Source organism: Microbacterium sp. KKR3/1, from assembly GCF_021272365.1.
In the GTDB taxonomy this organism is placed as follows: domain Bacteria; phylum Actinomycetota; class Actinomycetes; order Actinomycetales; family Microbacteriaceae; genus Microbacterium; species Microbacterium aurugineum.
On the sequence record NZ_JAJSDW010000005.1, the window covers coordinates 1 to 43681 of the forward strand.

Here is a 43681-nt window from a genome sequence, read left to right on the forward strand (position 1 = left end):
GGAGCCGCTTGTCAGAATCGAACTGACGACCTTTTCATTACGAGTGAAACGGTGTAGATCGAATCGCGCCCACAAACCCTTGATTTCTAGCCAGCATACCTCGACCGAGGCGGCGGAGTACACACAGAGGTGCACACATTCGGGTCAGGCTGCTCGACGCTCTCGGCCGTCCGCTGATCGCTCCGCCCGCTCTCGCACCATCCGTGCCGTCATGGGGTGTGCTGCGATCCCCTCAGCGGATCGTGCTGCCCTGGCGAGGAGGACGTAGTAACGCACCTCGGTGATCCCGAGCTCGCGGCGGATGCGTTCTGTCTTCTCTGGGGTCTGGTGGGGGTGTTGGGCTTCGAAAGCGAGAAGGTCAGCGGGCGTCATGGGCTCGATTGTGCTCGCGGGGTCAGACATCGCGGAGTTGACGCATGCTGTAAAGCCTGGTTAGGGTTACAGGTAATCCACCCCGTCTTGATGCCCTCGGCATCACGGCGGGGCTTTTTCTACCGGAAGAGTGTCTCGTGGCCGAGCGCGTCGTTGTCTTCTTCGATTGGCAGAACATCTACAAGCGCGCACGTGAAGCGTTCGGATACGACGACAGCCCCGCATACAAGGGTCAGGCTGATCCGATCGACCTGGCATTACTCCTCGCCGGCAAACACGCAGAGAACATGGGCGTGGAGGTCGAGCTGACTCAGATCCGCATCTACCGGGGGCGCCCTACGCAGCAGCATGACCCCCGCGGATACAATGCGTTCCAGCGTCAGGCTGCCCGATGGTCCAGGAACAACAAGGTACGCCCTCGCTTCAATGACCTCCGCTACCCAGAGGACTGGGGCGAGCCCGGCTGTGCCGCTCCCCGCGAGAAGGGTATCGATGTCGCGCTAGCGGTGGACCTTGTCTCCATGGCTCACAACGACGACATGGACGTGGCGATCGTGATGTCCGCCGACTACGACCTCGTGCCAGCCATTCAGGAGGTGGTGACCCGACGCATTCACCGCGGTGTCGGTCCCGTCGTCTCGGTTGCCGCTTGGAAGAGCGAGCACAATGGGCGCCCCCTTCGCATCAGGCTGCAGAGCGACGCCCTCTGGTGCCATTGGCTCAGTGAACAAGACTTCTGGTCTGTTGAGGACGACACGGATTACGGCGTCGCCCCACCCAACACTTCAACAGTCCCTGTCCCTGGTCCGCCACGATTGCGGTAACCCGCAATCACTGACGCCCGTTCGGTGGCCCCTTGTACACGTCCTCCCGTTGCTGCTTGTATGCCGCGTAGAGCCGTTCGCAGGCGTGGGACAGGGTGTTCGACCACCCGATGACGTCGCTGTACAGGGTGACCTTGTAGCGGACAACGCCGGACACGCGCCGGATCTCGATGCGTCCGAACGATTCCACATCGCCCGGTGAGCGCATTACCCACAGGCCGGGTTGTGGCTCGTCGGTCCAGAAGATCGGGTGCCACTGGGTCATGCTTCCCATGATGCGGCCGACCGGGGACACTCGGGTATGGTCGGGTTTGGGTGGTCCCGCTGTCCGACGACCTGGTTCTTCCGGTGTAGGCGGGCCCACTCCAACGACGAACGACCCCCACCATGCTCCGGGGGGAAGCATGGTGGGGGTCGGTTCAGTCGAGGTCTCGATCGACGGTGAGTGTCGCGTATCCCTTGTTGGGGAACGTGACCACCGCGCCACTGATCGTCGTTTCCAGCTCGACACGGTACGTGCCAACCGGGAGTTCCCCGGTGAGGACGTGCTGCACGAGTCCCTCGCCGGCGTCGACGATCGAACAGGGCAGGTCGATGGGTTCACCGGTCCGGGTTCGGGCGGTGAGACGCACGGTCGCCCCGGTGAGGTCCGCGTTGGCTTTGAACTCGACCGGGTGGGTGTCGTTCTCTTTCACGATCATGCGTCCTCCAACGTTCGAGTGAAGCCAACTGGGGTGAGAGTGTGGCCCACATCCACTGCGGTGAGGGTGCGCACGTCAGGGACCGGGCTCGCGTTCCCTGTGTGCGCTGTGCCTGTGAGGGCGAGGGCGCCGAGCGCATTCCGCATGATGCTGAACGCCACCGAGCCCACTCCCCCAAGCGACAGGACGGCATCCGCAGCACGACCTACCTCAGCCGTAACCGTGGCTGTGCCGCTGAGGGACAGCGCGGAAGTGCCAGTGCGCTCCACGGACACTGAGAAGGTAGCCGTGCCACCGAGCCCCAGCGTGCCCTCTGCGGTCCTGTCCGCGGCCCCCGCTGTCGTTGCCGCCCCAACTAGAACTAGCTCGCCTGTAGCGTCTCTGTCGACGGTCAAGGAGGATTCTGCGGAACCGTTCAAGCCCAGTCCACCAGACGCGCCCCGGTCAACGACCAGAGCGCGTGTTGCAGCGCCGGCGAGAACAAGAGCGCCCGAACCGGACCTATCCACCGCGACTGTGACGGAAGCAGCCCCGGAGACACCAAGAGTCGCCGTAGCAGAGCGCCCCACCGTGACCGTGCGGGATGCCGAACCAGACAGTGTGAGAACGCCCGTCCCGTCGACATCAACAGGCGTGTCATCCACGAGCAACGATGCGACGTACGCGGACCGAACCTCGTAGCCCAGCGGGGTCATGTGGGTGCTGTCCGTCGTCAACCAGTACGGTGACGGGTTCGCTCCCCCATCGATCCCACGAATGTACGTGTCCCAGTCTGCGAACTCCGCGTTCCCACGCGCGGTGAGCTTCGCCTGAATGAGTCCGTTGACGCGGATGTCGTCCGTGGATGCTGTTGCTTTCGACGTCAGACCGATCCAGATGATCTTCGCCGTACCACCGATCGCGGTGAGCAGGGTGTCGATGTCCGCATTGATCGTCGAATCGGACTGGGGCCGGTCGTTCGTGCCGAGGGCGATCACCCACGTGTCGATCGAACCCAGCCATGCGGTCGCGTCCGCGATGTTGTTCGCTGCTGTCTTCCCCGTCAGGTCCGCGACGGCGATACGCTTCCCACCGACGCCCCAGAAGTAGACATCTCGGGTGCTGAGCCCAGCGTCCACGAACGCGTCGTAGTAGTAGCTGTTGTCGCCCAGGCCACCCATGTTCGAGTCACCGATGATGCCGACCTGTGTGGCGCCGAGCGCGTCGGGGGTCTCGAGGACCATCGCCGCAGTGACGGGAGTGTCGGAGACGAGCAGCATGCGGAACAGCCAGTCGGGCAGGGCAGGGCTGGAACCAATCTGCCCCATCCGCCAGTTGTCAACCAGCCCGAACGTGTTCGTGGCACTGATCGTATCGATCACGGTCGTGCCGTCCGCCGCGGTGATCGTCACTGACGCTGCCGTGGCAGACACGGACCCGGTAATCGCATAGTCGGTGTTCGTCGCCGTCACCGACGACGTGTCCAGTCCGTTCGACGATGCGCCATCAAGGATGATCGTTCCGGTACTGCCACGCCGCAGACGGAACGACGTCGACCCGCCCGAGGTGAACGGGTGGAGGATGACCTGTGACGACGACGGGTTCCCAGTTGCCCGGTACCGGAACCCGAAGTAGGTGGTCGACGGTGAACCGAGGGGCGACTTCCCAATGATCTTCGTCGCCGCCGACGATGTGACCCGATACCAGGGAACCCCGCTGATCGTGTCCGCGACGATCAGCGGGTTCGCTGCAGTGAGTTCGGAGTCCCACACACCTGTGAGGTCGTCACCGGAGATCTTGAGCGTGACGGTCATTACGCCTCCTTGTAGATGCGGAGACGGCTCACCACCATCCGCGACTCCTGCCAGTCCGGTTTCGGCTCCTGTGCGTTCGGTCCGCCGATCTGCAGCGTGACCCGGGGGTACCAGAGCCGGTCGGGGATCTCGTACACGGCGTCATACCAGTCCGGGGTCGGGCTGATCCGCTCGGAGGGGATGTACTTCGCCCCACGTTCCCAACACCACACGCGCGCCCCGTCGATGAGAACCTCGAGACGTCCACGGGTCTTCACCATCGTGTGCGTGTGAGGTGCGGCAGGATCCATGTTCGGGAGTCCCGCGTAGGGCAGGCCAGCGTTCAGCTTCCGCTTCGACGTGTAGTTCTCCCATAACGTCGCCCACGCCTTCGCGCCGGTCTGCGGCCAGTCGTACGGCCACGTCTCGCACACGTCGAGCTCACCCGAGTCGCCGTGCGTGAGCGGGCGGAACCACAGCGGGCACGGCCACTGTCCATACTCGGTCGGCAGGACCGCGGTCACGTCAGCGCGGAAGTAGTTCGGCACCTGGATGTGACGGCCCAGGGCATCCCCGGACGTGTAGGGGCGCTTTCCTAGGCTCTCGCGCCGCCCGACGATCGTCATCCCGTCACCGAAGATCACGTTCTTCGGCGCGTTGTACGAGTTGTCGTTCGACTGGGTTTCCTGCCGGAGTGTCCACCCGTCGTTCTTCTCGAACGTCGAATCGTAGAACGACACCCACCCGTCAGGATCCTTGGGCTTCTCGAGGACCGCGATCCGCTCGAGCAGCTGCGAGATCGTTTCGTCTTGCTCGAGGATTCGGGTCCGAAGAGGGGCGGTAGCCTCAGCGACCGCCTCATCCACGAAACCGTCGATGACCTCAGCGAGACGATCCGCGTAGGACATCATCCCACCGTGATGGCAGGTGTGGCGTTGACGGTGGTCTGCCCCGGAAGCTCACCAGTCGATGATGCCAGGGCGAACCCGCCGACGAACGTTCCAGCAGTCGAAGCCGTCCACACGCCGATGTGCGTGTACTCGCCCGCAGGGACGTCGAACGCCACGACAGACCCCGGCACGGAACCATCCGAAGAGCCACCGCTCCACACGGTCTGCTTGCGCGCGTAGGCCGGCGAGCCGCCTGTAGCCTCGTTCGCACCGGTCGTTCCCGGATCCCCCGTGTGCAGGCTGATCCAGTCCCCACGGCCAGCGGCAGCCAGAGCCGCCACTTCCTTCGTCTCATTCGTGAAAGCCATGATCAGTACCCCTTCCGAGCTGCAGCGGCCTGGATGCTCGCCTCACGCTCCGAGTCAGACAGGCCCGCGAGAGACGCGAGAACGTCGTCCTTCTCGGCGACATCGCTCGGGGTGAGGTTGAGGGCCGCGAGTGCCAGCGCGAGCCACAGGGGCGCGGCCGGGATGAGGTCCGGGAAGTAGAAGCACGCGACCGGGAACCCGGCCAGCAACAGGCCATAGATCCACTTCCGGACGGTGCGGTTGAATACCTTGCTCATGGTTACTCCTTGTAGTTCGGGTAGGGCGGGATGTCTTTGTTGTCCACGCACGGCGCTTCGATCAGAAGCCGACGCACCTGCGATGTGTGTTCCTCGGAGATGCGCCGTTTGCGCGCCTCTTCGTCGGCGTGGTCCCACGCCCGGTTCACCTCGTCACGGCGCTTCCGTCCACGCCCAGACAGGGCATCGACGAAACGCTTCACGAGCTCGAGAAGGATGCCCCCGACACCGAGAGCCAACAGGTACGAGACGATCAATGCGCCATCCATAGTCACCTCGCGCGTGGTTCGTAGCTGTACTCCTTGATGAAGAAGAACCTCAGAATGAACGGGGACGCGGCGAGCAGGATGATGCCGACCTGTGTGGCCCGTGAACCGCCCGTCTCGAGCGCCTGCCAGTGCAGGACGATCACAACGGAGAGGTAGATAGCGAGGCCGATCAGGATCGGTGCGATCCCGAGGAGACGCTCAGCCCACCACCACCCCGGCAACACCGTGACCGTCCCGACGACACCGCCGACGATGAACAGACCTGCCCACACGGTCGTGAGCAACGGCCCCACCTCGCCAGCGATCGTCTGCGGCGGGTTCACCAACGTCACGACCCCGATCAGGGCAGACAGGGCGTAGATCACCAGGTAGATGACCTTCACATGTCGGGGTTTCGCCACCTTCCCCCACGCCCGTTTCAGCGCGCGCATCAGCGATCCGTCATCGATGCGAGCTCGGGCCACCGCATCACGAACTTCGCCGCAAGCTGGTCACGGTGCCCAAGAGAGAGCATGGGCGCACCGCCGCCCCAGTTCTTCGCGATCGACACCCCATACTCAGGCTTGTCGCTCACCGACTCATCCCAGAGCCCGCCAGCGAAATCCATCGTCACGTAGTACGTGCGCTCGTCTGCACCGGGCCGCTTGTATCCGAATACCTTCATCGTGTCCTCCTCGGGTTCCTCTTCGATCGGGGGTGCCACATTCCCGCCACTGAGCGGGTCCGGGAGATGCCATGCACCATTCGACGACTGCACCAGCGACACCGTTTCGTGACGGTGCTTGTCGCGCTTCTCGTCGTACTCGAAATGCCAACGCTCGACGAGCGTCCACACCCCGTTCACCCACCGGTAGACGGTTCGAACCCACCCGTGCTCCGCCATCAACGCGAGATGCTTCTGCGCCTCATCGGAATCGATCGCCGCGCCCAACTGGTGAATGCTGGGCGTGTTCGGGTTCAACGCGATCGGGTACCCATACCTCAAGTACCGCTGATAGTGCTCGTTCTGCTGAGCCCACGAACGCAACGCCTCCGTGATCTGCATCCGGTGACCCAATGCCCGGTCGATCCGGGCCAGAGACTTCGCCGGCGCTTCACGGAGAAAACCACGCCCACCACCCAGGTTGACGATGACGCCAGAGCCGCCCATCAGTCGTCACCTGGTGGGATCAGGGCGATGGACTCGCCACACGGTCCGCACTGCACCGAGGGAGACTCAGAGTCGACCTGGACTGTGAGAACAACACCCTCGTTCACGCAGCCGTCCGTGGAGCAACATACGTTCGCTGAAACAAAGGTTGGATCGCTCATCCTGATGCACTCCCCGGCGTCATCTGTACCGCTTGCCAATAGACGGACCTAGCTACCTGCGTTCCGGTTGATGTGAAGACATTCACGCTGAAACTCGTCGTCGAGGCCCCGGAGAATACGCGCGCAATATCGATGGAGCCGACCGACAACGCGGTGCACACAATGTTCGGCGGCTGGCTAAACCTGCCAGCGGGCAAGGTGACCGTCGTAGATCCTGACGCGGACACCGCAGTGACACCGGAAGCCACAGCCCACGGCTGGTATGGATTGTCAGTGCGATCGTTCCCGGCGAGGACAAGCACTCTGCGGTGTTGCTCCACGCAGACCACTCGCGTCCCGACCAGCAGTCCATTGACCACGGTCTGGGGCGTCACGGACAACGGCTCCGCGTCCCCGTCAATCTGCACCCTCAAGGGCGAAGCCTGTGTAACGGTCGCCCACCTTATGGTTGGCATCAAATCGATTCGTGCGCCCAGCTTCGCGATCCGGTCAAGGACAAGGTTGAGGTGATCCAGGAACGGGGCCATGAGGGACGCCATCAGGTGACCTCCCGCCACTCTGCTTGAATGTCGGTATCGAAGGAGAATGAGCAGGTCATTCGCTGCACGGTTGCTAGGCGCCGGCGTCCATCTTCTGGGATGAAGGCGACGAGATCGTTCGGATTAAGCGCGAGCATCGCGTGAGTTACCGTGAGACGGGAGACGGGAGTCATCGCGTCGCGCAATCTCCTCGCCGCGTACTGATCGATCACCGATTGCGACTCAGCCTCCACGCCTTCATCCTTCGCAGTAATCCACCGACCCCGCGCCTGGTAGGAGTACTGGGACTCCGGATCTTCGTTGGTCGCCACCCCGACCAGCGGTGGCGCATCCTCATCGCCTTGCCCGACCGCTATGAACCGGTTCGGAACAGACGTATTGTCTTGTTCGGACGACCAGTCCGGGAAGTGAACGGACGCCTCGCCATGCTTGAACTCGAAGCTCACCGGACGAGAAGCTGGATCAACGTAGGGCTCTACACGGAACAGCCCCGAGCCGTCACACCAGAGTGACCAGTACCCGGCGGCCTGCAGTAGATCGTTAATGATCGTGAGCTTCGAAGTTCCCGCCTCCCATGTGAGTGCTGACGGCAGAACCGACGCCGACTCGGTGACAGCGATGCGAACCTCGCCCGAGGATTCGATCACCTCGACGACAGCAGGAATGATCTCTGTGCCAGCCGGGAGTGAGTACCGATCTTCTACCGTGTCCTCACTGACAACATTCATCTTCGTCAGCAAGTCCACGGTGTAGCTGACCCCGACCGCAGAGTGGTTCTCGGTCGGAGAGGAAAGCAGATAAGTGCCGACAGGCCACGTGACGCTACCGTTCACGTATGTGGCCCGAACTCGGTGGGACATCCAATCGATGTCACGACTGTGGTCCATCTGCAAAGACCCGGACCCACCGAGAACGGCCTGCGCTACTACCTCGGCCGACCCCCCGGTAACCCCGTCGAGGGGTCCGAGGGGTCGGTCTTCGGAGTCGAGTAGCTCGAATGTCCAGGCGATCATGTGGCCTCCGTGAGCGTGAAGCTGTACCCCCACAGCCCTTCCCAGCCGTCCTCGTGGATGCTGGATGACTGACGGGCGAGTGGAATCTCGTCGACCATTCCGTAGATGCGGCGGCCGTCAGGATCGCGGAACAGGAACAGGGACGTGGATGCTTGCGCCAACCGCGTGAGCAGCTCGACATCTGCCGTATCGCTGTCCCTGTCGGTTGTAACCCCAGATACGGCCACGACGCGCGATAGTGCCAACCCAGTGAGCGCCACAGGCTGCGAACGGCCCGCGTACTGCTTGAGGGCACGCTCTCGACGCGGTGTGATCCTCACGGACGGGTCAAATGGGAGCCGTCCCGATATCCCGAAACCCTCCCCGCCGGCCAGCCACAACGCCCCCGAGTCCGCGGGAACCACAACATCAGAGGTTGAGGTAGCTCCCTCCGCAGTGAATGCGGTGGCGCGGTAGAGCGTTTCTCCGAAGCTGAGCGACTCCCTGTCGACAGTCACGGTGTCCTCCGTCACCTCGACAAAGCTCTCCCACGTTGCCCCCTCATCGATAGAACGTTCAACGATGACAAAAACGGTCGGCGCAAACTCCTCCCCATCCCCTGGGGACACGGTGAGCTGCACTCCGCCTTCGGCCTCATCCCACGTGCCAGCGATCGACGGCGCGGCAGGAGGGTCGAACGCGACGGTGAACGCCTGGGCTGCCCAGTCGGACCACACCTCACCCGTGGCCGCCCGAACCCGAACGGTCCAATCCCCCTCGGTGAGGCGCGTACTGAGCGTGAAACTCGTCGATGCGCCGGAACCGGAACGTACCTCTACTGTGTCCCCGTTGCCGTCGAGAAGTTCGAGCTCCCACACGGACTGCGGTCGTCCCTGCACCTGCAGCCACGACCACTCCACAGTAAGCGTTGACGCATCCCACTCGGTCTCCGGTTGGGTGATAGCAACGCCAGGGCGATCTATGACCGACAGTGTGGCGGTGGACGACCAAGGGGACCAGTCCGGGTGTGAACCTTTGGTGCGTGCACCCCACTCCCAATCGCCTACGGCGAGAGCGAGATCGCGGTATTCGTCTGTCGCCCCAGAGACGGTTGTCCATGTCGGGCTTCCCACAACTCGGTATCGAACCTCATAAGCTGTCTGCGCAGAAGAGTCGACCGGGTTGTGCACCCATGCGAAGCGAACATCAGCGTCATCCGGACGCACCGAACCGTTAGGGTCGAGCCCAGTGGGCGCGTTCGGTGCTGCGAGGAGCTGGACCGTGTTCGATGGCTCCGAGTACGCACCCGTAAGAGAGTCAACCTCAGCCCGAACCGTGTACGTGTGCGGAGTCGCGGGGTTCGGTGAGACGTGCGTCCAGGGCATCAGCACACCCGTTGCGACTACCGTCGCACCATCACGCACGTCATATGAAGAAACCCACGCAGGCCGCCCCGATACCGAGACAACGATATCGTCACCCGTTCGGGACGCTGAGACTCCAGTAGGGGCGTCAGGGGTCGTGTACACGGTGTCGACGTTGGACCAGCCGGATTGCCCGGCAGGAGTCTTGCCGGCAACGCGGTAGTTGTACTTCTTGCCCGCAACCGTGGTCGTGTCCGTGAAAGTAAACGCGTTCCCAGTGGGGACACCGATCTGTTGCCAAGGACCATTGTCCGTAACCCGCTGGACCACGACGCTCGTGTAGGTGGCGTTCCTTGTCCACGTCAACGTGTGCTGGGTGTCCGAAACGCGAGCCACTGACAGTCCAGACGGCGCCGCAGGAAGAGCACGAGTGATCGACACCGTCATCGATTCAGCGCCGCCCAGGCCCAGGGTGCCGGTGGCCTGCTGCGACAGCGACGTTGTGCCGCTTGCGGTATACGTGCGCGACCCGAGCAGCTTGCTCCCGAACCCCGCAGGAAGATAGATCGTGTAGTTCGTCCCATTGATCGCATAGCGATACGTGCCAACGTTCGTTGATGGGTCGCTACACAGGACGTAGTAACGGACTGTAGATCCGTCATCGGAAACCCGCAGGGTTCCCGCCGTTCCCACGCTCTTGTCAACCATTCGGACTCCTCAACGCAGGTGGCCCCGCCTGTTAGGCGGGGCCACTCACTAGTGGGCGGTCAGGTGGTGAGGGCGACGTGCGCCGCCGCTCGAGACGGAACTGCCTTACTCAACGTCTGTTCAGCCTCGATACGCATGCGACCGATCAGGTCACCGTGAACATCCACGATCACGAGCTCCGATGGCATCCCGCCGAGTCCGTTGCGCAGCGCGCTCGACTCTGCGGGCGTGAGCACCGCTTCCGGTTTCCCGGACCGATTCACGGCCAGGCCACCGTCTGGGAGCCACCCGCCCTGGTCGTACAGCTTCGGCACCACGCCACCGTTCGCCATGGCGAGGTGAACGTGGTTGTAGTGCTGTCGTCGCACCGCATCCGACCACCCGTTGAACGGGCGACCGTTCTGCAGTTGCCGGCTTCCGGCAGGGCTGTAGATCAGCTCAGACGCGTTCGGGAACAGCTTCGCGATCGCGTTGAACGTCGCCATGGACGCCGGCACGATGTCGATCGCACGCCCGAGAGCGTGATACGACTGACCGCCGTTGACGGTCTTCGCACCAGGACGGAAGTTCGACGTCATCACCGAACCAGGAACCTGACTGCGGACGATGTTCCACATCGCCTCCCAGCCCATCCCCTTCGTCCCGACACCCTTCGGCGCCGCGGCCTTGAACAGGTCAACGAACCCCATCAGGGTCTTCTCCGCCAGCCCACCCACGGTCTTCCCGAAGATGTTCTGATCCCCCATCAGGGGACGGATAATCCCGTCGATCACATGAGACTTGATCGCCTGCGCGGGGTTCGTCATGAACTCCCACGCCACCGACGCAGCCTTCGTGATGTTGTCCCACACGTCACCGAAGAAGTTCCCGGCGCCGTCACCGAACGGGAGCTTCCCGTTTCGGGCCGCAGCGTTCAGAGCATCCACCCCAGAGGCACCGCCGACGAGGCGAGTGAACTCGGGGCGCATGATCGCCTCACCACCGGAGAGCGCGAGCCCTCCCGCGGTCGGCGACCAGAACTGGTGAACGTCACGACCAGGCGTGTACCCAGGCATGACGCCACCGGAAGCGAACTTCACCAGCGGCGCCTTCGGGAGCTTCATATCGTCGAGCCCGAGAGTGCCCACCATGTCGTTCCAGAACGACCGAAGACCCTTGTTCCACACCGTGTCGAGAACGAAGTTGATCGGGACCGCGGCGGCCTTCTTGATGCCATCCCATGCTTTGCCGATCGCTTTCGCCGTGTTCTCGAACGCCTTGCCGATCAGGTCGATACCGACACCGAACGGCTTGAAGACGTTCGCCTCGATCCACTTCCAAGCGTCACGAATCGCCTTCGAGATCCCATCCCACACCGGCTTCACGATGTTCAGATACAGCCACTCGAACACCTGGCCGATCGCATTCACGGCGTCACCGATGAACCCGAACACGGGCGACAGGACCGTCTCCCACAACCACTGGAAGAGGATCGCCCACCCGTTGATGTACGGCTCGAGAACGTTCTTCCACAGCCACGTCACGATGCCACCGATCGCCGTGAACACGGGCTGCAGGGCGTTCACCCACAGCCAGTTCGCGATTGCGCCGACCAGACGGAACGCGTTCACGATGAGGTCGAACTGCAACTTGAACGCGGCGGCGATGAACTCCACAGCCTTGCCGATGAAGTCGAACACCGGAGACAGCACGTTCTCCCACAGCCACACGGCGATGTCACCGATGGCCTTGAATACCGGCTGGATCACGTTCTCCCACGCGGCGGTGAAGAACGCTGAGATGTTCGCCCATGCCTCACCGAGGAAGCGGGTGAACTCAGCCCAGATTGCTTTACCGAGCTCTGTCTGCGTGAAGAACCACACCAGAGCACCGACGAGGGCGGTGATCGCCGTAATGATAAGGCCGATCGGGTTCGCACGGAGTACGAGATTCAGTGCCTTGTTCGCGACAGTTGCCGCGTTCGTGGCGACTGTACTCGCGACAATCGCGATCTTCGTCCGCAGCGACAATGCCTCATTCGCGCGGAGGGACGCGATCAGCGTCACCAGGGACGAGTTCTGGATAGCGTACGCAGCAGCACCGATCTTTGCCGCAAACCCAGCCGCATAGGTCGCACCCGCGGCGCCATAGCTTGCCGCCGCGAAAGCAGCCTGCACGGCCCGTGCAAAGCTGACAGCCTTGGCGTATGCCGTGAGCGTGCCGACGACGATCGCCATCGGCACGAGCCAGTCCTTGTTCGCCGCCGCCCAATCTCCAACCGCGAACGCAATATCTACGATCCCGCCCAGTACCGGACCCATCGCGTTCACAACTTGAGTCGCACCCGACAGGAATGCATCGATCGCTGGCTTGAGCTTCTGAATTATCGTCGCGAGGGTCCGGGTGACTGCGGTCGCGAGGTTTGCTTGCGAGGTTGCGATGCCGTCCGTGGCCGACTTCGCCTGTTCGGCGAATGACGCGAACCCGGAGTATCCGTCCTTGTTCAGCGCCAGGATCGCAGCGTTGAACTGATCGAACGTCACCGAACCGGACTGCATCGCCGCGTAGAGGTCGGTCTGCTTCGCATTCGCGCCCAGTAGGGACTTCGACAGCTGGTCCATCTGTCCAGGCATCGCAGAGACCATCGACCGCCATGCAGTCATGTCGACCTTGCCGATCGCGAGCTGCTGGACGTACTGCTCCATGGCGTTCGCCTGGATTTCCGTGCTCTTGCCGCCTGCGAGGAGCGCGTTGTTCAGCGCCAGCGAGAGGTCGGTTGCCTCACCCAGAGAGCCCGTGAGCGGTGCGAGCTGCTGCACCGCCGAGGCCATGCCGTCGAGGGTCGTCGGCAACCCGATCAAGCTCTTGGAGATCTTGTCGATCGACGCCTTCGCATCGTCGGCCGAGTACCCGAGGTTCGCCATGATCTTCGGGAAGTTGTTCAGGGTGTCAACTCGCTTGATCGCGGCGTCGATGGACCCGGTAACCAAGGAGATCGCCTTCGATACTCCCGCCGCAGCTGCACCCGCTACAGCGCCAGTGAGGATGCCCCCCCAAGCCTTGCCCCGATTGCCCAACACAGACCCAACGCCAGAGCCGCCGAGCTCGCGATCGATGTCGCTCTTCACCCCAGGCATCCGAACATGGAGAGCTACGTAGGCGTTTGCGATTTCTGTGCCGGGCATCGAGAGCCTCCTAATGTCGGGAAGCCCGGTACGATGCGGGCATGAAACGAATTTCGGCAGCAACAGGAGTGCTCGTGATTGGACTGGCTCTCACGGCCTGTTCATCGGTGGCGGAGACGGGCTCAACAGTGGGACCGACCGCGGTCACGCAACAGGCGGAAGAAGTGGCCCCCGAGATTGGCACGCTGGAGAACCCGATCCCGTTCGGAGAGACCTATGTCGTAGCTGATCTCGGGGAAGACTCGACTGATGCGTGGGAGGTCACCGTCGCTGCCCCCGCCGACAAGACCGCTGACGTGATCGCGTTCCACGACGGCGAGACAGGGTACGAAGATGAGTACCCTTCCGACGCCGTGCATCAGGTAGTTGATCTGACGATCACCCGACTCGGTGAAGTGGCGGCATCCCCCGGCGATGATCTTGACTTCAGCCTCACGGTCGACGGGATCGAGGAGGGGTACAGCGCCGTTACCTTCACGGATGGGGCTAGGTTCCGACTCCTTGACGCCATGCAGCCTGGCGCAACGATCGAGTATCCGCTGGTGTTCACCGTCTCGCCCGGTGAAGTCGGCGCCGTGGCGCTAACTTCACCAAGCGGAACGGTTTACTTCGGCTAGGCGGAACGGTCGTTTCGCCTAGCCCACTGTTCGGCGCGGGCATTCATGCGCTTCTCTTCTGCGCGCACCTCGCCATGTGCGGGCGGTGGTTCCTCGGGCTTCGGAGCCTTGCGGCCCTTCTGCCCGTCTTCGGTTTTCATCCAGGCCAGCACCCTGACGCCGTAATCGACGCGGGCGAGCATGTGTGTCTCGTCTGTCCACGCCAACGGCCCGCCAGCGGCCTTCCAGAGGGCACAGCCGGGGGGAAGGTTCGCGACTAGATCGGCGAGCTCGAGCACCCCGTAGTCGTGGTTGGAAAGCCTGATTCCGTATACCGCCTGGAGGGACGCCCTCAACGCTCCCTCATGCTCGTGGAGGGCGCCGACCAGGCTTACGAGTTTGGGGCTACAGCCGCCAGAACCTCGGAGATGAACTCAGATGCCACTTCGACCGAGACGCGGCCGTTGTCGCCGCGTAGTCCGTCCATGACGGTCTTGAAGTCGTCCCCGAAGAGGCGATGTGCGACAGATGCGATCCGCGCGCCCTCGCCGTCCTGCATCTTCGCGAGGTCGTCGAGGAGCTCGAAGTCATCGAGTGCATCCTTGTCGATCTTCACGGTGATGCCCTTGATGGTGACGGTAGAGATGCCGTCCTTGGTATCGACCTTCGGCTTCCGGTCGGCAGGCTTGGTTGTAGCCATTTCAGTAACCCCATTCGTTGTGTAGCGGTTCGACCCCATGAGTGAAGGAGGTGGCGGGCCTGGGGTCAGAACCCGCCACCCGGTCTTTCAGTCGGAAGCGACCGGCTCCGACTTGTCGTCGGTCGACTTCTTCCGAGACTTCTTCGACGAAACGGTGTCTTCCACTCGCTTCACGTTCCCGTTCCGGTCCGTCCGGTACAGCACGCCTTCCTCGAGGCGCACCATTACGCGGCCTCGAGGTCCGTGGAGATAGACGTGTAGTCGCCGATGATCTCCCCAATGAACGGGTAGCCGGCGATGTCGGTGTTCGCGTACACGAGGTCGCCGTTGGGTGCGATCTCGAGACGCGGGATCACGATCCGCATCTGGATGTCGTCGTCGTCGCTGTCGAACAGGTCAATGACTGCCGCACGGGCAGAGATCCGCTGCCCAGCCCCACGGGTCGCCGTACGGACACCGGTCGTCGTCGAGAAGGACTTCTCGTGGTATCGGAGAGCCTGAGTCTGGCCCTTCGTCTCGAGAGCGGTGAACGAGACGGTCGTACCGGGCTCGTTCATGCGGGTGCGGACAACACCGTTGCCCTGCCATCCACGGATCTTCTCCGGCGAGCCCGTCAGAGCCTCCGTGAGACCATCCGAGTGGATCCACCCGACGTCCTCGAAGTCCTCATCGAGAGCAGTCGTGAGATCGGTCGGGAGGGTGGTCCCGATCGGCGCGAGTGAGATCGAGTTGTTGTCGCTGCCCCAGATCCTTGCCAGTTCACTGTTGACCATCGGCCAACTCCTTTCATGCAAAAACCCCGCCACTAGGACGGGGTTTTGGTTGGTGATTGCGGTTTACGCTTCGAGGTAGGTGATCGCCCGCCTCAAAGCATCCGGGCTGTCTTTGAATCGCCCGAGGGCGACGTTGCAGTCATCGCACAGAAGGCCACGAACGCGATTCGTTGCGTGGCAGTGGTCCAGAGCAAGAGCCTTGCCGTTCGCGGCCTCCGTGGTATCGCAGATCGCGCATCGGCCTCCCTGTTCTTCGTGCATTCGGAGGTAGTCATCCGCGGTTATGTCGAGCCCCAGGTCGCGCCAGTTCTTCACCTTGACCCGAAGTGGGTCGCGTCGATAGCGCTGAGCGCTCAGTTCGCGGTTGCGGTCATGGTTCGCCCGGTACTGAGCGCGCCGATCAGCTCGACTCTTCTCCGGGTTAGATGCCCATCGAGCCTTGACGTACTTCGACGCGCAATCTCGGCAACGGTAGCTTCGCCCGTTGTGACTACCACGGTGGAAGTCGACATCTGGCTTCGCATCCTCGCACTCGGGGCATACTCGCCAAGACGTGCCGTCGCTCTGGGCAACCTCCGCCGAAGGTCGCTTTCGCGGGTGCGGGGAGCCAGGAGATCCATTTAGCCGTACCCGCTGGTAGTGCATCGAGCAGTACTCGGCGTTGCCCCGCCTTCCGCCGCTGGTGCATCCGTCAACGGAACATGTGAATGTAGGCTTAGTTTCAGCCATGACTCTCCTACTAGTACTAGGTGATCTGGTTAGGCTCCGAGAGTGTTACCAGCACTCTTTGGGGCCGCTTTCAGTTTACTCGGGCGCCACGGACCCGCCAGCGGATCGTGAACGAGTACCTGTCGCCGCCCGTGTCCGGGTCGGGATCGAAGTATGGGGAGGACACTGACTCCACCCCGCGCACCAGGGGCATCTCAGCCGAGTCGTTCAGAAACGCGTGATGCAGCTTCCGTGCCTCACGTCGGGCGATCGTGTCACCGTTCTCCCCACCGGAAGCATCCGCGCCGACCGTGACGGTGAGCAACGCATCGACGAACACCCGATTCGCGGGTCCGCCGCCGTCGATGACCTGCACGTACTTGGCTGGGCGCGGGTTCTTCACCTTCGTGGAAACATCCGTCCACGTCGTCTTCGAACGGATGAAGCTGATCGCCAGGACGGGAAGGTCAGGGAGCTCGACGGCCGGCATCAGGACTCCTTCGCGGCGTTCAACGCACGGGTGAGCACCTTGTTACGGGCTTCCTCACGCATACCGCGAGCGTTCTTTGCTCGCACATACGCACGGGCAGTCCACCTGTGCGGCACCACGTCAACCTCGAAGTCTTCTCCGGCGGCGGCTTGGATCTTCTTGGCTGATCGGACAACCGCGGCGGTAGCCTCACGGGAGGTCATCAGTGCGTTCAAGCCGCGGAGCTTGAGTTGTACGCGGACATTCGCCATCAGCCATCCACCCTTCGCAGAGTTGCGACTTTCGCGCGGCGGTTGCTGTCCGTGGGGTGCACCCACTCGCGGGTCTCCCCTTCGACTTCGTAGCGCTTACCGCGCGCCCAGACGACATCACGGTGCCCGAACACCACTGCCGCCGGCATGTACACGGTGGGCTCAACGATCACCCGATCATTGCCCTCGCGTGGCTCTGACGATGAACCGGGATCGAATGCGTAGACACCCACCGTCTCAGGTTCTGACCACGACTCCACGGGGTTGCCGGTGGCATCCTCCGCGCCACCGTCGAACACACCGTGCTCGACGTACTCACTGATCCTCCGAAACATCACCAGACCTCGAAAGGTGCGCGCACGGAATCGGGGTGGAACGGGGATGTCGTCGGGATGAGGTTGATGCTGAAAGCACCCTCCGTGGCGCCCTGGAGTGAACCGAGCTCCTTATCGGTCATCCCGAGCCCACCAGGAATCTCCCCACCGAACGTTGCCGATCGGGTATCGGAGAATGGACCAGTGGTCGTGGTGGTGTTGACCTGCCGCGTACCGTCCGGGTTGCGGAACACGCGCACGACCATAGCGACAGTCACATCGCGCGCCGTCTCGAGCAGTTCAGCGCTCGGCGGTTCGGCTTCCGCTTCAGCGTCGATCCGTTCCTGAAGGTCTGTGACCGTGCGACGGATCATCCGCTCGGCGCGGTCGATCCAGTTCTGAATCGACGTGATATCTGTTGGTGCACCCTCACCGATCCACGCGTCAAGAACATCCTGTGGGTCTGTCCAACTCGACATGATGCCTCCTCGTGGGGATCGGTCAAGGTGGGAGGGTGAACGGCCCCGAAGGATCGCGCACCCTCCCCTCTTGTTACTCGGACTTCTTGGGGCGACCAGGCTTCCGCTTGACCTCGACCGGTTTCGCGGACTCGCCCGACCAACCCATGCGTTTCAGCTTCTCCGCGAGGGCACCGTCGCACTCGACGACGGTGCCAGCGGGCGACATGAGACGCATCAGCCCTCGGTCGGCTCGTTGAACTTGACGAACGACTCGACGTCATCGACGTCCCAGCCGTACTCGGCCTCAGCGCGAATGGCGACGAGGTTGTTCTCGAACAGGGAGACGAGCTCGCCGTTGATCGTCACCGTGGCCTGCGTGGAGACGTCGTAGGTGATGCCACCAACGACACCCCAGACAGCCTTCGACCAGTTGCCCCCGAAGCCGAGGATGTCACCAGCGGCGACACCCTCACCGATGAACGACGGGCGACCAAGAAGGCGACCCGAGCGCACAACAGCGGCGTTCTCAACGGTGGGGCTGTCGATGAACAGCGGTCGACCGTTCAGGTCGACGGCTCCGTTGAACAGCGGCTCCGCGAGGACATCCCAGGCCGTGCCGGTCAGACGCTTCCCGTCGTTGACGAGGAGTGACAGGCCGGCATTGACATCCGCGAAGATGCCACCCTGTGCGGGGGTTGCGGTTCCGAGCTCGACGGCCTTCGTGGTCGCTGCGAGGTAGTTCCCCGCGCCGAACGGCGTGTTCGTGCCGTGCAGAGCCGCGGCATCGAAAGCGAGGGCGAATGCTTCCGCAATGTCCAGCTTCAGGTCGTTGATGTACCCGCCGGGGTTGGCGCGCACAGTCTCAGCCGAAACGACCGAGATCGCGGCGATCTTCTTCGGGCCGATCTTCCGCAGAGCCTTGCCGCCCGAGGTGGTCGGCTTCTGTCCGGCCTCTGCGACCCACGATGCGGTGGGCTTCGAGGTCGTGTAGGCGATCTCGACGCCGTTCGCGCCGATCGGGATCTTGCGTGCGAGCTGCTGCACGACAGACGACTTGCGCGCCTCCGCGAAGATCTCGCCCGCCTCGGTGGGCTTGATGAATCCAGCGAATTCGCTGGTAGTGGTGGGTGCAGTCTGCGCCATCACCTTCTCCTATCGTTTGGGGCGCTACTGAGCGCCGACAGCTTTCCGCAGTGCGGCCTCGAGGCCATCACCGTTCAGGGCAAGGTCGGGTGACCTACCCTCGCTGGGGACGATGAGCCGCTGTGGCTCCTGTGCCCCCTTGAATGCGATGAGCGCATCCGCCGACGCTTCGAGCTCTTCCTGCGTGGACCCGTTGATCAGGTCGGCAGGTACGCCCTTTGCGGCGGCCACTTCGGCGCGTGTCTTCGCGATCGTCAGCTCAGCGAGCTGCTTCTGGGCTTCCGCCAGAGCTTCAGCCTGCTTCTCCGCCTCAGACTTCTGCGCATCCTCGAACTCCTTGATTCGCGCCTCAGCGGCAGCCGCGCGCTTCTCAGCGGCAGCCTTCGCCTCGCGCTCAGACTTCAGAGCAGCGAGCCCAGGAGCACCAAGCGGCTCATCCGGCTTCGCGCCAGGAACCTCATTGGGTGCCGTCTCCGCCGTTGCGGCGGCGAGCTCGGGGGCAGGGGTTTCGGTTGACATGCGTCCTCCATGTGTGATGCGGCAGTCGCGCCGCCTGACGCCCCGTTCCAGTCGCGGAACGAGGAAGAAGAGCCCTCCAGTGAGGGTCAAGAGATGGGGACGAGAACCTGCGGGTAGCGCCCGCCAGGACGGTCCTGGACTTCGTAGAAGGTCGGGACGGTCGTGCAGTTGCACTCGTCGTGGAACGATGCAGCGCGCTCCTGTAGACCACGTGTTGTGATCCCGCCGCCAATCCCACCGGAGAGACGGTTGCCATCTGCGTCGAAGCCGGTCCGGTCAGAGCCGCGGCCAACGACGGCACCAGCGGCTTCCTGAGATCGGTATACGGGTCCGCGACCGGCGAGCATGATGCAGAAGTCACAGGACTTGCCCGTTCGCGCTCGCTCGGGATGCACCTGCCTCGACCATGCCACGGCGGACACTCGGCCCGAGCGAGCGTCCGCCTGTGCCATCAGGTCGATGGTTTCCCGTTGAGGCTGCAGGATGAGGCGTTGTGATGCTCCTAGCAGAGCCGATTCGAACGAGTCCCACTCCCCCGCGAAGAGTGATCCGATGGCCCATCGGACAACACCCTCGGACTGTTTCACCTTCGCGGGCTGAGCGAACACCGTCTGCACGGTGCCGGCGCTCGGGGGGAGATTACGAACCATGTCGTAGAAGTCCGCCCCGAGCACCGCTGCCGTGTCTCCGAATGCGGTCATGAAATCCGGGAAGTACCGAATGAGAGCATCACGGACCAGGACGGGATTCGAACTAGGGCCGAATGCAGACAGAACGTCACGAATTTGCGACTGCCCCAGCGTCACCAGCGTCTGAGACGCCAACCGGTATTGCTGAATCTGCGCCTGCGTCGCCATTCCTCAGCCCTTCCGCCGCCTTCACGAGGCGCGAGATGCGATCGTCCGCGCCCTGCTGCTGCTTCCACGCCTGGAACTGGGTGATGTCCTCCAGTGGCAGGCCGGCGTACTTCATCCCGACCGGGGAGGATCCGAACCCATCGATGCTCGTCGCGAGCTTCGAGAACGCATCGGCCCGAGCGGAAGGAGAAACGATCGCTGGGTCAGTAAACTGCGCCGACATGGACCGGAGTTCGTCGTTCATTCCTGTGCCATCACGCAACTGCACCGCAAGCTGGAAAGCCTTAACGGCGCCACGCCCCCATACCCGGTTCGCGTCGCGAACGTCGATGATGAGGTCTTCCTTTGCCGCGTAGATCGCATCTGCTGATGACGGGTTCGACGCGTCCGAGAACTTCACGTCCAAATTCTGGTCATCTGCGAACATCGACTGGATGAGCCGCATCTGCTCCACGTGGGGCTGCGGAGACGAACCGGTGAACCGCTGAATATCAATCTTCTCGCCAGCGATAGTGTCCACGTCGATCGCGTTCATGCGACCCATCAGCGCCGACCACTTGTCATCGCCGATGAACTTCGTCACATCCGCACCGAACAGCCAGTACTTGTCCGACATGTAGAACTCAGCGGACACCTCGGCCCGTAGGAACGTGCGAACAGCCGCATCCGTGAGGCCCATCGCTGTGCGAGTGATCCTCGAGTGACCGAACGGCCGCTTCAGCTCGGGCAGGTAGGCAAGACGTGCCACCGACACCTCATCGAGGCGGTTTGGAATCCACGAAACGACCCACCGGTTCGACGCATTCTTCACGATCGAGTACACGCGCTCAGGTGTGTACATGACCATTTCAGAAGGACCGAAGTCGTCGGTGTCGACGATCGACAGAAACCCAGTCAGAGAACGCCGACGACGATCCCAGAGGGCGGCAGAAGAATCCGCGGAACGGGCAAGCACAAGCTGCTCCGGCTCCCCCGACTGCACATCCCCGTCCGTCACTGTCAAGAACGCGCACGCTTGGATAGCAGAGCTCGTGGTGGCCTGCGGGAACTCCTCCATGAAGTGGTTGTCTGACAGGATCCCGAACATTCCGAATGGATCATCCGACCCGCTCGACGAGACAAATCCTTCGAACACCGACCGACGGGTGACCGCATGGACACCCTTCTTGATCCACTCGAGTGGAGTGAACGCCTCCTGCATCTGCGGAGGGACCGCGATTCCGAAGTCCCTTAGGGCGTTCTTTCCCTCGTAGTACACGGTCCTCAGAAGGTTGCGGTACTGCTTCTTCTGCCATGTGTCGAACAGGCGTGCAAACAGGTCCGCATCGTGCTCGTCGACAGGAACAGTCGGGGCAACGGCAGAGAGAGCAATCATAGGAACTTCGCCTTTCTCTCCGTCGTTCGCTTCGAGTTCAACAGCGATGTCCGGGCAACCCAGTGCGCCAAAGCGACCGCCTCCACAGGCGTGTCATCACCATCGGTAGACGTGGCGGAGAGCCCACCACGCTTGTCCACGTCCGTCACCGCAACAGAATCGTCAAGGACTTCCTGCCCCTCGGCGAGATGCGTGATCGTTCCGCCACGCATCCCCTCAAGCCACATGGAGCATGCCTCCACGTACTTCGGAGTCGAAGGAAGGAAAATCCAGCGGTCAGGCACGCGACGATCGCGGAGCAGTTGCGCCAGCGCAGGAGCCCCAGAGCGACCTGAGAGTGCGATACCCGACGACTTCCGCCACCGTGGCGTCCCATCGTCGTCACGCTCACAGAACCAGTCCGCGAGAGCCGCCAGACCGGATTCAACGCCGCGGTCATCCTCGAGTGCGTCGATGATCTCCACGTGCACGCCATCTTCGTGCTTGCGGGCACCGGCGAGAGCGAGTCGATCACCAGCGAGGTTGAAAGCAACCGCGAACGCACGGCTTCCTTCTGGTGCTTCATCGACAGCCGTGTCCTCCCACTGCTGCTTCGATACCGCACGCGTACCCGTGGCGCCAAGATCCGACAGCCACACACCAAGTCGGTCCTGGGCGAACTTGTCCTCCGGGTAGGTCTCGAACTCGCCGTCCACGACCTCGTGGTTCACGCGGGTGTTCCACGCAGGGTTCGCCGACCAACGGGTGTACTCACTCGCAGGGTCATAGTCGGGAGAGGTGACATCCGCACCCCACTCACACCACGCCGCAGCAGACGAGCGCCCCTCGATCGCCGCGGAACGGATCGACTCGAACACCTCCGAGTCGTCCTCGAGCTGAGGAGAAGTCCCGAGAAGCCAAACCTGCGGGTTCTGCATCGCCGACATCGTTGAGTTGATCGACACCCATGCGCGCTGCGAGAGAATCTGCGCCTCATCCAGCATCAGACAGTCGGATGAGAAACCCTTACCGGCCGTACCCGACCGGGCCTTGAACTGGATCGTCGCGCCGTTCTTGAACTTCACGGCCTCGCGGTTGATCGCGTTCATGATGCCCGTCTTCCGAGCACCATCGCCCTTCACCCGGTCCATCAGCCAGCCGTTGGCGTCGTCCTCGAGAATCTCGAGCAACTTGTTGAACGCCTCCCGAGCCGTATCCTGCTGATGGGCCGAGATGACGATCTTCTTCTCACCGAACAACAGCGCGCCGGCCAGAGCCCTGGATACCAGAAGCTGAGACTTTCCGTTCTGCCTGGGCACGGTCACGCCGACGCGCTTCGCAGCCCACGTGCGATCCCGGCGCTCACCCATAGCCGTCTTGAGGATCAGCTCCTGCCAGCCGTCGAGCACAACGCCCGCTCGAGCCGAAAGGTCAGCTACGTCCTCCCACGAGTTAGCCTTCGATCCGCTTGGTGCGACCAGGACGCGCGGTGGCGCCTCCCCGAGCAGAGCGACGGGCTGAGATTTCGTCAAGAGGGTCCACCGCCTTCTCGACCTTGCTGGACATATCCGCCTTGCCAACGCCGAGCTGCATCATCAGCGACTTCAGGACGGCCGACTGCTGACGGGCCTCGGCGAGAACGCCATCCAACGTGACCGTCACTGTCTGCTCATCGCCGTTGCCGACGCGGAAGTGCATGAGCTCGATCCACTCCGCCTTGCCGGTGATGATCGCGTCGATGTGGTCCAGACGATCCACGATGCGGCACGCCTCAACGACCAGAGCCGCCACGGCGGGGTCAGATTCCGACTGGTCGGCGAAGTGTTCACGGAGACGATCAGAGAGGCCCATTTCGTCCCCCAGATCTCTGTGTGTGAAAGTCTCGCAATGCCGCGGGTGCGAGCGTGGCGCCGGGGTGGGGGGGTGGGCGCCCTGGGGGGGCCTGTGGACCTCTGTGGGTGCCTTCCCTTGTTCCCGGCGCTGAGTATGGTGTTCGTGCGTGTATGAGGCGCCTGTGGCGCGTGGTGACTGTGTTTGACGTCACCATCCTGCGCTTGGCTTCACCTTGGTCTTCGTCGCTGGCTTGGGGTCTGACCCGTCTCCGATGCTTTGGTTACATCTTCGACAGATGGTGCGGCCATTGCTGGGGGCGTTTAGTTGCCAGACGGTCCAGCCGAGCGTCGTTGCTTGCGCGGCGGGGATGATGTGGTCAGGCTCTGCACTGTTGGGCTGGCGACTCACGCCGTAGTCGAGTTCGACACCGCATCCTGGGATTGGGCAGTGGGTGACTCCGGCCTTGCGGTCTCGGGTGAGCACTGCCTTGCGGAATCGGAGGTGCGGGGTGAGTCCGGTGCGGGATGAGACCATGACTCCCCCCGGGACTTCAGATCCGGAATGACGTCTGCCTCAGGGCTCCGATTAGGGCAAGCCTCGCATCATCTAACGAGTCGACTTCATCGGTAACAGACGCGATCTGGTGGGGCACTTCACCGTCGAGACCGATGTAGATGTGAAACGTGAGCTCAGCCATCTGAATCAGTCTTCTTCCCAGTTGTCTCGGCCTGGCCGCATCACGTGACGTACGGGTCGGCGGGCTTCCTTGGCCTCTTGGATGTCGCGTTCTTCGCAGAGCCAGGCGGCACGCATGGAGGTGTAGGTGTCACCGCAGATCTCGCAGTCGAAGGCCATTGAACGTACTGCGTCATGGACTTCACGGATGTCACTCACGATGTCTCCCTTTGGAATCCGATGCGTGCTTCCATGCCGTCGTATTCGTGGCGTGCGGCGTTCTCGACCTGGGCGCCGGACCCGATGTGGATGTCACCTTCGGGTTCGGGCCGGTCGGGGCAGTGGTGTTCTGCTCTCCATCGGAGGACTTGACGTGTGGTGCCGCGGACCCAGGCGTTGCACGAGCAGCCTTCACGCATCCTGCAGCACTCCTTTGATCCAGGTCCGGTCTTTGCCCGCCCAGTCGGTGGGGGTTTCGGGGAGGATGCGGGTGAAGAGCCAGCCAATCCAGGGCCATCCGAGGATGTGCCAGAGGATGATGAGGGTTGCGCCGGCGATGAACGCAATGAGGATTCTCATGGCCTCATTCGCTATTCGTGTACCAGGTGCGAGAGATCCAATATCGTCGCGCCTTTGGCGATGAGCTCGGCGCGGTGTTGGCGTCCGTGGGATGCGCAGAAGGCCGCGGTCACCCCTGATGGGTAGCGGGCGTAGACGTAGGCGCGGACGAACGCGGGGGCGTCCTTGTTGTTGTCGCAGGCCAGGCATGTGTCGTCTGTGACTTCGATGACATCCACGATCACTCTCCCTTGGTATTGGGGGTGGAGTCGAAGGAAAGAGAAAACCTGCGGCGTAGTCCGTGGACCAGTGGGGGCAGGTGTCTTGTGCTCCGGGGGCAGGATTCGAACCTGCGGCCGATCGATTAACAGTCGATTGCTCTGCCGCTGAGCTACCCCGGAATGCTCCCGTATGCGTCTCCGGGAAACGAGCACATGTGCAGTTGGTGGCCCCTTGAACGCGGGCCTGTCGCCGCTTTGCCTAGCGGCTTCTCACCGATGCTTGCCAGGAGTGATCACTGAGCTGACCGGGAGCACAAGAAAGCCCCAGACGAGAGGCGTCTAGGGCTGATTTCGGGCGGAGTTATCCCGAGCACCCTCAGATTAACACAATCCGCTACTTCTGTCGTTGGTCAACACGCGCATGTCGCATCGGTCTAAAGACAGCACCGGGCTGACCGAACTGAGCGATGACGGCTTCGATATGACGGTCTAGTTGCCCTCCCGACCTAAACCACTCCCGCCCTCGAGCCCTGAGCTCCACGAATCGACTATGGATGTCGTGCTCGGTGTCTTTCGTGCCGGGGTGCAGTGCGAGCAACCTGGAGTTGGGCGGATAGGCGCTCAACCGCTGCTGCAGGTCTCGCGTGTATCCGATCTTCACCAGGTTGTCGATGCTCAGGTAGTAGATCCAGCCAGCCTGCGAGCCGTTGATGGCGGCCCGCAGCTGGTCTTGAGCGCTCTTCCGTGCTCGAGCCTCATCATTGTCAATGAGGACGCGCTTGATGCGCGACTCAGGGATGGTTGTTGGCGTCCGTGCGTCGGCGATCAGGATCACGTGGTCGGGACAGATCGGATACCCGTCAACGGTCGTGTAGACCCACGTATCGTTGACGGTGATGGTTGCATCCATCGCGTGTGATCCGATGGCGCAACGAAGATCGGGTGCGTCACCCGCGACAACGATCTTCACCCGATCTTCGTAGCTCTTGCTCACTCCCCCACAATCCCATCTACTTCTGACATCGCGTCGTAGTGGGCTTTCTTCTTGGCCTCCACGTCGATGCCGAAGACGACAGCCAGGCGTTCGAACTGCACCGGGAGCCAGATCTCACCGCAGGCGAGACACCTGGCGTCCAATGTCTCACCTGTAGCTCGGCTGCGGTTGAATCGGAGGGCGGAGTCGCGGACCTCCTCGCCGGCGCTGATCGAGTACACGTAGCGCTCATCACAGTTGGGGCAGTTGGCGTCTATCTCTGCCAGGCGGGGTGGGTTGAAGAAGTCCTCGATCTGACCCACCCATTTCGCCACGAGATCCTTCGCATACCAGTCTCTTCCCGCGGCGGTCACGATGGTTTCAGCTTCTGCCCAGGCCGCCCATTCGGAGAGGAGCGCTTCCGGCTGACCCTTACCCGGAACGCGTTCGAACGCCTGAACCCAGACCTCAGAGATCTGTCTATCGATGACCATGTACTGGTCGAGGGCGGCTTCCGAGATCGGAAGACGGGCTTTCATGGAACTTCCGCCCGTTGATTCCATCCCGCCGAAGACTGCGTCTCTGAGCTGGGAAATAAGTGAGGGCACCGTGTGAAACACGATGCCCTCGTCTGTCGTGACCGCGACCTTGTGATCTCTGGTCAGCGTCTCCACATCAACGCTCATCCCTCTGTTCCTTCCTGTGTTTCGTTGTCCCAGAACGCCCCGGTGAGCGTCCTGTGGAGTCCGCCATGTCCCGCACCTCGATCGCACAGTGGCCTTCCGACGACGCCCCTGGGTGCCCGTACTTGGCAGTGCATCATCACGGTCTTCCCGTACTTGCGGACGGGTGTGGGGGCGAACGTGTCAGCGGGCAGTTTTTCCTGAGGCTCCCAAAACCAGCTCATTCCTCTGTTCCTTCCTGCTGTACGGCGGGCACGAATGTGTCACCGTCTTCTCGTTTTCGCCCTTCACGCCACCCGTACACCCCGCACGTGGGGCATCGGGTGTTGCGCCATCCGTTCCGAATGCGGCGCTGGGCGGCCTCCGCAGCGTCCCCGTAACCAGCAGGGAGGGGCCAGTCGTGCAGGCTGTGTGGGCACTCCGAGCGGGCCGCGGGACGGTAGTCTCCCCCGCAGATGTAGACGGTGTTCGCTCGACTAGGCATCGTCGCCACGTTCCGGCTGTACGGGGAGCCAGGGGCCACCGTGCGTCCACGCGTACTGGTTTGCTTGCTCTTCTCGGTCGCTCATCGGTTTACTTCCTCTCCCTGCTCAGCCGGCTTCATCTCTCGGAACATGTACGCGAGCAGATCCGTCGTCCGTGCCCCCGCGAACTCCGTGATGGTGGCGATGTTGTCTGCAAGGAACGATGTGACGCGCTCACGCTCCTCAAGCGCCCCCTGCTCGTATCCCTGCACGTATGCGCTGCGGGCCGGTGAGCCGTTCGCCCGTGCCCATGCTTCGGTTGCTGCGGTCATCGGTTCTGTTCCTCTCGGTTCTCGGGTGGGGTGGCGGCGGGAATGATTCCTTCGCCGAACCACTCCCACTCATCTGCGTCGGCGCACTCCTTCACGGAGTACTGCGAGCCGACCATCGCGTGGTGTCCGGTGTCTGCGTGAACCAGATCCCACGAGAACGCACCCTCGCGGCGCTGCCAGAACCCCGCATAGGTCCGCTCCACGCGGTATTCGCCTGGCTCGATATGCCCACCCTCGATGAGGCGTGAGATGACGCGCTCAGTCGGCGTTGCCACGGTTCTCTCCCTGCTCGGTGACGGAGGATGCAGCACGCAGCACCCTTCGGGCGTCCTCGCGCCAGATGTCAGCACGGCTCGGGTCTTCGACGACCATCTCCGCCCAGGTGTACTCGCCACCGGGACCATCCGGCTCGAACATCGCCCGCGCTGCGACTTCCACCCGTGCGTCGGACGGTTCGGCCTGTGGCTCCGCACTCTCGAACTGCAAGCCATGCTCCTCGAGCCCGCACGAAGGGTGTCGCTGATCTGTCCCCTGCCAGATCGCCGTACCGCGAGCAGTTGAGGAGCACCATGCGCAAGACGCTAGGTCGTGGTGCTGGTCGATTTTGCTCAGGATCGTGCGCCACGCATCACGCAGGCCCATCGCGTAGGGCGATGTCGGTGGCCGGTTCGCCCAACGCTCGGCATGTGATCGGACGTCGGAAAGGATCGCCTCGGTGCTCGGCTCTGGTACTACGGTGCGACGGAAGCCAGCAGCGAGAATGCGGTCTGCAACTTCGAAGGCGTCTTTCGGGAAGCCTTCGCGGCTCCGGTCGTGGACCAGGTCGAGCGGGATCAGGTTCGCTAGCGCTTCCCGCTCGTCGCCGGTAGGGGTGAGAGCCTTCTCGGCAGCTTCGAGAGCGGCCGAGAGAATACGGCGCGCGTCGGGGTGCATGTGATGAGTGTCGATTCGCAGCGCCTCGGTGATCGCCTGCTCGGACTCGAAGTGGTGCAGCTCCCGCGCGTGCATCTCACGGGTGGTGGCCTCGAGGGCATCTGCCAACTCACGCAGTAGCTGATCGGACAGACCCATGTCACTTCCGGCGCGGCCTCGCGCTTCCGCGATCAGCTTCTTGTTGTCGGTCATCACTGGTCCTCCTGGTCTTCTTCGTGGATGCCGAACCGGGTGACCTCAGCAAGTTCGGACGGGGTGAGGCCAGGGGTGGGGTTGGTCATGTGAGTCTTTCCTTCGTGAGTTGATCGACCTGTTCAGGTCGGTGGGTGATGTCGGTGACGATCAGCTCGAAGTGAGCTGTCTCGCCGTCGCGTTTCTCGATGCGGGGTGCGATCTTCACGCACCATTCGGGGCTGTCATCCGGGACAACATGGGCGGACACTCCCCTGTCTGATGCGAGACCATCGGCTGCGACCTTGAGCAGTGGGAACACGTTGTCGGCGTCCCTCTTGCGGTTGTCGGTGACGACCCACACAAGTTCCACCTGCATGCGGCCCATCGTGGGGATGGCGGCGTTCCGGGCGAGGGTGACGACCAAGGCGCGAACCTCTGCCGTCGACTTCGCTTTCGGTGCCCAGTGGCCCCTATAGTTCGCCGACAGCCCCTTGGGTGGGCGTTCGTATGGGAGCTCGAGGATCCAGTTCATGGCGCCACCGCCTCCCGCACACGCGACCACAGCACCCCGAGTCCGGCATATGCCTGTTGTGGGACGACACCATTCCCGCACGCCTTGATCGCCGGGTTCCGGGCGATGATGTCCGTCACCCATCCGGCGGGGTAGCCCATCATCCATTCCGGGAACACGGACGCGAGGCGGTGGTTCTCGTTCTTCCCATCGGGCAGTGTCGGGGCGGGTGCAGGGCGCGTGATGGCTTCCCAGCGCCGCACGACAGGTTCGTACTCGCCCCACTGCGCCTCTCCGACGACGTTCCCTTGACGGTCGCCTTCGTCGTCAAGTTCCGCTCCGAGCGCGTACATCATTTCCGTCCCAGATGCGCCGCGTGAAGCTCGAGGTGTGGGCAGCAGCTGGACGGCGATCGCGAGGGGCATGCCCATTCCATTGCCGTTCTTGGCCGTCGCCTTCACTCGTTCACGCCGCGCAAGCCAAGTCTCCGCTCCCTCACCGTCATTCGGGTTCATTGCAGCCGGAGTAGGGAGGAGCGTCAAAGGTGCGTCAGCACGTCCGCCACCACCGTTCGCAAATCCGGTCCCCCGCTCCCATGATGGCCAGCCCCGTTCGAATCGCTCACCCTGGGCGTAGGCAAGAACGAAGACGCGGAACCGCCCGTGGGGGGCGCCGATGTCGGACGCGAGTAGACCATGCCATTCCGCATCGAACCCGAGGGCGGAAAGGTCTCCGAGTACACGGCCAAGTGCTCGAACATTGGGAGTATGGCTGGCCCCTCCATCGGGGTCCACACATCTCGGGCAGGGCTCCATTGCGCGAAGGGATACATTTACTCGCCCTCCACATTCCGGGCAGGGCCCTTGGCGTTCAGTGCGTGAATCTTCATCTTCAATTCCGCCGCCACTCGAAGCGTTTCCTCCGACCACTCGGGACGCGAGCCGCCCCAGTGCTTCGGGAGAGATGCCCTGAGCGCTTCGAGTTCCAACAGCGTGTCCGCCTGTCGACTCTTGATCCGCAGATCCGACCTGATGTCCGACAGGAACGACACCAGCGTCGGGCCTTGAAGAGTCCAAGCCCATGCCTCCGCCCATGTCGCCGTCTTCGCGCGAACGGAGGTCAGGCTCCCGCCCCACTGCTCCTGCATCTCGGTCAACACTTCCAGCGCCGGGGTGGTCATCCCCAACATCACGCGACTCGCGTAGTAGATCCTCCCGTTCGACTTCTTGAGCCGCGAGTTGATCCCGAAGTAACCCTCCCCGTCCATCAGACCAGCCACATACGCTGCACTCAGAGACATACTCATTTCCTCCTTCTGCGCAGCCTGATAGCAGACCGCGAACATTCTCGATGATGACCACTTTCGGTTTCAGGGCATCAATTGCCCGGAGGAAGTCAGCCCAGAGGCCGGAGCGAGTGCCGGGTCGCATGCCGGAGCGTCGACCGGCGAGGCTGAGGTCTTGGCAGGGGAACCCGCCACAGATGATGTCGACAGGCTCTACGGTCGACCAGTCGACCGCTGTCACGTCACCGAAGTTCGGCACACCGGGCCAACGAGCAGCGAGCACCTTCGACGGTTCCGCTTCCCACTCGCAATGCCAGACCGTCTCACCACCGAAGAACGACTCCACGGCGAGATCCAGGCCGCCGACGCCGGAGAACAGCGACCCAATCTTGAGCGATTCCCGTTCGTGGTCTTCGTGTCCGAACAACGTGGCCAGACCGCAGACTTCGCAGTGCTTTCGAGTCTCGGGGTGTCGGTGCCCGCACTGGTCGCAGTCGATGATCGGGATCCCGGTCTGTGTGGTTGGCCCGTTCATGAAGAAGCCCCCGTGGTTGCGGGGGCTGGGTTGGGGGTGAGTTTCAGGTCGTGTCTGACACCTTTGATCTGGTTGCGCGTCTTCCCCATGTGTTCGGCGATCTGCGAGTCCGTGAGCCCTTCCCCGTGGAGGCGATGGATTTCGACCTGCAGTGTGGTGCGGGGGATGCCGTCACCTTTCCGGATGGTGGACCGTGCCCGTTCGCGGCGTCCACGTCGGGCGGCGTTGTGTCGTACACGGGCCGCTTCACGGGTTCGGGCGGACTTGGCCTCCTTCTCGGCTTTCTGGGCCGCGAGAGACGCTTCCAGGGCTTCCCTGGCCTGTGCTTCTTCGGCGGCGACGATCTCGGCGGGTGTCATGCCCGCTTTGATCTGCCGGTTGAACGCGTAGTCACCCTTGTACCGGGTGAAGACCGTCCGGCAGGAGACTTCTGCTGGGCAGTGACCGGTCGTGCACCCGCCCTCGAAGCCCTTGACGGTGCCGTGCGGGTAGGTGGTGTCGGTGATGATGTCAGCATTCATGCTGTTCTCCTGATTGCGGCGTCGAAGCGTGCGGCCTCGAGCGTGCGTTGGATGGACTGGTGGGCGTCGGTGTTGAAAAGTTCCCGTTGGAGCCGGCGCCGGTACTTGGTGTCGGCCGCGAACCGTTCCTCGCACGCCTGGATGTACGCGTCGAGGCTCATCGGTCTCTCCGCTCCGTGCAGTACAGGCAGGTGCCGTCTGGGAGCCATCGGTGCGCACCGTCTGGACATGCCGGAGGTGCTTCCTCGCTCATCGTCTGAGGCAAAGCCGCCCGTCTCTTTGCCCGCACCCTCGCCGTGATGTGTGCGGGCTGCAGGTAGTCGGTCGATTCGGCGAAGTGCCCATTGACCGCTTCCACCGCCTCTTCGTATGGAATCCCGGTGAGCAGCGGCGACCAGGCTTCGATCGTCAACTGGTCGACCTGGCGGTTGTCGAGCACTTGGATGCGCGCGAGCAGCATCGTCAACTCTTCGGTGTTCATGAAGTGATCTCCTTCGGATCAAGCGAGGTGACCTGACGGCCCAAGACCTGACGGCCCGCAGCCGCGGTCTGTTGTGCGCGCTCGGTGGGGGTCAGCCGGTTCGGCTTCCTGCTGTCGGCGTCGCGTCTCAGCCAGTTCCGCCAAGTGGCGATCCAGTCGAGCTTCGTTGCCTTCGTTCCCGACTCGGCGCGCCAGTAGTCGACGAACCTGCGTGTGGATGCGTCGGCGTCCACAGTGGGGACTTCGACGGCAGCCCATTCACGCATCTCATGGGTGAGCATGAATGGCTCTGGGATGCGGGTTCCGCGCTTAGCGGACCCCCTCTTCTTCGTAGAAGAAGAGGTATCTGTCTCTTCCTCTGTCTCTGCTTTTGTTTCGCTAACCGACTCGTAAACCGAACGGGTTTTTCGTGGGCGACCGCCCTTTTTCCCGTTTTCTGCGTTGACCTGGGATCTTTCTGCGACCTTCGCTCTCGATTCCTGTAGATCCAGGAATCCGTGCAGCTCGTACTCTCCCGAGTCGACGCGCACGAGGGATGGTGTCGCTTCATCGTTGGTTAGCAACTCGGATAGCGTCTCGGAACCGAATCGGTTTGCGTACCGAGCGGGGATCTTCCCGTCCGTGAGGTACTTCCGCGCGTAGAGAATCATCGACACGTGGGCACGAAACGCAGCGTCCGAGAGGCGTTCGATCTTCGGGTGATCCGCGTAGTCAAGATCCAGCTTCGCGAACAACTTGCCCGCCATAGCGTCTCCTCCCGTTCATAGTTCAGTCCTTCAGGTAGATGAGTCCCCAGTGGTGCAGGAACAGTTCTTCGGCGGGGTCGCAACGCCCAGATGGGAGCGACCACCCTTGAGGTGGGTTGGGTCCGTGTGCGCGCCCGTGGCATCCGGTGTGGTTGCCCCATCCGCACAGTGCGACGAGATTAGAGGCGGTGTGCTTACCGCCACGGGACCGGTACTTCCGGTGATGCAGTTCGAGGGGTGCGATCTTCCCGCACCCCTCGCATCTGCCCTGTGCCCGCTCGTGCACTGCTGCACGGATCTTCGGTGGTATCGCGCTCACGTCCGGAACCTGATGAGCTCGGCCAGGTGGTCGGACTCCGTGAGGCGCAACGGACGCTCCCCCTTCTCGACCTGAGAGACGGTCGCCTGCGTCCACGGGAAGCCGCGTTCGGACATCTGCGCAGCAAGTTCCTTCTGCGACAGGACAGCACGACCCCTCGCCGCGGCGACATCGGCACCGTTCTGTTCGTCAGTGCGAGGTTCACGGGCCTTCGCCGGCTTGGAACCGTCCAGGATGCCAAGGTTCTTCAGCGCCTTGGATCTTGCGATCGTCTCGGCGGACTCGATCGGAGACCCCGCGATGATGGGGTTGTCGTCCTTGGTGGATCCTTGCGACCATCCGGTCGAGTCGGGACGTGCCACGACACCGAATCCAGGGCGAACCATGTATGCGGCGGCGGTCATCACGTACGTCACATGCCCGTCCGGATGCTCGATGACACGATCTAGGGTCGCTTCGACGTAGCCGTCTGGGTACTGTTCCCGGAACTCCGCGAACCTCTCCCATGCGGTCACGAACTCTTCATCCATGACCTGTGAGTGAGGTTTCGGGAGACGAGACTTCCGGGTGTCCTCCGGGATGTCGATGTCGGTCATTCTGGAACCTCGATTCGTCTGCGAGCGATGCGTGGCTTGCCACCGCGCTCCGCCCGTCGAGCTCGCGCTCGGATGGCCTCACAGATACGGCATTTGCGTCCGTAGCCGTTGCTATGGGGAAGGGTGTTCTCTGCGTTGAATTCGTGGCCTCGGATGCAGTGCGTCTTGCGTCCGTTCTCGGAGTGGGGGCTGTTGCTTCTCCGCCCGTTCTCCAGTGCACTCACGGGTTCGAGGTGATGCGGGTTCACGCACCGTCGATGTGGGCAGTCACGCGCCAGCGTGCACGTCGAGAAGTCATGGCATCTGTGGTCAATCTGGATGCTGCTGTCGAGCGGGCCGTTCAGGAGCATCCACACGACACGATGTGCACCCGCCACGTTGGCGCGACCGCCATCCGGGTAGGCGCGCCCATACCCGAAGCTGTCGACCCACCCTTGCCACGGCCAGCACTCTTCTGGGCTGAGATCGTGGAACAGCAGAGATCGCTTCATCGTCGGCCAACGACGATTGCCGATCGCCTCAGCTATACGCTCTCGGCTGTACGAGTTCGAGTCCGTCGTCATTGAATCTCTCCTGGTACTCGTAGATGGCATACATGGGGACGTCGAGGATGCCGATATCTCCCCCGCTTCGGTTCGGATAACCAGGCCATGAGCCGGACTCGACGCACCGCGCGTACAGCTCGCGTGCCGCTCGCGCCTTCTGAGCACCGATGCGCTGACCGTCCTCGCTGAGCACGTGAACGTTGGCGAGGTACGGCGCCGACGTCTCGACGACGACGAACAGCCAGGGCGGACGCTCCCCAGTGATCAGCTCGTACATGTGCGAGTACCAACCGAACTGGATCTCATATCCGAGGCTGAACGCCTGGCGCGCGAACCCGGATTCGGATGCGTCCCCCGCCGTCGTCTTGAGGTCGGCGATTCGCTTGCTGAGGTAGTCCAGGCGTCCTCGCATCGGAATACCTGTGATGGGGTCGGTCACGAACATGGAGACTTCCGCATCCCCGCCCTCAAAGAGCGCGCGAGCGGTCGGGTTCGACAGCACCGATTCGGCCATGATGTCCACCACCCGGGCTGTGACCCGCTTCACGGGGATCAGTCCACGGTCGCGCGCGTCCGCTTCGAACGCCCTCGCCGCCTTGGTGGAGATGGCCCCGTTCGATGCGAGCACGTTGTCCAGTTCAGTCCCGTCGTACTCGAACCGTTCCGGGCCGTTCCCGTCCGGGTAGATGGCGATGTCAGCACCGACTCCGAGCACCTTCGTGTGAACACTGGACCCTAGGTCGAAACCTGCCTTGGGTTCTTCCGGGTGCTCCACGTAGTTCTTGTAGTGGGCGGGGGATTTGAGAATCTTCTTCGCCCCGGTCGAGCTCAGGCCCGGTTGGCGGTGATAGACCTGCTCGTCGAGTCCGTAGACCAAGCCGTTGTAGTCCGTCACGATGCGTCCTCCGGCCAGATCTTCCGACCGGAAATGAACAGCTCATCGTCGATCCTGAACTTCATCTCGCTCAGGATCAGCTCGAAAATGAGCACGCCTTCCTGGTCGGTGCTCACCTTTGCGGCCCATTCCTCGGCGTGCTGGTTCGTGGTGAGCGCCCAGACTTCTCCGGGCTTCGCTTCATGCCATGGCTTCCGCTCCGGGTGAGCGTCGAAGTAGGCGAGGCCGGCTTCATCCGGAGTGGAACGCGCGTCTCGCCACGAGCGCTCCCACGTGGTGGTCCCCATCGTCGGCTCGTGCAGGATCGCCACGAACCCCACCCCGCGGTCCATCACGACGTAGTCGGGGTTCTCGGGCCACCGCCACCGTCCGAGTTCTTCGTCACGCTCATGCTTGAAGAACTCACGGAGAGCCTGTGCATCGTTCGGGCTTGTCATGTGCCCATCGACCATCAGCCAGGATCCCCGGTCGGTTACCGGGGGCTGCCGTGATACTGAAACCCCGTTGCTTGCCATGTATTCGTTCATGTCTGGTCCTTCCAGTACGTGTGGGGGCATTCCATCCACACGGTCGGGTTATGGGTGATGACCACTTCGTCGCGGTCAAGGCAGAGAGGGCAGGTCATGAGTCGCCACCCTTCGAGACGCGGTGATCGAACGTCCAGACCGCGCCGCGAACGCCGAGGATCGGTGGGACGTGTCGACGCCACACGAACCGCAACCAGCGCCACCCGCGGTCATACGTCCACACGGGATGCCATGCGAACCACCGGAACCACTCGTTGCGGGTCATGAGCAGATCTCGAGACTGGCGATCGAGAGGTTCTGGTAGATCGCTTCTCGGAGCGCTTCTGCGTATGCGAACCGCCACATGTGGGCCGGGTAGATGTCGACGACGTAGGTGCCGCGCATGACTTTCCAGCACCCTGATTCGGTGTGCTCCACACGGATTCGTTCGTTCACCATTCCCCCTGTCTGATTCGTTCAGCGGTGAGGGCTTGTTCAGCTCTCGTGAGTGATGCGGTGTACAGGGTGATGGACACCTGGTTTCCGGCCCGGTATGCCCGGTCGAGGGCGTCCTGTTCCACCTGCACCGCGGCTTCGAGCTCCGCGATCGTTCGCATCGTCACCACTCCTCGACTGTGACGATGAGGATCACAAACGCATCTGTCTCGATGACTCCTGTGACGGCCCATCCGGTCGCCTCGCCATACCCGGATACCCAGACAGCGGTTCCTCGCGACATGGCGTACTCGCCCCCCTTGTACCCGTAGAAGGTGCTCCCGATGGAAGCGGTGAGGGTGGATGCGAGAGTGGCGGCGGTTGCGGATTCGCCTGGTTTGATTGCGAGCTGGTCGTAGTAGCCGCGATAGGAGATCACGTCGGCTGATACCGGGAACGCTCGCCCTTCGACGCGAGCGACGACCGGCTTATCAGCCTGCGCCTCACGGAGCAGCGCCGCCAGCTCGCCAATGCCGATCTGTCCGCGTTCGTCCGCGTCTCGTTGAACTTCCGCGGTTACGGCGGACTGGATGATTTTGATGAAGCTGTCGGTCATGCTTGTTCTCCTATCCGAAGCACGGCGGGCATCCGCAGTGCGGGACGATGATGGGCCGACGAATGCACGCCGGCGAAGGGTTGTGTGGTGGTTGACCCGGTGTCGGGTCAGCGCACTTCGGGCAGTCGGTGTCACCCATTGACGATCACCAGGCCGTAGACGAACCAGCCACCTGCAAGGGCACCGATGGTCCCGGAGGTGATGGTGATGAACGTGGCCCATGCGCGGGTGTCGTGTAGGGGGACGATGCGGACCGGTCTGGTATCTGCACGCTCCACCGGGAGCGGAGGGATGCTGTTCGCAGTCATGACCCATCCGGACCAGTCAGACGAGATGCGGAGCGCCACCGAATGATGAGTTCTTCATCGTCGTGCGTAACGGTGAAGGTGTCGTCACGTTCCGTGCCTGGGGCGATCGATCCACGGGCTACGCGAATGGCCTTCTCAAGTTCCGTGACATTCGTCGGCCATTCGAGTGCGACCTCCTGATACACCTCGGTGCGTGTTCTCCGGTTATAAGCAGCCATCACTTCTCCTTCGTCTTCCGCCCGCTGCCGTGACAGCTGAGGCACTCCTGTGTGTCTTCCCGGTCGTCGCCGGGGTGGATGATGTGACCGCCCCAACCGAGGCAGTCGGAACAACGGGTGCCAGCCGGGATAGCCGGGTTTGGTCTGCGGTCAGACATCACGGTTCGCGATCTCAAGCAGCACGTCCGCGTGGCACGGCTGATCGAGTGGGCACCAGCACGCGAGGTTCTTCCCCGCCAGATCGCCACGGATCATGTCCGCAGACCAGGGCGCGCGGTCATGCTCGATCAACCTCTGCAGGCGGTCGACCGCGTCGGCTCGAGCTTCCGAACCGGTTCGACTAATGAACTCGGCGAGCAACGTCGAGTAGTGCATTACCTGCCATGTCGTCTTCCCAGCCCGCACGATTCTGTACGGGTTCCCCCAGCACGTCGGCCGCGCGACGACGACCGTGTTCTCAGGTTTCCGCCAGCCTTTCTTTCGGGACAGCTGGATACGTTCGGGCATGACGAATCTCCTTCGAGTACGAGTGAGGCCCGGACGTTCCCATGTCGTCCGGGCCTCAACAGTCCGGCACCCCACATGCCGGGTTTTGGTGGTGGCATCCCCCCAGGACTGCCACCGTTCCCACGCCCCCAGGAGTGGGAAGAATCAGCCGAGATCCCAACCGAACTCGGAACGCAGAGCAGCGATTCCGGTCAGGTGGTCGAATTCGTCGCGGTCGATCTCACGCCACCCGAGCACCTCACGGTGGTAGGTCGACAGGTTGGACATCAGGTCGCAGTGCCGATGATGCTGCTCACGACGTAGAGACTCGGCGCCACACGTGCAGGTCAGTGCCCTCAGCCCGAGCTCCACGTACACGAACACTGGACGGTCATCGAGGCGAACGATTGCGCCCTCTGGCTCGCCGTGTCGTGAGTGAGTGATGTGCTTGATCACTCCACGCTCGCCGGTTACGTGGGTGATGACGCCCACGAAAACGGACAGGGCTTGTGCTGTATCGCTCATGTCTTGCTCCGTTCTGTGGGAATAGAGGTGGGGATGACGGGAGCCGCAGGAGACCCCTCTCCTGGTGCACGCTCAGAACCGTCATCCCCGAGTGCCCGTGTGCCGATCTGTGAGCGCACACACGGGCTAGTTGGCTACGAACGCTCATCCCCTGCGCCGTGGCGTTCCACCAGGGCGGCGAGCGTTCGTAGGTTCTGCGCGTTCTCAATCCCTGGAACCCGACTCAATTTGGTGTCGGCATCAGGTGCAGTGTTTGGTGGCGCATGCACCTCCCACTCGTGCGCAGCCGGGATTCGAACCCGGACAACCCCTTACGGCTCTGCGCAGCCACATGACCCTGTGGCGAGAGTTAGAAGTTGATGTCCGAGATGCGCGCCCGCTCAGCTACGGCCAGGCGATGCAACGCCAAACTGTCCGAGCCCTCGGCGAGCTTCTCGATCCGCTCAACAAGATCGATGTGTCCGCTGCGGTACTCGGACGCTTTCTGCTCTGCGGTTCGTTGGTCCTGCCAGACGTATCCGCGACCTGTTTCCTTCATCTCGTACTCCTTTCCGTGCGCGCCGGGGACTCGAACACCCGGTGTCTGCCTGTCGCGCTGTGCCTTTCACCGATGGACCGTCGCTTCTCAGCCGCCACTTACACGGGTACTCCGCACCCTTTCCTTCGACTCCACCCGGTTGCGTTCCTGAGGGGCCTGGGCTGCCTGCCCTACGGTCCATTCGTCCTCGTGCACCACAGGTTCACCGGTCCCCCACACGTCTTGTCGTGGGTTCTCCCTGATCCCGTAGCCCCCATCTGGGGGTGTCCGACCCCGTTGGCGTGGGGCCGGCATATCTTCACCGGTTGTGTGTATTGAGTTGTCAGTACGTGCGTTTTTGAGCGCACTAGTCCACGCCTCCCCACGACAGGGAGGTGCGGGGATCCTGTTTCGGGGATCAGCCGGACAAAGCCGCCAGGCGTTCGAGGTTGGCGAGCCGTTCGATAACCCGACGAGCGTGGTCGATCATTCGGCTGTCGGTGATCCGCTGCCAGTCGAGAGTGATGAAGTGCCCAGCCGCTTCGACACAGCCGGTGAAGGCGTATTCGATGCCGTGGAATGAGGAGCCACGCTCTCGAGCGACGCGGGTGTTCATAAGGATCACGCTGCTCGGGTTGGTCTGCGGGTACAGCTTGGAAGCGAACTGAGCCATCAGTGCACCTCCACGCTCTTGCATGCGTACATGCGGTGGTCACGACGGGCACCAGACCCAGTAACCACAACCGGATCCATCGCGTCACGTTCAGCCCAATACCGCTTCGACGCACGGAACTCGAGGACGATCCAGACCATCCACGCGAGGACGATCGACGGGATAGCGAACCAGAGAGGGAGGGTGTCGTTCATGACGCCACCGCCTCGCTCTTGATCGCGTGTTTCAGTGTCCACAGCGCCTGGTCAAGGTTCGCCTCACACCTCGCCACGTGAGCTGGACGGCCCAGCTCCTTCGACCGCTCGAGGCGCTCTTCGCGGTAGGCGACGTTGGCCTCGGCATCTCGGACCGATGCGATCATGACGCCACCGCCGAATCGCGCTCGGGCAGCTTCTCGACGTAGCGGTCAAGCTCTGACTTCTGGAACATGACCCGCTTTCCGTCGCCCACCGGGATCAACTCGCCCGTCTTGCGAAGGTCGTCGATCTCACGCAGCGACTTGGAGAGGTAGTAGGCCGCGAGCTCACGGGTGAACAGTGCGGGCGGAAACTCGATCCGTTGCACAACGCCGGCGCTCATGGCGTCACCGCCAACGCGGCGAGCTGTGCGTGCAACTCGTTGATCTGCTTCTGGATCTTCTCGGCGCGGGTCAGGAACACGACGGGCTCAGAACGGAGCACAGTGAACAGGTGACCGGATCGGCGTCCGGCGCTCGATGCACCGGAACGAGACAGATAGCCCGTCTGTCGGCCGAACGTCCACTCCCCCGGTTCGTAGCGAATCGTGTAGGGGGTGCCATCGTCGTCCCATCCCTCGATGACATTGATGGGCTCGGCGTTCACGGCCCGGTACAGGTAGGTGCTCATTGCTCGATCTCCTTGCTGCGAAGCACGAGATCTCCGTGCTCGATGATGTACTTCTGCGCACGTGACCACGCATACTCGACGCCCTTGGGCGTCAGCTTCCCTGTGTGGAAAGCGAACCCGTTGACGGTCGACGTTCCCTTTACGGTCGTGGACAGCCCGCGGCGTTCGCCGCTGAGGGTCGCGTCTCCGTTGTCCTCACGGTTGCCCGTTACGAACATGTCGAGCTTGCGAGCAAGGAACTCGAACACCTGGGGCGCGGTCACCTTGATCCCGTTGTAGAGCGCCCACTTCACGATCTCGCGGGCAAAGTCCTGCCGAGTCGTAAATTCCTTACCGAGATTGTGCACGTGCGCCTGTGCTGCAAGCGGCGTGAGTGCAGCAACCTCGTGCTTCGCTGCGACCAATTCCTCGGCGGTGCGGGTGAACTGCTGAGCGAGCGCGAGGATGCCCTCGGGGGTGGAGATGTCGGGGATCGCAGGATTCTGCTTCACTCGCTTCTCCACCTCAATGAAGTACTGGCGAGCCTGCTTGCCCTTGTCGGTGCGCTGGATCATCGCGAGTTCCTTCGCCATGTCCAGCGTGAGGACGTGATCGGCCTGGGCGTAATCTCGGCCTCGCTCCTCAGATCTCACGTACTCAGAAATGAGCGCGTAGTCCTCGCCCTCCGCGAAGCCGTAGGCCAGCATCCGAGGAAACCAGTCGCTGTACCGCGCGCCAACTTCGAGGAACGCGTGCAACTCGCGGCCAGAGACGGCCTGTCGCCCGTCGTGTTCGCGGATCGGAATGAGAGCGTTCATACCGCTGCCTCGCGCTCATTGATCGGAATGAGGACATCGATGATCGAGACCTCGAAGTGCTGAGCGATGAGACCCAGTTCGTCGATGGTGAATGGGGTAGCGAGCAAGAGTCGACGCTTGAGAGTGCTGAGCGAGATCCCCGTCATCTCTGACAAGGTCTCGACCGACTCGCGGCGATCTGCGAGAATGGAGCGGACGGCCCTGGCCGCCTTGCCGCTCGGAGTCGAGTAGTTCATGTGAACTAAGATAGTTCCTCTGAACTAGAAAGCAAGCGCATTTGCGCGTTTCGTGTCAGATCTGACACGATGAGTCCGTGAGCGACTACGAACCCACTGCCGTATCGAAGGAAATTGCCTCCCGTCTCCGCGGGCAGATCGCCAGATACGACGTCAGCCAGGCAGAGCTGGCAACCCTGTGTGGCGTGAGCCAGTCCCAGTTCTCGAAGATCATCCGCGCCGCCCGTCCGATGACGGTCGATCATCTTGCGACGATCTGTGATGCGCTCGCGATCGACATGGGTGAGCTGCTTTCGAGCGTTGAGTCTCTGGTTCTGAACCAAGGGATCCGAGCTTCTGCGATCAGCTATGTCGACGAAGAGGTGCGGCTGGACCAGCCGTACACATGGTCCGACGACAGCCTCGACGGGTGGGGCGCGCAGGCGCTCGCGAGACTCCGCAATGTCGGCGGTGTCGAGGAGGATGCCCCTGTGCTCTCCCGTGAGGAAGAGCAGGAGCTCAGGAAGAGCGAACATGACCTTGCGGCGTACCGCGGTCGCAACGAGGCGAACATCCCGCACGCAGAGTAGGAGCCCGATGTACGGCGAATTGATCCGCCACGCGGCCGCGCTCGGCGCGCAGGTGCACTTCGCTCACATCGACGACGACCCCGACCTACTCGGGTACTATCTGCCGAAGCGGAAGTTGATCGTCGTCCGCCTCGGGATGACGTTCGATCAGTCCCGGTGGGTTCTGGGACACGAGTGCGGGCACGCGTACTACAACCACACGTGCAGCGGCCCCCACGTTCGTGATGCCGCCGAGCGACAGGCGAACGCGTACGCAGCGAGATTGTTGATCGACCCCGCCGAGTACGCCCGCCTCGAGGCGATCAACTCTGACCAGCATTGGCTCGCCGAAGAGTTCTCGGTGTCGGTCGAGGGGATCTTCGCGTACGAGCAGCACTGTCTGACCAAGCTCCGGGGCGTCACGTACAGCAGGGCGCGGCACGGAGTCGGTCAATGGCGTCATCGAGCCTTCGCCGGTTAACACAGAAAGCCGCCCGACACCTGAGTGTCGGGCGGCTTCTTCTCTGCTACTGGTCGAAGGCGGCTTGGAAGTGGGTGCCGATCGCTTCGAGCGCCTTGCGCGCCTCAGCGGAGGATACGTGCTGGTAGCCGCGGGTAGTCCGCACGTTGACGTGTCCGACAATCTCCCCGATGACCTTCGCGTCGACCCCGAGCTCCATCAACACGGTGGCGGTGGTGTGGCGCGCGAAATGGGTCGTCGGGGTCGGCGGTGTTCCGTCCGGTCGATCCTTCGGCGGCAGCGCTTGGCCCGGGGTGATCACGCCGGCGTCGAGAAGGATCGAGCGCCATTCGATTTGATCCTGCTCGGCGGTGATCGGAGAGCCGTCGTGATTGCGCCAGATGAGACCGTGAGGGTTGGGGTGCTTGTTCGCCTCGAGATACTTCTTGAGTTCCTTCTCCAACGCCGGAATCAGAGGGAACGTCCTAGCCCTGCCCGACTTCGGCCGCACGAGACAGAGCCGGCCATCGAGCGGTTCATGCACGAGCCCCGCACCCACCATCAGGCGACGGCTCGGGCAAGACCCAGCGCGCTTCTTGCCACACTCCCCACCGCATCCATGTTTGAAGCGAACCTCTGAGAGTGACCACTGGACGGTGAACTCGTGCTGCACGAGGTCGATGCTGTCCAGGGTTGCTCCTAGCCGCTCTCCCTGCCTCATTCCGGTCAGGACAGCGAACCACCAGCGCACGCCGTCAGGGCGGCGCAGGGCGGCTTGCAGCACCCGTAGAGCGACATCTGTGTCCAGTGCGCCGCGGGCTCCTTCTCCTGTCCCTGGCGGGGTGACATCGGCAGCTACGTTCTTGGCGCACACGCCATCCAAGCGGGCAGCGTCGAGCATCGATGACATCACCGCGTGAACCTTCTGCGCCGACGAGATCGCTCGCCCTGCCTCCGTGACAGCGAGAGTCACGGCGCGGACATCTGACGGCCTCAATGCTGAGATCCGCTTCTTCCTCAGCGGTGGCACGATCCACTTGTTCACCGCCGACTCATACCCCGCGAGAGCTGCAGGCTTCATCTTCGGTTCACAGATCGTCCTGAGCCAGTGGTCCGCCCACTTCTCGACGGTCATCGTCTTATCGAGTGGGGCGCCGTGCTCATTCACCTCTGCACGGAGAGCGTCTAGCTTGGCGCGCGCCTCCTTCTTCGTACGCCCGGTGACGTACTTCTGCTTGCGGCGACCGTCCGGGTGGAAGCCCACATCGATCACGCCGCGCCAATGGCCCCGCGACTTGATCTCGTAGAGGCCACCTTCCCCGTTGCTGCGAACCTTCGGCATGTTCTCTCCTCGGACCGGTGCACACATGGATGCACACATACACCTGCAACACGTATGTTTGCAGGTGCCACCGACATGAACGCCAAAACCCCCGGAATCTCAAGGGATTCCGGGGGTTTGAGGGAGCCGCTTGTCAGAATCGAACTGACGACCTTTTCATTACGAGTGAAA

67 protein-coding genes, 1 tRNA gene and 1 pseudogene are annotated in these 43681 nt (G+C 62.7%); 4 read left to right on the forward strand and 65 right to left on the reverse strand.

Annotated elements, in window-relative coordinates; translation table 11 throughout:
• Window positions 1–144: 144 nt before the first annotated feature.
• Window positions 145–402 carry a DUF3263 domain-containing protein gene (locus LVJ59_RS18180; RefSeq protein WP_374199093.1) on the reverse strand — a complete coding sequence of 86 codons (258 nt, stop codon included), beginning with the start codon at window positions 400–402 and terminating at the stop codon, window positions 145–147.
• A gap of 107 nt (window positions 403–509) precedes the next feature.
• Here LVJ59_RS18180 and LVJ59_RS17410 point away from each other — a divergent pair, with 107 nt between their 5' ends.
• Entirely contained in the window at window positions 510–1196 is a 687-nt protein-coding gene (locus LVJ59_RS17410) for an NYN domain-containing protein (RefSeq protein ID WP_232763965.1), read from the forward strand.
• A 7-nt stretch (window positions 1197–1203) separates the two neighbouring features.
• On the opposite strand, the gene LVJ59_RS17415 is transcribed toward LVJ59_RS17410, so the two are convergent.
• The 13 genes from LVJ59_RS17415 to LVJ59_RS17475 all read right to left on the reverse strand — a co-directional run bounded on the left by LVJ59_RS17415 (window position 1204) and on the right by LVJ59_RS17475 (window position 13336).
• Complete coding sequence (locus LVJ59_RS17415; RefSeq protein WP_232763966.1) at window positions 1204–1461, reverse strand: hypothetical protein; 258 nt, start codon at window positions 1459–1461, stop codon at window positions 1204–1206.
• A gap of 154 nt (window positions 1462–1615) precedes the next feature.
• Entirely contained in the window at window positions 1616–1897 is a 282-nt protein-coding gene (locus LVJ59_RS17420) for a hypothetical protein (RefSeq protein ID WP_232763967.1), read from the reverse strand.
• Entirely contained in the window at window positions 1894–3690 is a 1797-nt protein-coding gene (locus LVJ59_RS17425; RefSeq protein ID WP_232763968.1) for an SGNH/GDSL hydrolase family protein, read from the reverse strand. Before LVJ59_RS17425 ends, LVJ59_RS17420 begins: the two co-directional genes overlap by 4 nt.
• Window positions 3690–4580, reverse strand: coding sequence for a hypothetical protein (locus LVJ59_RS17430; protein ID WP_232763969.1), 891 nt, complete (start codon window positions 4578–4580; stop codon window positions 3690–3692). The genes LVJ59_RS17425 and LVJ59_RS17430 overlap by 1 nt, the downstream gene beginning before the upstream one ends.
• Window positions 4577–4927: a hypothetical protein gene (locus LVJ59_RS17435; protein WP_232763970.1), complete on the reverse strand. Its 351-nt coding sequence runs from the start codon at window positions 4925–4927 to the stop codon at window positions 4577–4579. The genes LVJ59_RS17430 and LVJ59_RS17435 overlap by 4 nt, the downstream gene beginning before the upstream one ends.
• 2 nt (window positions 4928–4929) lie before the next feature.
• Window positions 4930–5184 carry a hypothetical protein gene (locus LVJ59_RS17440; RefSeq protein ID WP_232763971.1) on the reverse strand — a complete coding sequence of 85 codons (255 nt, stop codon included), beginning with the start codon at window positions 5182–5184 and terminating at the stop codon, window positions 4930–4932.
• A 2-nt stretch (window positions 5185–5186) separates the two neighbouring features.
• Window positions 5187–5453 (reverse strand): hypothetical protein, encoded by a 267-nt coding sequence (locus LVJ59_RS17445; RefSeq protein ID WP_232763972.1) that lies wholly within the window; start codon window positions 5451–5453, stop codon window positions 5187–5189.
• Window positions 5454–5455: 2 nt separating this feature from the next.
• Window positions 5456–5884, reverse strand: a complete 429-nt coding sequence (locus LVJ59_RS17450) for a hypothetical protein (RefSeq protein ID WP_232763973.1) — start codon at window positions 5882–5884, stop codon at window positions 5456–5458.
• Complete coding sequence (locus LVJ59_RS17455; protein ID WP_232763974.1) at window positions 5884–6603, reverse strand: hypothetical protein; 720 nt, start codon at window positions 6601–6603, stop codon at window positions 5884–5886. The genes LVJ59_RS17450 and LVJ59_RS17455 overlap by 1 nt, the downstream gene beginning before the upstream one ends.
• 157 nt (window positions 6604–6760) lie before the next feature.
• Entirely contained in the window at window positions 6761–7291 is a 531-nt protein-coding gene (locus tag LVJ59_RS17460) for a hypothetical protein (protein WP_232763975.1), read from the reverse strand.
• A gap of 11 nt (window positions 7292–7302) precedes the next feature.
• A complete protein-coding gene (locus tag LVJ59_RS17465) occupies window positions 7303–8043 on the reverse strand; it encodes a hypothetical protein (RefSeq protein WP_232763976.1) in 741 nt (246 codons plus the stop codon).
• A gap of 269 nt (window positions 8044–8312) precedes the next feature.
• A complete protein-coding gene (locus tag LVJ59_RS17470) occupies window positions 8313–10367 on the reverse strand; it encodes a fibronectin type III domain-containing protein (RefSeq protein ID WP_232763977.1) in 2055 nt (684 codons plus the stop codon).
• Window positions 10368–10426: 59 nt separating this feature from the next.
• Window positions 10427–13336 carry a tape measure protein gene (locus LVJ59_RS17475; protein WP_232763978.1) on the reverse strand — a complete coding sequence of 970 codons (2910 nt, stop codon included), beginning with the start codon at window positions 13334–13336 and terminating at the stop codon, window positions 10427–10429.
• A 236-nt stretch (window positions 13337–13572) separates the two neighbouring features.
• Between LVJ59_RS17475 and LVJ59_RS17480 the strand changes: the two genes are divergently transcribed.
• Complete coding sequence (locus LVJ59_RS17480; protein WP_232763979.1) at window positions 13573–14148, forward strand: hypothetical protein; 576 nt, start codon at window positions 13573–13575, stop codon at window positions 14146–14148.
• Here LVJ59_RS17480 and LVJ59_RS17485 read toward each other — a convergent pair.
• From LVJ59_RS17485 to LVJ59_RS17720, 50 genes and pseudogenes are all read right to left on the reverse strand, one after another.
• Window positions 14145–14426, reverse strand: a complete 282-nt coding sequence (locus tag LVJ59_RS17485; RefSeq protein WP_308191520.1) for a DUF5361 domain-containing protein — start codon at window positions 14424–14426, stop codon at window positions 14145–14147. The two genes, LVJ59_RS17480 and LVJ59_RS17485, sit on opposite strands and share 4 nt — an antisense overlap.
• Before the next feature lie 92 nt (window positions 14427–14518).
• Window positions 14519–14827, reverse strand: a complete 309-nt coding sequence (locus tag LVJ59_RS17490) for a hypothetical protein (RefSeq protein WP_232763981.1) — start codon at window positions 14825–14827, stop codon at window positions 14519–14521.
• A 224-nt stretch (window positions 14828–15051) separates the two neighbouring features.
• Entirely contained in the window at window positions 15052–15600 is a 549-nt protein-coding gene (locus LVJ59_RS17495; protein WP_232763982.1) for a hypothetical protein, read from the reverse strand.
• Between the two features lie 63 nt (window positions 15601–15663).
• On the reverse strand, window positions 15664–16329 hold the full coding sequence (locus tag LVJ59_RS18185; protein ID WP_374199094.1) for an endonuclease VII domain-containing protein: 666 nt from the start codon (window positions 16327–16329) through the stop codon (window positions 15664–15666).
• Between the two features lie 70 nt (window positions 16330–16399).
• The gene (locus LVJ59_RS17500; RefSeq protein WP_232763983.1) at window positions 16400–16798 is read right to left on the reverse strand and encodes a hypothetical protein; all 399 of its coding nucleotides are present in this window, start codon (window positions 16796–16798) and stop codon (window positions 16400–16402) included.
• Window positions 16798–17049, reverse strand: a complete 252-nt coding sequence (locus tag LVJ59_RS17505) for a hypothetical protein (protein WP_232763984.1) — start codon at window positions 17047–17049, stop codon at window positions 16798–16800. The genes LVJ59_RS17500 and LVJ59_RS17505 overlap by 1 nt, the downstream gene beginning before the upstream one ends.
• The gene (locus tag LVJ59_RS17510; RefSeq protein WP_232763985.1) at window positions 17049–17384 is read right to left on the reverse strand and encodes a hypothetical protein; all 336 of its coding nucleotides are present in this window, start codon (window positions 17382–17384) and stop codon (window positions 17049–17051) included. Before LVJ59_RS17510 ends, LVJ59_RS17505 begins: the two co-directional genes overlap by 1 nt.
• Window positions 17384–17842 (reverse strand): hypothetical protein, encoded by a 459-nt coding sequence (locus LVJ59_RS17515; RefSeq protein WP_232763986.1) that lies wholly within the window; start codon window positions 17840–17842, stop codon window positions 17384–17386. Before LVJ59_RS17515 ends, LVJ59_RS17510 begins: the two co-directional genes overlap by 1 nt.
• Before the next feature lie 216 nt (window positions 17843–18058).
• On the reverse strand, window positions 18059–18967 hold the full coding sequence (locus LVJ59_RS17520; protein WP_232763987.1) for a phage major capsid protein: 909 nt from the start codon (window positions 18965–18967) through the stop codon (window positions 18059–18061).
• Between the two features lie 24 nt (window positions 18968–18991).
• Window positions 18992–19486: a hypothetical protein gene (locus LVJ59_RS17525; protein ID WP_232763993.1), complete on the reverse strand. Its 495-nt coding sequence runs from the start codon at window positions 19484–19486 to the stop codon at window positions 18992–18994.
• A gap of 86 nt (window positions 19487–19572) precedes the next feature.
• Entirely contained in the window at window positions 19573–20343 is a 771-nt protein-coding gene (locus LVJ59_RS17530) for a hypothetical protein (protein WP_232763995.1), read from the reverse strand.
• Entirely contained in the window at window positions 20264–21718 is a 1455-nt protein-coding gene (locus tag LVJ59_RS17535; RefSeq protein WP_232763997.1) for a phage portal protein, read from the reverse strand. Before LVJ59_RS17535 ends, LVJ59_RS17530 begins: the two co-directional genes overlap by 80 nt.
• Window positions 21715–23106 (reverse strand): terminase large subunit domain-containing protein, encoded by a 1392-nt coding sequence (locus LVJ59_RS17540; RefSeq protein WP_232763999.1) that lies wholly within the window; start codon window positions 23104–23106, stop codon window positions 21715–21717. The genes LVJ59_RS17535 and LVJ59_RS17540 overlap by 4 nt, the downstream gene beginning before the upstream one ends.
• 43 nt (window positions 23107–23149) lie before the next feature.
• Window positions 23150–23548: a hypothetical protein gene (locus LVJ59_RS17545; protein ID WP_232764007.1), complete on the reverse strand. Its 399-nt coding sequence runs from the start codon at window positions 23546–23548 to the stop codon at window positions 23150–23152.
• Between the two features lie 684 nt (window positions 23549–24232).
• Window positions 24233–24424: a hypothetical protein gene (locus LVJ59_RS17550; protein ID WP_232764009.1), complete on the reverse strand. Its 192-nt coding sequence runs from the start codon at window positions 24422–24424 to the stop codon at window positions 24233–24235.
• Between the two features lie 192 nt (window positions 24425–24616).
• Window positions 24617–24784, reverse strand: coding sequence for a hypothetical protein (locus LVJ59_RS17555; protein WP_232764010.1), 168 nt, complete (start codon window positions 24782–24784; stop codon window positions 24617–24619).
• Window positions 24785–24795: 11 nt separating this feature from the next.
• Window positions 24796–25002, reverse strand: coding sequence for a hypothetical protein (locus LVJ59_RS17560; protein ID WP_232764012.1), 207 nt, complete (start codon window positions 25000–25002; stop codon window positions 24796–24798).
• 90 nt (window positions 25003–25092) lie between these two features.
• Window positions 25093–25164 (reverse strand) — tRNA-Asn (locus tag LVJ59_RS17565).
• Window positions 25165–25378: 214 nt separating this feature from the next.
• Window positions 25379–25978 (reverse strand): GIY-YIG nuclease family protein, encoded by a 600-nt coding sequence (locus LVJ59_RS17570; protein ID WP_232764013.1) that lies wholly within the window; start codon window positions 25976–25978, stop codon window positions 25379–25381.
• Complete coding sequence (locus LVJ59_RS17575) at window positions 25975–26643, reverse strand: hypothetical protein (RefSeq protein WP_232764014.1); 669 nt, start codon at window positions 26641–26643, stop codon at window positions 25975–25977. The genes LVJ59_RS17570 and LVJ59_RS17575 overlap by 4 nt, the downstream gene beginning before the upstream one ends.
• A gap of 562 nt (window positions 26644–27205) precedes the next feature.
• Window positions 27206–27436, reverse strand: coding sequence for a hypothetical protein (locus LVJ59_RS17580; RefSeq protein WP_232764015.1), 231 nt, complete (start codon window positions 27434–27436; stop codon window positions 27206–27208).
• Window positions 27433–27711, reverse strand: a complete 279-nt coding sequence (locus LVJ59_RS17585; protein WP_232764016.1) for a hypothetical protein — start codon at window positions 27709–27711, stop codon at window positions 27433–27435. The genes LVJ59_RS17580 and LVJ59_RS17585 overlap by 4 nt, the downstream gene beginning before the upstream one ends.
• Window positions 27695–28369, reverse strand: coding sequence for a hypothetical protein (locus LVJ59_RS17590; protein ID WP_232764017.1), 675 nt, complete (start codon window positions 28367–28369; stop codon window positions 27695–27697). The genes LVJ59_RS17585 and LVJ59_RS17590 overlap by 17 nt, the downstream gene beginning before the upstream one ends.
• A 277-nt stretch (window positions 28370–28646) precedes the next feature.
• Window positions 28647–29075, reverse strand: coding sequence for a hypothetical protein (locus tag LVJ59_RS17595; RefSeq protein ID WP_232764018.1), 429 nt, complete (start codon window positions 29073–29075; stop codon window positions 28647–28649).
• The gene (locus LVJ59_RS17600) at window positions 29072–29410 is read right to left on the reverse strand and encodes a hypothetical protein (RefSeq protein ID WP_232764066.1); all 339 of its coding nucleotides are present in this window, start codon (window positions 29408–29410) and stop codon (window positions 29072–29074) included. Before LVJ59_RS17600 ends, LVJ59_RS17595 begins: the two co-directional genes overlap by 4 nt.
• Window positions 29411–29886: 476 nt before the next feature.
• Window positions 29887–30399, reverse strand: a complete 513-nt coding sequence (locus LVJ59_RS17605; RefSeq protein ID WP_232764067.1) for a hypothetical protein — start codon at window positions 30397–30399, stop codon at window positions 29887–29889.
• A 40-nt stretch (window positions 30400–30439) separates the two neighbouring features.
• Window positions 30440–30874, reverse strand: a pseudogene (locus tag LVJ59_RS17610) (DNA cytosine methyltransferase); the annotation flags it as partial.
• Window positions 30871–31395 (reverse strand): hypothetical protein, encoded by a 525-nt coding sequence (locus LVJ59_RS17615; RefSeq protein ID WP_232764019.1) that lies wholly within the window; start codon window positions 31393–31395, stop codon window positions 30871–30873. The gene LVJ59_RS17615 and the pseudogene LVJ59_RS17610, both read right to left, overlap by 4 nt.
• Complete coding sequence (locus LVJ59_RS17620; protein WP_153244632.1) at window positions 31392–31556, reverse strand: hypothetical protein; 165 nt, start codon at window positions 31554–31556, stop codon at window positions 31392–31394. Before LVJ59_RS17620 ends, LVJ59_RS17615 begins: the two co-directional genes overlap by 4 nt.
• A complete protein-coding gene (locus LVJ59_RS17625; RefSeq protein WP_232764020.1) occupies window positions 31553–31876 on the reverse strand; it encodes a hypothetical protein in 324 nt (107 codons plus the stop codon). Before LVJ59_RS17625 ends, LVJ59_RS17620 begins: the two co-directional genes overlap by 4 nt.
• The gene (locus LVJ59_RS17630) at window positions 31873–32622 is read right to left on the reverse strand and encodes a hypothetical protein (RefSeq protein ID WP_232764022.1); all 750 of its coding nucleotides are present in this window, start codon (window positions 32620–32622) and stop codon (window positions 31873–31875) included. The genes LVJ59_RS17625 and LVJ59_RS17630 overlap by 4 nt, the downstream gene beginning before the upstream one ends.
• 22 nt (window positions 32623–32644) lie before the next feature.
• On the reverse strand, window positions 32645–33037 hold the full coding sequence (locus tag LVJ59_RS18150) for an HNH endonuclease (RefSeq protein ID WP_308191521.1): 393 nt from the start codon (window positions 33035–33037) through the stop codon (window positions 32645–32647).
• On the reverse strand, window positions 32938–33537 hold the full coding sequence (locus LVJ59_RS17640) for a helix-turn-helix transcriptional regulator (RefSeq protein ID WP_232764024.1): 600 nt from the start codon (window positions 33535–33537) through the stop codon (window positions 32938–32940). The genes LVJ59_RS18150 and LVJ59_RS17640 overlap by 100 nt, the downstream gene beginning before the upstream one ends.
• Entirely contained in the window at window positions 33534–34130 is a 597-nt protein-coding gene (locus LVJ59_RS18190; protein WP_374199095.1) for an HNH endonuclease, read from the reverse strand. Before LVJ59_RS18190 ends, LVJ59_RS17640 begins: the two co-directional genes overlap by 4 nt.
• Entirely contained in the window at window positions 34057–34977 is a 921-nt protein-coding gene (locus tag LVJ59_RS17645) for a PD-(D/E)XK nuclease-like domain-containing protein (protein WP_232764025.1), read from the reverse strand. Before LVJ59_RS17645 ends, LVJ59_RS18190 begins: the two co-directional genes overlap by 74 nt.
• Window positions 34974–35414, reverse strand: coding sequence for a hypothetical protein (locus tag LVJ59_RS17650; RefSeq protein ID WP_232764027.1), 441 nt, complete (start codon window positions 35412–35414; stop codon window positions 34974–34976). Before LVJ59_RS17650 ends, LVJ59_RS17645 begins: the two co-directional genes overlap by 4 nt.
• A 184-nt stretch (window positions 35415–35598) precedes the next feature.
• Window positions 35599–35769, reverse strand: a complete 171-nt coding sequence (locus LVJ59_RS17655) for a hypothetical protein (protein WP_232764028.1) — start codon at window positions 35767–35769, stop codon at window positions 35599–35601.
• A complete protein-coding gene (locus tag LVJ59_RS17660; RefSeq protein WP_232764030.1) occupies window positions 35766–35942 on the reverse strand; it encodes a hypothetical protein in 177 nt (58 codons plus the stop codon). The genes LVJ59_RS17655 and LVJ59_RS17660 overlap by 4 nt, the downstream gene beginning before the upstream one ends.
• On the reverse strand, window positions 35936–36100 hold the full coding sequence (locus tag LVJ59_RS17665) for a hypothetical protein (protein WP_232764031.1): 165 nt from the start codon (window positions 36098–36100) through the stop codon (window positions 35936–35938). Before LVJ59_RS17665 ends, LVJ59_RS17660 begins: the two co-directional genes overlap by 7 nt.
• A gap of 2 nt (window positions 36101–36102) precedes the next feature.
• Window positions 36103–36534, reverse strand: coding sequence for a hypothetical protein (locus tag LVJ59_RS17670; protein WP_232764033.1), 432 nt, complete (start codon window positions 36532–36534; stop codon window positions 36103–36105).
• Between the two features lie 131 nt (window positions 36535–36665).
• Window positions 36666–36842: a hypothetical protein gene (locus tag LVJ59_RS17675; protein ID WP_232764035.1), complete on the reverse strand. Its 177-nt coding sequence runs from the start codon at window positions 36840–36842 to the stop codon at window positions 36666–36668.
• Window positions 36843–37210: 368 nt separating this feature from the next.
• Window positions 37211–37567, reverse strand: coding sequence for a DUF4326 domain-containing protein (locus LVJ59_RS17680; RefSeq protein WP_232764037.1), 357 nt, complete (start codon window positions 37565–37567; stop codon window positions 37211–37213).
• Between the two features lie 144 nt (window positions 37568–37711).
• Window positions 37712–38071 carry a hypothetical protein gene (locus LVJ59_RS17685; RefSeq protein ID WP_232764039.1) on the reverse strand — a complete coding sequence of 120 codons (360 nt, stop codon included), beginning with the start codon at window positions 38069–38071 and terminating at the stop codon, window positions 37712–37714.
• Window positions 38072–38420: 349 nt separating this feature from the next.
• Window positions 38421–38609 carry a hypothetical protein gene (locus tag LVJ59_RS17690; RefSeq protein WP_232764041.1) on the reverse strand — a complete coding sequence of 63 codons (189 nt, stop codon included), beginning with the start codon at window positions 38607–38609 and terminating at the stop codon, window positions 38421–38423.
• 397 nt (window positions 38610–39006) lie between these two features.
• Complete coding sequence (locus LVJ59_RS17695; RefSeq protein ID WP_232764046.1) at window positions 39007–39261, reverse strand: hypothetical protein; 255 nt, start codon at window positions 39259–39261, stop codon at window positions 39007–39009.
• 190 nt (window positions 39262–39451) lie between these two features.
• Window positions 39452–39622, reverse strand: a complete 171-nt coding sequence (locus LVJ59_RS17700) for a hypothetical protein (protein ID WP_232764048.1) — start codon at window positions 39620–39622, stop codon at window positions 39452–39454.
• A complete protein-coding gene (locus LVJ59_RS17705) occupies window positions 39619–39840 on the reverse strand; it encodes a helix-turn-helix domain-containing protein (protein ID WP_232764049.1) in 222 nt (73 codons plus the stop codon). The genes LVJ59_RS17700 and LVJ59_RS17705 overlap by 4 nt, the downstream gene beginning before the upstream one ends.
• On the reverse strand, window positions 39837–40127 hold the full coding sequence (locus LVJ59_RS17710; RefSeq protein ID WP_232764052.1) for a hypothetical protein: 291 nt from the start codon (window positions 40125–40127) through the stop codon (window positions 39837–39839). Before LVJ59_RS17710 ends, LVJ59_RS17705 begins: the two co-directional genes overlap by 4 nt.
• Window positions 40124–40924 (reverse strand): antA/AntB antirepressor family protein, encoded by an 801-nt coding sequence (locus tag LVJ59_RS17715; RefSeq protein ID WP_232764053.1) that lies wholly within the window; start codon window positions 40922–40924, stop codon window positions 40124–40126. The genes LVJ59_RS17710 and LVJ59_RS17715 overlap by 4 nt, the downstream gene beginning before the upstream one ends.
• A complete protein-coding gene (locus LVJ59_RS17720; RefSeq protein ID WP_232764055.1) occupies window positions 40921–41160 on the reverse strand; it encodes a helix-turn-helix transcriptional regulator in 240 nt (79 codons plus the stop codon). The genes LVJ59_RS17715 and LVJ59_RS17720 overlap by 4 nt, the downstream gene beginning before the upstream one ends.
• Before the next feature lie 77 nt (window positions 41161–41237).
• Between LVJ59_RS17720 and LVJ59_RS17725 the strand changes: the two genes are divergently transcribed.
• Together LVJ59_RS17725 and LVJ59_RS17730 are read left to right on the forward strand one after the other, a co-directional pair.
• Window positions 41238–41729: a helix-turn-helix domain-containing protein gene (locus LVJ59_RS17725; RefSeq protein ID WP_232764056.1), complete on the forward strand. Its 492-nt coding sequence runs from the start codon at window positions 41238–41240 to the stop codon at window positions 41727–41729.
• 7 nt (window positions 41730–41736) lie between these two features.
• Window positions 41737–42189 (forward strand): ImmA/IrrE family metallo-endopeptidase, encoded by a 453-nt coding sequence (locus LVJ59_RS17730; protein ID WP_232764058.1) that lies wholly within the window; start codon window positions 41737–41739, stop codon window positions 42187–42189.
• Between the two features lie 46 nt (window positions 42190–42235).
• Here the strand turns inward: LVJ59_RS17730 and LVJ59_RS17735 are convergent, their stop codons facing one another.
• On the reverse strand, window positions 42236–43510 hold the full coding sequence (locus LVJ59_RS17735) for a tyrosine-type recombinase/integrase (RefSeq protein WP_232764061.1): 1275 nt from the start codon (window positions 43508–43510) through the stop codon (window positions 42236–42238).
• Window positions 43511–43681: the final 171 nt, after the last annotated feature.

Excerpts from the sequence above, each read along its gene's own strand:
- LVJ59_RS17420 (WP_232763967.1), bottom strand. The coding sequence starts at position 1,897 with ATGATCGTGAAAGAGAACGACACCCACCCGGTCGAGTTCAAAGCCAAC.
- LVJ59_RS17655 (WP_232764028.1), bottom strand. The coding sequence starts at position 35,769 with ATGACCCGCAACGAGTGGTTCCGGTGGTTCGCATGGCATCCCGTGTGG.
- LVJ59_RS17620 (WP_153244632.1), bottom strand. The coding sequence starts at position 31,556 with ATGAGCCTCGACGCGTACATCCAGGCGTGCGAGGAACGGTTCGCGGCC.
- LVJ59_RS17455 (WP_232763974.1), bottom strand. The coding sequence starts at position 6,603 with ATGGGCGGCTCTGGCGTCATCGTCAACCTGGGTGGTGGGCGTGGTTTT.
- LVJ59_RS17440 (WP_232763971.1), bottom strand. The coding sequence starts at position 5,184 with ATGAGCAAGGTATTCAACCGCACCGTCCGGAAGTGGATCTATGGCCTG.
- LVJ59_RS17615 (WP_232764019.1), bottom strand. The coding sequence starts at position 31,395 with ATGAATGCTGACATCATCACCGACACCACCTACCCGCACGGCACCGTC.
- LVJ59_RS17660 (WP_232764030.1), bottom strand. The coding sequence starts at position 35,942 with ATGGTGAACGAACGAATCCGTGTGGAGCACACCGAATCAGGGTGCTGG.
- LVJ59_RS17720 (WP_232764055.1), bottom strand. The coding sequence starts at position 41,160 with ATGAACTACTCGACTCCGAGCGGCAAGGCGGCCAGGGCCGTCCGCTCC.
- LVJ59_RS17425 (WP_232763968.1), bottom strand. The coding sequence starts at position 3,690 with ATGACCGTCACGCTCAAGATCTCCGGTGACGACCTCACAGGTGTGTGG.
- LVJ59_RS17555 (WP_232764010.1), bottom strand. The coding sequence starts at position 24,784 with ATGAGAATCCTCATTGCGTTCATCGCCGGCGCAACCCTCATCATCCTC.
- LVJ59_RS18190 (WP_374199095.1), bottom strand. The coding sequence starts at position 34,130 with ATGCCATCTACGAGTACCAGGAGAGATTCAATGACGACGGACTCGAAC.
- LVJ59_RS17680 (WP_232764037.1), bottom strand. The coding sequence starts at position 37,567 with ATGCCCGAACGTATCCAGCTGTCCCGAAAGAAAGGCTGGCGGAAACCT.
- LVJ59_RS17705 (WP_232764049.1), bottom strand. The coding sequence starts at position 39,840 with ATGAGCGCCGGCGTTGTGCAACGGATCGAGTTTCCGCCCGCACTGTTC.
- LVJ59_RS17525 (WP_232763993.1), bottom strand. The coding sequence starts at position 19,486 with ATGTCAACCGAAACCCCTGCCCCCGAGCTCGCCGCCGCAACGGCGGAG.
- LVJ59_RS17435 (WP_232763970.1), bottom strand. The coding sequence starts at position 4,927 with ATGGCTTTCACGAATGAGACGAAGGAAGTGGCGGCTCTGGCTGCCGCT.
- LVJ59_RS17575 (WP_232764014.1), bottom strand. The coding sequence starts at position 26,643 with ATGAGCGTTGATGTGGAGACGCTGACCAGAGATCACAAGGTCGCGGTC.
- LVJ59_RS17505 (WP_232763984.1), bottom strand. The coding sequence starts at position 17,049 with ATGGCGAATGTCCGCGTACAACTCAAGCTCCGCGGCTTGAACGCACTG.
- LVJ59_RS17630 (WP_232764022.1), bottom strand. The coding sequence starts at position 32,622 with ATGGCGGGCAAGTTGTTCGCGAAGCTGGATCTTGACTACGCGGATCAC.
- LVJ59_RS17700 (WP_232764048.1), bottom strand. The coding sequence starts at position 39,622 with ATGATCGCATCGGTCCGAGATGCCGAGGCCAACGTCGCCTACCGCGAA.
- LVJ59_RS17415 (WP_232763966.1), bottom strand. The coding sequence starts at position 1,461 with ATGACCCAGTGGCACCCGATCTTCTGGACCGACGAGCCACAACCCGGC.
- LVJ59_RS17670 (WP_232764033.1), bottom strand. The coding sequence starts at position 36,534 with ATGACCGACAGCTTCATCAAAATCATCCAGTCCGCCGTAACCGCGGAA.
- LVJ59_RS17590 (WP_232764017.1), bottom strand. The coding sequence starts at position 28,369 with ATGCACCCCGACGCGCGCCGTATTCTCTCGGCCGCTCTCGAAGCTGCC.
- LVJ59_RS17715 (WP_232764053.1), bottom strand. The coding sequence starts at position 40,924 with ATGAACGCTCTCATTCCGATCCGCGAACACGACGGGCGACAGGCCGTC.
- LVJ59_RS17730 (WP_232764058.1), top strand. The coding sequence starts at position 41,737 with ATGTACGGCGAATTGATCCGCCACGCGGCCGCGCTCGGCGCGCAGGTG.
- LVJ59_RS17625 (WP_232764020.1), bottom strand. The coding sequence starts at position 31,876 with ATGAACACCGAAGAGTTGACGATGCTGCTCGCGCGCATCCAAGTGCTC.
- LVJ59_RS17535 (WP_232763997.1), bottom strand. The coding sequence starts at position 21,718 with ATGATTGCTCTCTCTGCCGTTGCCCCGACTGTTCCTGTCGACGAGCAC.
- LVJ59_RS17695 (WP_232764046.1), bottom strand. The coding sequence starts at position 39,261 with ATGGCTCAGTTCGCTTCCAAGCTGTACCCGCAGACCAACCCGAGCAGC.
- LVJ59_RS17595 (WP_232764018.1), bottom strand. The coding sequence starts at position 29,075 with ATGAACTGGATCCTCGAGCTCCCATACGAACGCCCACCCAAGGGGCTG.
- LVJ59_RS17500 (WP_232763983.1), bottom strand. The coding sequence starts at position 16,798 with ATGCCGGCCGTCGAGCTCCCTGACCTTCCCGTCCTGGCGATCAGCTTC.
- LVJ59_RS17605 (WP_232764067.1), bottom strand. The coding sequence starts at position 30,399 with ATGTTCGCGGTCTGCTATCAGGCTGCGCAGAAGGAGGAAATGAGTATG.
- LVJ59_RS17545 (WP_232764007.1), bottom strand. The coding sequence starts at position 23,548 with ATGGGCCTCTCTGATCGTCTCCGTGAACACTTCGCCGACCAGTCGGAA.
- LVJ59_RS17495 (WP_232763982.1), bottom strand. The coding sequence starts at position 15,600 with ATGGTCAACAGTGAACTGGCAAGGATCTGGGGCAGCGACAACAACTCG.
- LVJ59_RS18180 (WP_374199093.1), bottom strand. The coding sequence starts at position 402 with ATGTCTGACCCCGCGAGCACAATCGAGCCCATGACGCCCGCTGACCTT.
- LVJ59_RS17530 (WP_232763995.1), bottom strand. The coding sequence starts at position 20,343 with ATGGCGACGCAGGCGCAGATTCAGCAATACCGGTTGGCGTCTCAGACG.
- LVJ59_RS17685 (WP_232764039.1), bottom strand. The coding sequence starts at position 38,071 with ATGAGCGATACAGCACAAGCCCTGTCCGTTTTCGTGGGCGTCATCACC.
- LVJ59_RS17510 (WP_232763985.1), bottom strand. The coding sequence starts at position 17,384 with ATGTTTCGGAGGATCAGTGAGTACGTCGAGCACGGTGTGTTCGACGGT.
- LVJ59_RS17480 (WP_232763979.1), top strand. The coding sequence starts at position 13,573 with ATGAAACGAATTTCGGCAGCAACAGGAGTGCTCGTGATTGGACTGGCT.
- LVJ59_RS17735 (WP_232764061.1), bottom strand. The coding sequence starts at position 43,510 with ATGCCGAAGGTTCGCAGCAACGGGGAAGGTGGCCTCTACGAGATCAAG.
- LVJ59_RS17520 (WP_232763987.1), bottom strand. The coding sequence starts at position 18,967 with ATGGCGCAGACTGCACCCACCACTACCAGCGAATTCGCTGGATTCATC.
- LVJ59_RS17430 (WP_232763969.1), bottom strand. The coding sequence starts at position 4,580 with ATGATGTCCTACGCGGATCGTCTCGCTGAGGTCATCGACGGTTTCGTG.
- LVJ59_RS18185 (WP_374199094.1), bottom strand. The coding sequence starts at position 16,329 with ATGGCTGAAACTAAGCCTACATTCACATGTTCCGTTGACGGATGCACC.
- LVJ59_RS17665 (WP_232764031.1), bottom strand. The coding sequence starts at position 36,100 with ATGCGAACGATCGCGGAGCTCGAAGCCGCGGTGCAGGTGGAACAGGAC.
- LVJ59_RS17515 (WP_232763986.1), bottom strand. The coding sequence starts at position 17,842 with ATGTCGAGTTGGACAGACCCACAGGATGTTCTTGACGCGTGGATCGGT.
- LVJ59_RS17580 (WP_232764015.1), bottom strand. The coding sequence starts at position 27,436 with ATGACCGCAGCAACCGAAGCATGGGCACGGGCGAACGGCTCACCGGCC.
- LVJ59_RS17640 (WP_232764024.1), bottom strand. The coding sequence starts at position 33,537 with ATGACCGACATCGACATCCCGGAGGACACCCGGAAGTCTCGTCTCCCG.
- LVJ59_RS17650 (WP_232764027.1), bottom strand. The coding sequence starts at position 35,414 with ATGACAAGCCCGAACGATGCACAGGCTCTCCGTGAGTTCTTCAAGCAT.
- LVJ59_RS17445 (WP_232763972.1), bottom strand. The coding sequence starts at position 5,453 with ATGGATGGCGCATTGATCGTCTCGTACCTGTTGGCTCTCGGTGTCGGG.
- LVJ59_RS17690 (WP_232764041.1), bottom strand. The coding sequence starts at position 38,609 with ATGAAGGAAACAGGTCGCGGATACGTCTGGCAGGACCAACGAACCGCA.
- LVJ59_RS17470 (WP_232763977.1), bottom strand. The coding sequence starts at position 10,367 with ATGGTTGACAAGAGCGTGGGAACGGCGGGAACCCTGCGGGTTTCCGAT.
- LVJ59_RS17600 (WP_232764066.1), bottom strand. The coding sequence starts at position 29,410 with ATGATGTACGCGCTCGGAGCGGAACTTGACGACGAAGGCGACCGTCAA.
- LVJ59_RS17450 (WP_232763973.1), bottom strand. The coding sequence starts at position 5,884 with ATGCGCGCGCTGAAACGGGCGTGGGGGAAGGTGGCGAAACCCCGACAT.
- LVJ59_RS17460 (WP_232763975.1), bottom strand. The coding sequence starts at position 7,291 with ATGGCCCCGTTCCTGGATCACCTCAACCTTGTCCTTGACCGGATCGCG.
- LVJ59_RS17490 (WP_232763981.1), bottom strand. The coding sequence starts at position 14,827 with ATGGCTACAACCAAGCCTGCCGACCGGAAGCCGAAGGTCGATACCAAG.
- LVJ59_RS17710 (WP_232764052.1), bottom strand. The coding sequence starts at position 40,127 with ATGAGCACCTACCTGTACCGGGCCGTGAACGCCGAGCCCATCAATGTC.
- LVJ59_RS17675 (WP_232764035.1), bottom strand. The coding sequence starts at position 36,842 with ATGACTGCGAACAGCATCCCTCCGCTCCCGGTGGAGCGTGCAGATACC.